Below are 57,671 nucleotides of genomic sequence, written 5' to 3' on the forward strand. Positions count from 1 at the left end.
TTTGAAAACCCAACAAAAGGTAAAACGCAATATCAAATTTGTAAACCCTAATACGGACAATAAAAAATGTGTAAACCTAATGTAGGACAAACAGCAAAAAAATGTAAACTTTTTTCAGGACGAGGCAGAGATGTGTCCAAGAATCAGGAAGACAAAGCAACTGGCGATAGCCTGATGAAAACAACTGGATTGGCCGAAAAAACCTTAATTACATGAAAAAAAAATTAGTTTATTAAGGTAACAAAACCCATGATTGATGAGGATTGGATAAGACATGGAAAATTGAAAAGAATTAAAATCAGTACTAGAATTTATTTTCCGGGTACCGAAATAAATTTGTTAATGCAGGCGTAAAAAACATTCGGGACAGCAGAAAATAGCTACATTTTTATAAATATTTAAAATCATTGTTGTCCGACAAAAATTAGTATTAAAACTGCTGTAACCGTTTGCTGTTATAGGTTACAGGTTAAAAAATCAGTGTTTCAATTTGGGGTGTAGTACCCCTTCTTTTCAAATCGGTTGAAATATGGTTCTGTAAAGGGTTTGAGCCATTATTTTACAAATTTAATCGGACAATAATGATTTAAAATAACTAAAAATTTAACTAAGCAGCTTAGCAAATGTACCTTTGCTAAGATAAATTATCAAGCTATATAAAGTGACATAAAGACAAGTAAAGTTGTTCTATTAAACAGTTTTTATAGACCCAAAATAAAGAAACCCGCTACTGTAACGGATTTCAACTTCAAACTTGCGGACCGGACGGGACTCGAACCCGTCTCGCCTCAGGCGAGATGACAGGGCGGCATTCTAACCAACTGAACCATCCATCCTAATATTTTGCATCCATATATTAACCGGCTGTGCAATTAACCATTGTAAATATTTTTTATTGCATCGTTTAAGTTTACGCTCTTGTATTAACGCATCTCGTTTGGTTTCAAATGCCTGTACGAATATCAAACGCCAAGGCATTTTTTTGCTTGTAAAAGCGCTTTCTCCTCTGTTATGTTGTTCAAGTCGGTTAAGATAATTTTCTGTAACCCCCTTGTACCAATCTCCATCTACTAAACTTTCAATGATATACACATAATACATACAAAGCAGTTTTGAACTTTTTTGAAATGCAGCAATGAAGTAAAATTTTGCTTGAAATCTCTCCTTCCTAAAACAAAAATGCCTCGTAAATAATACATTTACAAGGCATTTATTGCGGACCGGACGGGACTCGAACCCGCGACCTCCGCCGTGACAGGGCGGCATTCTAACCAACTGAACTACCGATCCTTTTCCCATTTTCAGGTATTTACTCCTGTTTTCGGGACGGCAAAGATAAGGGGATTGATATTTTCAAAACAAATCTTTTCTAAAAAAAATTACAAACCCTAATTTTACCGCATCAATCATACTTTTAACTATGCCACAATACCCCAACAGACAATTCCTCGACTTCGAACAACCTATTAAAACCTTGTACGAAGAAATAGAAAAATTAAAACAAACTGCTGAAAAAAGCAAAATAGATATGAGTGACAGCATTCAGAAATTAGAGAATGCTATCATTGAAAAAAGAAGAGAAATTACCGCTTCGCTTACACCATGGCAAAGGGTACAGTTGAGCCGCCACCCCGACAGGCCCTATACGCATAAGTACATTGAAAAAATGTTAACCAATTATGTAGAACTGCATGGCGATAGGAATTTTCGCGATGACAAAGCCATGATTGGTGGTTTTGCACAATTAGATGGAGAAACTGTAATGGTTGTTGGTCAACAAAAAGGTATTAATACTAAAATGCGCCAACAACGTAACTTCGGTATGGCCAATCCGGAAGGTTACCGAAAAGCTCTGCGCTTAATGAAGTTGGCCGAAAAATTCAATAAACCTGTGATTACTTTTATTGATACACCCGGCGCCTATCCGGGATTAGAAGCAGAAGAACGTGGACAAGGTGAGGCTATTGCCCGTAACATTTATGAAATGATTCGTTTAAAAGTACCCGTTATCTGTGTCATCATTGGCGAAGGTGCCAGTGGCGGTGCACTCGGCATAGGTGTGGGCGATAAAATACTCATGATGGAAAATACCTGGTACACCGTTATATCGCCTGAAAGCTGTAGTTCTATTTTGTGGCGTAGCTGGGATAAAAAAGAAGTGGCGGCAGAGCAATTGCGCCTTACTTCAGTTGATATGAAAGGATTTGGACTGGTTGATGAAATTGTACCTGAACCAATAGGTGGTGCACATTGGGATTATAATCAGGCAGCTGCTCTTTTAAAAACATCTATCAGCAATGCATTAGCGTTAGTGAAAAATATAGACCCGGAAATACGCATTCAACAAAGAATTGAAAAATTTGGCAAAATGGGCTTTTGGGATGAATTGCCTGTTGAGCCGGCTGAAGCACAATAAGCATCGTCCCTTGCGTCGCACACTTGTACTACAGTACATCATGCAACAAAACAACAATTAACCATCATTATTCTATACAATGAACTCTCTACATCAAATATTGAAAGGTACCGGTGTTGCTATTATTACCCCTTTCACTGCACAAAAAGCTGTAGATTATCCTGCACTTGGCCGGGTAATTGAACATATTATTTCCGGTGGTGCCGAATATATTGTAACATTAGGCACAACAGGAGAAACTCCTACCTTAACCAAAGACGAAAAAATTGAAATTGTACACTTTACTTTTGAAAAAGTAAACAACCGGGTTCCTGTAGTGGTAGGTATTGGCGGAAATAATACCCAATCTGTAATAGATGATGTACAATCCTATCCACTTGAAAAAGCCGCTGCTATTTTGAGTGCTGCACCCTATTACAACAAACCATCCCAGCAGGGTATTTATGAGCATTATAAAGCCATTGCCCAATCTGCACCCAAACCGGTTATTTTATACAATGTACCCGGCCGTACCGGCAGAAATATAACGGCAGCTACTACACTGCGACTGGCACACGAAGTACCCAATATTGCAGGCATGAAAGAAGCGAGTGGCGATTTTCAACAATGTATGGATATTTTACGCGACAGACCATCTGATTTTTTAGTAGTAAGCGGCGATGATGCTATAAGCTTACCACTGATTGCATTGGGGATGGACGGTGTTATCAGCGTAGCAGCCAACGCCTTCCCAAAAGAATTTTCTACTATGATACGGTATTGCCTTGACGGCAATTTTAATTTGGCCAAACCCTTACACTTCAAACTTTTACAGGCATTCGATTATATGTTTGTTGAAAATAATCCGGCAGGTGTAAAAGCATTTATGCATCATTTAACCCTGATTGAAAATTCCGTTCGTTTACCGGTGGTGCCTGTAAGCACAGAATTAGACCAGAAAATACAAAAATGGCTGCAACAATTTCAGTAGCAAACCGTTTTCTATTGTTTGCGCATTCTAAAGCATTGTATGAAGAAAATAATCATAGCAATAGATGGTTACTCATCCTGCGGTAAGAGCACATTAGCCAAAGCATTGGCTAAAAAATTACATTATGTTTTTATTGACAGTGGCGCTATGTACAGAGCTATTACTTTGTATTTCATTCAACATAAAATTAAAACCCATCATGAAAACGAAGTTGCTGAAGCTTTAAAACATATTCATTTGGCATTTGAGTTTCATCCGGAAACAGAACAAAATAACATGTTACTGAATGGGATCAATGTAGAAGCCGAAATAAGAGATATGGCAGTAAGTGCAAAAGTAAGTGAAGTGGCCGCTATACCCGCCGTTAGAAAATTTGCAGTTGCACAACAGCAGCAAATGGGCCGTTTAAAAGGCATTGTTATGGATGGCAGAGACATTGGTACCACTGTATTTCCACAAGCAGAATTAAAAATATTTGTAACTGCCGATCCTGCCATAAGGGTTGAACGCCGTTTTAAAGAATTGTTTGCACAGAACAAAAATATAACGATTGAAGATGTAAAAGCCAATTTAGAAATGCGGGATTATATAGACACCAACAGAACGGAAAGCCCACTACGTAAGGCAAATGATGCTAAGGAATTAAATAACAGCAACTTAACCAAAGAAGAACAGTTAAACATTGTGTATAAATGGGCAATGGAAACGATTCACCAAAAATAACTTTCAATATCCCTTATATTGAAAGTGGCCTGTATTAAAAAACAGGCCATTTTATTCAAAAAACTTGTATACTTATTGCTACCAGAAAACGGTATACAATGCCGCTATAATGCCACAAACAATCAATACCCCTACCGTAAAAGCGGGGCTTAGTTTAAACATGGGACGATCAATTTCTAAACCTTTGGTAGTTACGCCTCGCCTGTTTTCAATCGTACTGATAACATACATTCCAAAAATGCAAATCACAAATACAAAACCCATTCTGTCTAAAAATGGAATTTCAAAAACACCTGATTCATTAGGTACTGCAAACCCATAAGGTGACAAGAAAGACAGATTTATGAGCATTGGCAAAAATTTAAAAACAATTGACATAGCAAAGCCGCCAATGGTAGCAAATAAAGCTGCATTTGAAGTGGTTTTCTTCCAGAAAAAACCCAGTATAAACATGGCAAAAATACCCGGTGATACAAAGCCGGTATACTCCTGAATATACTGAAAGCCTCCTTTTTTATCGATGCCCATTAATGGTGCAATGATGATAGCCAGTATCATTGCCACTACTACTACAATTTTTCCTACAACAACTATTTTTTGTTCAGTAGCAGCCGGATTAATTTTTTTCTTATAAATATCCAATGTAAAAATGGTAGAAATACTATTGGCTTTACCGGCTAATGAAGCTACTACTGCAGCGGTAAGTGCGGCAAAAGCAAGCCCTTTTAATCCTGCCGGTAATAAATTCAATAAAACAGGATAAGCTTTATCGGTATTTACTTCGCCATTCTGTAACATAGCATGTTGAAAATCGCCCTGTTGGTATAAAACAAATGCGGCAATACCTGGTAATACCACAATTACAGGCATCAACAACTTTAAAAAAGCAGCAAACAATAATCCGCCACGTGCAGTTTTTAAATCGGCTCCTAATGCACGTTGGGTAATATATTGATTACAACCCCAGTAATTTAAATTTACGATCCACATACCGCCAATTAAAACTGTTAATCCGGGCAAATCAATATAATTTGGATTATCTCTTTTCAAAATCATATGGAAATGATCATTGGCATGTGTCATCATTAAATGAAACCCTTTTAGCAAACCTGTTGCACCAAATTTATCGGCCACCAAATTTAAAGCAAGGTAGGTAGTCACCAATCCACCTAATATTAAAAAGAAAACCTGAATAACATCCGTATATCCAATTACTTTCATACCACCCAGCGTAATAAAGATGGCAAACACGGACAATAAATACATACAAAAAGTAGTGTTAATACCCGATATGCTGTTAATAGCCAAAGCACCTAAATATAAAATGGATGTAAGATTCACCACTACATACAACAACAACCAAAAGACCGCCATAATCATTGCTACGGTTCCATTGTAACGCTGGCTAAGGAACTGAGGCATGGTGTAAATCTTGTTTTTCAAATAAACAGGTATGAAGAAAATGGCCACAATCATTAAAGTAGCTGCAGCCATCCACTCATAAGTAGAAATTGCAAGGCCCATTTTAAACCCATTACCACTCATGCCAATGAACTGTTCGGCTGAAATATTTGAAGCAATTAATGATGCACCGATGGCCCACCAGGTTAAAGAACCTTCTGCCAAAAAATAATCGTGTGAGGCAGTGGTAGTTGCTTTCTTTTTTCGTTTATACACCCAATATCCATATACCGAAACAATAATAAAATAACATAAAAAAACTAAGTAATCGAATAAATGAAGGCCTTGCATACTTGGGATTTAATGATGAAAAAACAAATTAAATATAACGATTAATAATGTTTTCAAGATATTCCTGCTGACCACTGATGATGGCAGGTGTGCCCTGCTCAACCGCATAGTTACGTAAATCCTCCAACGCTAATTTCCCCTCTTCAAAGGCTTTACCTTTACCTGTATCAAAACTGGCATACCGTTGGGTACGTACCTTTTTATAATCAGATTGGGTTAAAATTTTATCGGCAATTTCCAGTGCCCGGGCAAATGTATCCATGGCGCCAATGTGGGCATAAAATAAATCAAGATTATCGGTTGAATTTCTTCTGCGTTTAGCATCGAAATTAATACCACCGCCTTTAAATCCACCTGCTTCCAAAATAACCAGCATAGCTTCTGTTATTTCATTGATGTTATTGGGAAACTGATCGGTATCCCATCCATTTTGATAATCACCACGATTGGCATCCATACTGCCCAATACATCTGCATCAGCCGCTACTTGTAACTCATGTTGAAAAGTATGTCCGGCCAGTGTAGCGTGATTTACTTCAATATTCAATTTAAAATCATTCAATAAATCATATTCACGTAAAAAGCCAATCACTGTTTCACTATCATAATCATATTGATGTTTGGTAGGCTCACAAGGTTTGGGTTCAATAAAGAAAGTGCCGGTAAAGCCATTTCTTCTGGCATAATCTTTTGCAGTATGTAAGAAGCGGGCCATGTGTTCTTTTTCACGCTTCATGTTTGTGTTCAACAAGCTCATATAGCCTTCTCTTCCACCCCAAAATACATAATTGGCTCCACCCAAAGCAATGGTAGCATCTAATGCAGCTTTTACCTGTGCGGCAGCATGTGTTAACACTAAAAAATCAGGATTAGTAGCTGCTCCATTCATGTATTTGCGATGGCTGAATAAATTAGCAGTACCCCACAATAATTGCACACCACTATCTGTCTGTTTTTGCTTTGCATATTCAACCATTGTTAACAAGCGCTTTTCGTTTTCAATCAAATCATTGGTAAAGTCTACCACATCTACATCATGAAAACAATAAAATGGCATATTCATTTTGGTGATAAATTCAAAAGCAGCATCCATTTTATCTTTGGCACGTTCTATAGGATCTGCCTTCACATTCCAGGGATACAAATGTGTTGGCTCACCAAACGGATCAGCGCCATTACCAACAAACGAATGCCAATAAGCACAAGCAAAACGTAACCATTCTTTCATGGGTTTGCCCGCAACTACTTTTTCAGCATTATACCATCTAAAAGCAAGTGGATTGTCTGTTTCCGGCCCTTCATATTTTATTGCGCCGGTTTCTTTAAAAAACAATTGGTTTCCTGTTACTACATTCATATTATTACAATTTAAAGTGATTGAATAGAATTGCTTAATTTTTCATTTAATAATGCTTCCCACCGGTTATAAATCTGGCTATATTGTTCCATTTTATTTTTATCGGGCATCATAACGGCAACGGGTTGCTGATGCTGCATTGCTTCCTGAATAGAGTTGTAGGCACCTGCTCCAATTGCTGCGCCCATGGCTGCGCCAATACTTCCATCGTTGTTATACAAATGCAATGGCACACCGGTATTTTGAACAAAAATATCGGCAAACACCTCACTCAAAAACATATTGGCTTTTCCGGCACGGATAACCTTGGGTACCAGTTTATTTTCACGCATTATGTTTAGGCCATATCTAAAAGCAAATGCAATACCTTCCTGCGCTGCTCTATATAAATGTGCTGAAGAGTGTATATTCAAATCAATGTTTGCAATATGCGCCTGTAGGGTTTTATTTTGCAATATCCGTTCGGCACCATTACCAAATGGTAACATCAAAAGTCCATCACTCCCAAACGAAACTTGTGCAGCCAATTGGTTCATTTCTGCATAAGATATAGACGCACCGGTAATTTTTCGCAACCAACTATTTAAGATGCCTGTACCATTAATACAAAGCAATACGCCAATACGTTGTGCATTATTGGTATAATTTACATGCGCAAAACTATTGATGCGGGATTGCTGATCGAAAACAAGCTGGTCGGTAACCCCATAAATAACACCCGATGTTCCTGCTGTCGCAGCAAATTCGCCGGGTTCAGATACGTTGAGCGAAAGTGCATTGTTGGGCTGATCACCGGCTTTGTAGGTAACCGGTATGCCGGGTTGCAATTGAAGTTGTGCGGCTACATCGGGCAACAATGTACCATGTTCTCCAAAAACAGGCTGAACAGTGGGAATATAATCTGCACTAAAACCAAAATAATGCATAACAGCAGCAGATAGCTGACGCTGTTGAAAATCCCAAAAAACCCCCTCCGACAAAGCCGATACCGTTGTTGTGGTTTGTCCGGTAAATTGTAATGCAATATAATCACCGGGTAAAAGTATCTGATAAATTTGATTGTAGAGGTGTGGTTCATGCTGTTGAACCCAGGCTAATTTAGAAGCAGTAAAATTGCCCGGTGAATTGAGTAAATGCGTTAAACAATAATTTTCACCCATTGCTTGAAATGCTGTATCGCCAATAGTTACGGCTCGACTATCGCACCAGATAATACTATTTCGGATTACCTCATGCTTTCGATTAATCATCACCAATCCATGCATTTGATAGGCAATTCCAATGGCTTTAATTTCTTTTGGAACATACTTTTGGGTAGTATGGGCTTTTAAAATAGCCTGTTGAACATCCTCCCACCATTGGGTGGGTGCCTGTTCAGCCCATCCATTTTCAGGAGAAATTATAGCACGTTCTTTTTCGGGATATTGCACTGTTACAACAACGCGTGCTGTTGCAATTTCAACTACTGAAACTTTAATGGAGGAAGTTCCTACATCTATTCCTAATACATACATAATAAAACATTTTCAATATGGCAATCAAATTTTGCTGTTCAGCACAGTTCAAAAGTAGGTGGTGCACAGAGATTGAAACAACTGCTATTTTTTAAAAAAAATATGCTATCTTATCATTTTTACCTAATTTTCAGAATATTTTCTGATAAAATAGAGGTTATTTTAGATTATGCAACCACTCATTCAAAAAATTCATATTGCACAAGACAGCTCATTTGCGTGCCGAACCTATAGAACACCAAACTTTGAAACCAATTGGCACCAGCATGAAGAATATGAATTAATTTTAATTACCGAAGGTCAGGGAACGGCCTTAATTGGAGATTACGTTGGTAATTATACGGTAGGAGATATCTTTTTTTTAGCCGGAAATTTACCACACTGGTTTAGAAAAGCACATCATAAAATGATAGGCAGTGCCATTGTTGTGCATTTTACCAAACATTTTTTAGGAGAGTCATTTTTAATGTTACCCGAATTAAAAAGCGTTTATCATTTACTAACAGGAAATAATAATGGATTGCAACTTCAAAAAACTTTGCAAAATAAAATTGCAAAAGAAATAAGTGCCTTAGAAAAATTAAACGGATTAAACAGTATTACACAATTATTGCATTGTTTGCATGCTATTAGCACATCGAACGAATATCAGGTTATCACTGCCAACTTTTCGCTAACTCCCTCTTCCAAAGAAAACTCAGTGATTGAAAAAGTATTTGAATACTCATTAAAAAATTACCTGAAACATATTACTTTGGAGGAAGTTGCAGCCATTGCAGAAATGAGCATTCCAACATTTTGCCGCTTTTTTAAAAAAAATATTAAAAAAAGTTATTTTGATTTTTTACAGGAGCTGCGTATTGGACATGCCTGTAAACTTTTACAAACAGGTAATCATAATATTTTAGATGTTTGTTATAACAGTGGGTATAATAGTTGGGCACATTTTAGCAAACAATTTAAACAGGTAAAACAGGTAACCCCATCTCAATATAGAAAACAGTTTAAGCTGGGCTAATTAAATGGCAGGTTGTAGCATTAACACCTGCAAAGGAGATAACGGACTCAAAAAATCGGCCAATGAACGTTTAATAATACTTTTTTTACCTGGTGTTCCTTTTTCAGGGTTAATAAGAATCATGTCAGCATTTACCTGATGTGCATATTTAATTAATATTTCAGGCGAATTTACGCCAGAAAGCATTTTATAGTGGGGATTGAACCCTTCGTCTTTTAATTTTTTATACGTTAAATAAAACACATCTGCTATTATTTTTGACTGGGCTTCATTATCATTTAAAATGGTGATAATATAAATCTGAGCATTGTATTTCTTTGCAAAAGCAGAAGCCAATTCTATTTTTTTATCGGGCAAAAACGAATATACCGGTATTAAAATAGATTTAATGGAATGATTCATGGTTCCCGCATTCACACTTAACACCGGACAGCCTGCATGTTGTATAATATAATTGATATTGATGCCTGTTTGGTAAAAAATATTTTTTAATGTTTGACGGATAGACAATACCAGATCAATAGATGCGAGATTGATGTATTGCACCAATGCATGATTAACAGAGGCATCTACAACAATCTGAGTATATATGATTGCATCCGGAAATGCCTGAAATACCTTGGTCTGTATTTCATTCAACAACATTTCTGCTTCAATTTTTTTTTGCCTGATACGGCTATTTTTTAAAGCTCGTTGTTGTTGCGGTTTAAGACCAATAAATTTTCTCCAGCTAAAATATTTAATTACACAAACAAAATGCAGTTCAGTGCAGGGATGTTCATACAAATCTTTTAACTTATGAATTGCAATTTCTGCATCAATATTATTATGAATGAGAATTAATATTTTTTGGAAGGGCAGCATTTACATAATTTAAACAAAACAAACATACGTTACCGAAATTAACAGGCTATTAGTGTGAAATTAGAAGTATATTAAACATAAAATGAGAAAGCCGCGCTTAGAAAAGTGCGGCTTTTAATTAACCCTGCTTGAGTATATGAGAAAACCTTAAATATTTATTGGTTATTTTTTTCGAGTAATTTGAAGAACTGATCTAATTGTGGTAAAATAATGATTCTTGTTCTTCTATTTAGAGCTCTGCCTTCTTTGGTATCATTAGATGCAACGGGTACATACTCACCTCTACCGGCAGCAGTAATTCGTTTAGGATCTATTTGATAGTTATGTTGTAAAATTCTTGTAACAGCAGTAGCACGTTTAACACTTAAATCCCAGTTGTCTAATAATAATCCATTTCTATAAGGTTTAGAATCGGTATTACCTTCTACCATAAAATCAATATTAGGATGTGCATTCAAAACCTTAGCTACTTTACCCAATACTTCTTTTGCCCTGTTGGTAACATTGTAGCTACCACTGTTGAACAATAATTTATCAGAAATATCAATGTACACTACATCTTTTTCAACTTTAATGTTAATATCAGTATCATTAATATCACTTAAAGCACTTTTCAAATTCATTACCAATGCCATGTTTAAAGAATCTTTCCGGGCTAAAGATGCTTGCAGGTTGTTGATGTACAAATCTTTTGCATTTAAATTGGCCAATGATTGTTTGATACTCTCTGCCTGAGATCCGGAAACAACAGAAAGATCTTTTAACTGATCGAGTACTCTGGTACTGTTTTGTTTCAGATAACCAATCTGGTTATTCAAATCATCAATTCTGGCTTGTAAAGCTGCTTTTTGTTTGGCAAAATCGCTTGCCTGATCATTTAGATTTTTCATATTACCCTGACATTCCCTTAATTCATTTTGCTTGGCAACATAAGCAGAATCTAATTGATTGTATTTAGCCTCGGCAGTACGTAATTTTTTGGGGCTAACACAGGCTCCAAATAAAATAATAGAGGAAGCAATGAGTAAAAGACTGGGGAGTTTCATTGTGGTGTATTTAATTTTTTCATGCAACTTTTCAAAACATAATACAACAAAATGTAGTTTTAATTTGCTTTGAAAAAGTTGTTTTTTTACAACAGGATGCAAGATAAAATGGTACAATTAACCGGTAATTAGTATTGCATTAGAAAGCAATTAGAAATTTAAATAAGATGGAATGACCTACCAATGGGTAGAATAATTGTAAATTCTGAGCCTTTCCCTTTTTCACTTTTGATGGTGATATTACCCTTGTGCATTTTTATAATTCTGAGTGCCAATGGAAGGCCTAAACCAAAACCTTGTTTATTATCTGCTTCTTCGCCCCGATAAAAAGGCTGAAAAATAAGATCAATATCACTTTGAAGAATGCCCGGTCCGGTATCACTGACCATAATATTCAACTCATTTTCAAAAAACACCAGCGAAACATTTGCAGTATGATTATGTGAATACTTACAGGCATTCATAACAATATTTCTGATGGCACTGTATAATAAATCTACATTTCCAAATACTAATAGTTTGTCTTCATTTTCCGGAAATGTTTCAAAATGTAGCTCTACAAAATATTTGGCATCTGTTTTACGTAATTCAACCGGCAAACGCATTAATAATTCATCAATCCTAACTAACGATAGTTCTATACCATCTGATGTACCACTTGCTTTTGCAATTTCCAATAAGCTACGGGTTAACTGGTTCAGGTTTTTCACATCATCGTACACAGAATAAATGACCGACTTATATTCTTCTGCGGAACGTTCATTTTGAAGTGTAATTTCTAATTGACTGGAAATAGCTGTTAAAGGGGTTGATAATTCATGAGAAGCATTGGCAATAAACCTACGTTGAATTTCAAATGATTCCTGAAGGCGGTTTAACAACTCATTAAATGTTGAAGACAATTGGTACAATTCATCTTTGGGTTCTTTTATTTCAATTCTGCGAGATAAATTTTGAGAGGAAATTTCTTTTACTTCTCTTGTAATTTTCTGAATGGGGTGTACTATTCTTTCAGAAAAGAATAGCCCCGAAAGAAATGTGATGAGAATACCTAAAATAAAGCTGAATAATAAAATCCATTTTAATTCATCTAATTTTTGTAAACCATCTTTATCAAATGCGGCACCAACTACAATATAATTGTGTGCATTATCCAAATAGTTTACAGCCACTACATCTCTTCCTTCGTAATTAAAAAAGTAGATTCCTTTTGTTTTTGCCCTGTTTAAAACAGCACTATTAACAGGTACCGGTGCTACATTTTCGTCCGCATAACTATATACAATTTTACCGGAGGCATCAAACACCTGAAAGCTTTTCTGGTCTAAAGATATCTGCGTTATTTCATCAATACGCCGCAACAAATTTGGATTAATACCAGTAACTTTTAATAATAAGCTTACTGTTGTAATAGCTCTGTTCTTTATGCGTTCCCGAAATGAAAATGCCCTGTTTAAATTGGAAAAATAAAAGATAGACAGGCATAATAAAAGCAGAATACCAGACACCACCAGTGTAAACAAAAATGTAATTCTATACTTAATCTTCATATTGCTGCTTTAATCATTTTCTAAAAAGCATAAAGACAGGCTATTTATGTTTACCGATTATGTTCTTCCTTTAACACATACCCCATGCCTACCTGTGTATAAATTAATTTTGTTGGAAATTGTTTGTCGATTTTATTACGCAAATAGTTTACATACACATCAATTACGTTGGTTTGTGTATCAAAGTCAATATCCCAAACGCTTTCAGCAATATCTGCCCTGGATAAAACACGATTTCGGTTACGCATAAAATATTCCAACAACTGAAATTCTTTGGCAGTAAGAATTATTTTTTTATCGCCTCGTTTTACTTCCTTGCTATCTAAATTCATTTCCAGATCTGCCACACGTAAAATATTGCCCATGGGCATTTGTTGATTGATGGTTCGCTTTAGCAGCGCCCTTATTCTAACCAATAACTCTTTAAACTCAAAAGGTTTAATTACATAATCATCCGCACCGGCATCAAAACCTTCAATCTTATCATCGGTTGTGCTAAGCGCAGTGAGCATGATTACCGGTATGTGCTGATTTTGGGTACGAATAAATTTGCATAAATCATAACCATTCATGCCTGGCAAATTCACATCTAATATAATTACATCATATTCATGTTGCTGGAAGAGTCGTTTGGCAATAGCCCCATCAAAAACAGCTTCTACATAATAGCCATTTTCTGTTAAGCCTTTTTTTAAGGCTTGAGCAATTTTAGTTTCATCTTCCACTAATAAAATTTTTCTTTCATCCATAAGAATATTTTAGAACTATATTTTTCCAATCATTTTCATTATTTTCACCTCAATCCATCAAATGAACAACCTAATTCTAATTGGTTATTAATATCCGGAACGCTTTTTTTTAAGACCTTTGCGATTCGAAAAAATGAATTTAGTGAAATTTAATATCAAAAATAGTTATAGAATCCGAATACATGGCGATAAAAGACAAAATTAGAGCAACCGGTAAGCAGATTTATGACAGATTGCATAATGACAGGCTTAGAAAAAATATTTTAAGTGCTATACCTTATTGGGTTGCCTCTTTATTGGTGGGATTGATTGCAGTGTACTATGGCAGGGCATTTTCGTGGGCCGAGAATATGGGAATGCAATTATTTACAACACACCGTTATTTATTATTTATTATTCCCCCCATTGCATTTGTAGTAGCCTGGTGGTTGGTGAAACAATTTGCACCATTTGCCAGGGGAAGCGGTAATCCGCAGGTAATTGCTGCCATTGAACTGGCTAAACCTCATAATGAAGAAAAACTGACGAAGCTATTGGGTTTAAGAATTATTTTTATTAAAATATTATCCAGTTTGGTTTTTATTTTTGGTGGGGGTGTTATTGGAAGAGAAGGCCCTATTATACACATAGGCAGTTCTGTATTTAGAAAAGTGAATGAATGGTTACCCGACTGGTGGCCCAAAGTTTCTAAACGTTATATGATTATGACAGGTGCTGCCGCCGGTCTTGCAGCCGCCTTTAATACCCCTTTGGGTGGTATTGTGTTTGCCATGGAAGAACTCACCAAAACGCATATCAGTAATTTTAGAACCTCCATCTTCTCTGCTTTAATTATTGCCGGATTAACTACACAGGCATTGGCAGGTCCCTTTCTGTATCTGGGCTATCCGAATGTTACCCATCTATCTAATTTTGTATTTATTCCTGTAATTATTGTAGCCATTATATCGGGTGTAGGAGGTTCAGCTTTAGGATATTATGTTTTAAAAATATTAAAGTGGAAAGAAAGTTTTAAACACACATATCAAACCATACTATACATTGTAATTGGCGCTTTTATTTTAGCATTCATAGCCTATTTTATTGATATAAGGGTACTAAATTCAGGAAAAGATTTAATGACCAACACCTTGTTTAGTAGTGATAAACACTTACCCTGGTATTTGCCCATTTTACGTACGGTAGGTGTTATTATTTGTAATCCTATGGGCGGTGCTGCGGGTATTATGGTAAACTCACTCAGTGCGGGGTCAACAGTAGGTGCTGTTGTGGGCGGTTGGCTTCATCTTTCTGCCACAGATACTAATGTGCTTATTTTGGCCGGCATGGCTGCTTTTTTAACCGGCATCAGCAGAACACCCTTTACCTGTGCTATTTTAGTATTAGAAATGACGGATCGGCATACACTTATTTTTCACTTATTGCTCGCAGCAATGGTAGCCAATATGGCTGCACTGATTATTGACAGACATTCATTTTACGACAGGGTAAAAGATAAATTTATTGATGAATTAAACAAAGAAGAAGCAAAAGGAATAGAGCAAAAAAATAAAATGGTGGAAACAACTTTACCGACCACAAATTTATAAAACATATTTTTAGAAGAACCACTAGTTGGGAATAACAATTAAAAATGGGAAATCTTTAATAGATTTTTTTTAGAAACTATATACTACTAAATCATCTGTATAATTTTTTAACCTTTATTTGTACGTTTTATATGTAACAAAGAAGCTGCTCAAGTTTAAACAGCTTCTTTTGTTTATTGTAACTTTATTTAAAGGTTCTTAAATACTATTGCAATTAATAACCAGGGTTTTGCACCATATTAGGATTAGCAGTCATTTCTTGTTGTGGAATGGGAGCTACTCTTCTATTATCAGGATACGGAATATTTAAATTGATATTAGAAGGTCCTGCCGGTATTGCACCCGGGTTACTGGCTCTGGCAATGGGTAATTGTAAACGATTCATATCGTATAATCTGTCGCCTTCAAATGCCAACTCTTTTCTGCGTTCTGTAACAATTGCCTGTAAGAGTAATGGGCCTGTGAGAACATAGGGCGCTGCTAAAGGATCGCGCTGCGCCAGTAATGCATTTAAGTATTTTAATGCATCCGGTTCGTTATTGGGCAATGAAGCTTCTGCAGCAATCAAATACACTTCACTTAAGCGAATTACTTTTAAATTATCACGGTCAGTATTTTGTGCATTTGGAAATTTCAATACCATATAAGCAGGAGAGCCACTTTTTGTATTGTGTGGCATTAATAAACTTCGGCGAACATCTGTTGCTGAATAAAGGTTGTATAACTGACTGGAGCAATAAATATCATTATAACCATTATAGTACATCGCAGCTAAATCATCAAAACCATTATTGTTAATTGCATCACAATCCACTTCAAACATGGTTTCAACAGCATCGGTTCTAGCTGCAGGATTTTGCCAAAATGCACCATAGCTTGAAGCAGTAACCAATGTAAAGGGACTATTATTAATTACATCTACGGCTGCAGTTTTAGCATCAGTATTATCACCCATATACAAATAGGTTCGTGCTAATAATGCCTCAGCAGCGTATTTGCTTATTCTAACAGAAGAACTATAAGCAGGAGCAGCGGCCATAGCCATTTTAAGATCACTTACTATTTGGCTATACACTTCACTCACTTTATTTCTTGCCGGAAATAAATTAGGGTTAAAATGCAGAATAATTGGAACTCCTAATGAGGTGGAATCTACCGTATAAGGTTTACTATAAATATTTACCAATTTGAAATAGAGTAAACCTCTTATTGCATAAGCCTGTGCTTTAATCGCTGCAACATTTGGTCCTGTTACATTGGCATCAATAATATTATTTACGCGTAAAATATCAATATATGCCTGATTCCACATTTCACCTTCCACAACATCACTAGATACCACACTGTAATTATACTGAGGCAAATATCTACCAGCATTTTTTGTTTCAACATACGTATTATCTGCTTGTAAATCACCTATAATTGGAAAATCTCTACCATATAGTGATACAGCTCTCAAACCAGAGTAGGCACCATTTAAAGCATCTGCTAACCCTGATTGAGTATTTAAAGCTTGACTTACAGGAACAGAATCATTGGGTGTTTTATTAATAAAGTTTTTACTGCAGCCCGATAATAGTATTGCAACTGTACAGGCTGTAATGGAAAATCTTTGAATTATGTTTTTCATTATAATAATATTTTAATTTAATTAAATAATTATGCTATTGCATTATTTAATATAAAATTGTTATAAACCAATTTTTATACCACCCGATATTGTTTTGGGTATAAATACATCCAAATTGCCGGTTCCATTAATACCAGTTTCAGGATCAAAAGGAACATTTTTATCAACACCAAAAGTCAACAAATTAGTACCACTTATATAAACCGTTACATTCGTTAAATGTGCCCTTTTGATTAATGATGATGGAAGCATATAATTCAATTGTATATTTCTTAATCGCACATAGTCTCCCTTATATAAATACCTGGTAGATATTCTGTATCCATTTTTATTTCCACCATATATTATTTTTGGTACTCTGGTTATGTCACCCGGTTTTTGCCATGCATTTAACTGGCTGTTCATTTGATTGAAGGCGCCATAATAAGCACCATCACTGTTTAAATAACTCCCCCACTGATCAAATAAATAATTACCGTAATTATAAAACAACTGTGCATCTAATGAGAAGTTTTTATAAGTAAAACTGTTGGTAAGTGAACCATAATATTTTGGCGCAGCAGACATGCCGGTCAGAGCCAATTGTGTAGCTGCATAATTATTGGTTTTTGTTTTACGTGAGGCATCTGCATACCAGTTAGGATCGCCATTTGTAGGGTCTACCCCGGCATATTGTCGCAAGTAAAACTCTTGTAAATCATGGCCAACAGTATAGTAAAATGCACCGGAACTGATTGATTTATTTTGGAATAATGACTCAACAGTATTTTTATTGTGGGCAAAATTGAATGTTACTGTCCAAGAGAAATTCTTTGTAACGATTGGCTTACCACCTACAGTTATTTCTATACCCTGATTTTTTACACTACCAACATTACTTAGCTGACCTCCAGGGAAACCGGAGGTTGGAGATAAAGTTGTGTTGGCCAACAAATCAGATGTAGTTCTACTATAAAAATCAACCGTTCCAAATAATCGATCTTTAAAAATACTAAAATCAACCCCTACATCAAAAGGCTTATTTTTTTCCCAAGTCAGGTTCGGATTTCCAATATTTGAAGGAGCGCTTCCAGGTATACCTGTATAGTTATTTCCATAACCATAAGTAGCTAAAGCCTGATAATTACCGAAGCCTAATGAGTTACCATTAGAGCCATAAGAGGTACGCAATTTTAATAAATTTATCCAGGTAATATTTTTCATGAAGTTTTCTTCATTCACATTCCAGGTAGCACCAATGGAGAAGAAATCACCATAACGATTATTTACCCCAAATACAGATGACCCATCTCTACGGAAACTTCCACTAATTACATAACGATTTTTGTAGTTAAAATCAGCATTTGAGAAAATTGAATTTGTAGCATTCCCACTTGGAAGAGCATAGGCTCTGGTAGGAGTAGCTGCAGATGCAAGATATTGTAAAGCAAGTGTTCCAGGGAAGCCCTGTGCCCTTGCCTGTAAAGTGTAATAGTTATATTGCTGTGCCTCGTAACCTAATTTGGCATCAAAATAAACATCATTTGCTTTGTTCAAATTTTGCCTAAAGTCAGCAAAATTACTCCATGTCCAGTCAAATACTCTGGTATAGGCAGAAAATGCATCACCACCATGTGAATATCCATCACCATAAAATGGGTTTCTATATTGATCTTCCTGAATGGTAAAGTATTCACCAGAGTAACGGCTGGTAATTTTTAAGTTTTTTAATATCTGAAATTCACCTGAAACATATCCTCTTAGGGTGGTTTGTTTAGCTGTATTCTTATTATAGGTTCCCTGAACTAGGGGATTATAGATACCCCCATGAAGAGGAAATTCACCGGCAGCATCATTGTACTTTAATGAACCATCAGCATTACGAGGGCTATACCAGGGTAATAAAAAGAAAGATTCTAAAACCGGATTTGCAAAAGCACCTCCATTGTTAGGAGTTGACTGTTCGCTGGTACTTCCATTTAAACCGGTAGCAAAAGTAATTTTATCTGTTGCATGGTGCGTTACAGAAATACTACCGTTGTACCTTTTAAAATAAGTATTCAACGTGGTACCATCCTGATTAAAATAACCACCACTGGCATAAAACTGTGTTTTATCGTTCCCGCCACTTAAACTTAAATTATATTGTTGCTGAGTAGCATGGGGCTGATTAACTACATTAAACCAATTGGTATTTATAGTTGAATCAACTCCAAAACCATTTACAGGATCATAAATGATGGCATTTGCACCTGTGTTATTAGCTGCATAACCGGCGTTGATTAATGCTTGTTGATAAACAGTTACTTCTTGTGAAGTTGTTAATGGTTTTACACTTGGATTGTAGGCTCGAGTATTATCTCCAATTTCAGTACTAAAATTCAATCTGGTTTGTCCGGCTTTACCTTTTTTGGTAGTTACTAAAATAACACCATTAGCAGCACGTGAACCATAAATAGAAGTAGCCGCAGCATCTTTTAAAACAGTAATACTTTCAATATCATCTGGATTAAGTGAACTCAAAACATTAGCTGTTGTAGTATTTACCGTAAAATCGCCTGTTGATGCAATAACACCATCAATTACCCAAAGTGGTGATGCACTGGCATTGATAGAACCAATACCACGAATGCGGATATCAGTGGCGGAACCCGGTGCACCGGATGATGAGGTAGACTGTAAACCGGCAACATTACCTTGTAATGCTTTATCGACAGATGTAAACGGTTTATCAGCAACAACATCTCCTTTTAAAGTTGCTACTGAACCAGTTACATTTGTTTTTTTAGTAGTACCATAAGCTACTACTACCACTTCTGACAAATCAGATGAGCCGGACTGCATTTGTACCATCATATTTTCACGAATGGGTAATTGCAATGGGGCAAAATTAATAGCCGAAAAAGAAAGTGTTTTGGCAGACCCGGGTACTTTAATACTAAAGGTGCCATCGGCATTTGAACTGGTACCTAACTGGGTACCTTTCACTAAAATTGATACGCCTGGTAACGGAGCACCCTTTTCGTCTACAATTTTACCTTTAATCGTTCTGGTTTGCGCCCATAGTGAACCGGAAGCCACAATGAGGCACAGGAAAAACGTCAGAAATTTTCTCATGGTTTTTGATGTTTGGTTTAAAAATGTTGCATTTGGGTAAATCATTCAAAACAATGAATGCTTGGCTATTATAAAATCTGCATGCATGCATTGCAAAGAATATATTTTAAAAATTTTCTATTCAAAAACAGTTACAGTTAAATTGTGTTAATTATAAAATGAGCGTCAATAATATAAATAAGCTGCATTGTTTATCATAAAAACGTTAAATAATTTTTATTTAACACAAGGCGTGAAGTTATTGCCAGACAAGCATTCCAGTGCCTTAAACAAAATTATAATTTGCTTAAACTATAATTAATTATTTAATTATTGATTAAGAAAAATAAAATGACCCTTAGGTGGTAAAAAGCAATGCTAAGAAATTGCACTACGATTTAAGTGAAAATAAAATAAGGAGTTTAAAGAAAAAAAGAAGAAATTAAATGCCTGAATGTACAGTGCAAGCATTAGTTAAATAAGCGACTAATTCTTTTATAAGAATAAAAAATCAGACAGTAATTATAATATTGAAATTAATCAAAATGCAGTGCCTGCAACCACCCCATTACCTGATTGGGCCATTGATTTAACCAGGGGTCTTGCTGTGCCATACCAAAACCATGTCCACCATGATCATAAATAAAAAGTGAGGCTCGAACATGATGCGCATGCAATTGCTCATAATACATTAAACTGTTTTGAACAGGAACCGAAGTATCATCATTGGCATGAAAAAGGATAGCAGGAGGTGTTTTTGCAGTGATATTTTTTTCTGCTGATAGGCTATCTATTAAAGCCTGAGCAGGGTGTTCACCTAAAAGCATTTTTCGGCTGTAGGCATGAACAAAAGGAGATTCCATTGTAATAACAGGATATACCAAAATTGAAAAAGCCGGAGTAATTGTATTTGCATTCATTGGATTTAAGGTAGAAATGGTAGCTGCTAAATGACCGCCTGCAGAGAAACCCATAACGCCAATTCTGTCCTTCCGGATACCAAATGTTGCAGCATGTTCATGAATATAATACAAAGCCTTATTAGCATCATTGTATTGCGCCGGATATCGATGCCCTTGTTGCGCTTCATTGTTTAATCGATAATACAATACAAATACATCAATACCATGTGTATTAAAAAAATGTGCCGGCAATACACCTTCTTTTTCCCAGGCCAGGTGTGTGTAAGCACCACCCGGACAAATCAAAATGGCTGTTTTTGCTGAGCCTGAACCAATTGCCCGGTAATATTCCATATATGGCCTAACAGAATCGAATCCGTTATTTACAATACCTGTTTCATTGTTGTTGTATAAATAAATACGTTGTTGCGCTGAGAGCATAAAAGTTATTTGACAAAAAATTACAAGGAGAAAAAATGATGAACGCATAGCTGTAACATTTACAAATCGGTAATCGGTTTAAATCGGGGTACCAACACTTTCATGATTGACCAAGCAAAAATGTAAGCAAAGGCACATACCAAAAATAAAATTAAATAAGCAGATTGTGGATTGTTTTTAAAAGCATCTGTTAACCAGCCTGCTAACAACTGCATTAATACACCTCCTATCCCACCTGCTAAACCACCAATTCCTGTAACTGATCCCACTGCTTTTTTAGGAAACAAATCGGATACAGTTGTAAATATATTGGCCGACCATGCCTGATGTGCCGCAGCAGCAATACAAATTACGATGAGCGCATAAATATATGCGTTATTACCAAACAAAGCAACATCACCAAAATATTGTGTTACAATTAAAACAATTGGCAACAAAGCAATGAGCAACATTGCTTTCATTCTGGCTTTAAAGGTTTCCATACCTTTATTAATAAAATACATCGGGAATCCCCCGCCGGCTACACTTCCTATAATAGCCACTCCATAAACTGTGAATAATGGCAACATAATTGCTTCACCTTGCATGTTAAATTGCTTTTTCATATAATCAGGTAACCAAAATAATAAAAACCACCAAACACCATCCGTCAAAAATTTTCCTATAAAAAATGACCAGGTTTGCCGGTAAGTCAGCAATTTTATCCATGGTATTTTTTCTTTTATTACATCATCACTGCTACTTGGTATATCATCACTATGTATATATGCAAATTCAGCTTCAGATAATTTTTTTTGCTTTGCCGGTGTATCATACAATACAAACCAAAATATTAACCAGATTAAACCAATGGCACCCGTAAATAAAAATGCCATGCGCCAGCCTTCTACCTGACCATTGAACCAGGTATTTGCAGCTAACCAGGGAACGAGTAATGCAGCAATCATTGCACCTACATTGGCGCCACTATTAAAGATTCCAGTTGCAAGTGCTCGTTCTTTTTTGGGGAACCATTCGGCTACTGTTTTAATAGAAGCAGGGAAATTACCGGCTTCACCAATGCCAAATAAACTTCTTACAATTACATGTTGATAAACTGCACCGCCACATAAAGCATTGAGCATACCCATAACAGACCAGAAACTCAAAGAAAGCGCTAATCCTAATTTGGTACCAATTTTATCTATAATGGCGCCTGCAAAAACTGTTACACCTGCATATAAAGCAGTAAACCAGGCAGTAATCATTGCAAAATCAGAATTCGACCATCCATATTTATCTGATAAAATAGGTTTCAAATACCCAATTACCTGACGATCCATATAGTTGATGGTTGTAGAAAAAAAGAGTAATGCAACAATAGTCCACCGATATTTACCAATTTTATTCTTTATCATGCAGTTTGTTTAAATTGTTGAATGATGTAAAGTATATCTTGAACCAAACTGGTAAGCGCATCAAATTTTTTTTCTTGAATGAAAGCAGATGTGATCAGTTTACTACCCATACCTACACCAACGGCACCGGCTTTTAGCCATGCCCTTATATTTTCTGCATCGGTTTCAACACCTCCGGTAACCAAAAAATCGATGGAGGGAAATAATGGTCGAATTGCCTGTATATAATGAGGCTGTAAAACATTACCCGGAAAAAGTTTTACTAAAGACCATCCTGCTGAATATGTAATATGAATTTCGGTAGGCGTCATGCATCCCGGAATCCATAATATTTTGTTGATGTAGGCCACATCAGAAACATCAGCATCAAATACCGGGCTAATCAATACATCAGCACCTGCTTCAATAAATAAATTTGCATCCTGTGGCGTGGTAATGGTTCCTATACATAATAATAAGTCGGGCATAGTGCAATTACGCTCTGATACCAGTATTTTAAAATTTTGCAACGCATTTTCGCCCCTATTGGTAAATTCAATGGCTCTTATACCACCTTTGTATAATGCATGCGCAATAGCAATGGTTAATTCTGCATCAGCATGATAGTATAGCGGCAATATACCTTGTGATGTAATGATAGAAGCTGCTTGTTTACGATTATGCATATTGTTGTATTGTTTTTTGTATGTCTGCAATAGTTTGTCGGGTTGTATCGCCCATTTCCTGCAATTTACCGAATGCAGCAGCTGCAGCAAAATTGAGAATAGTTTGTGGGTCTTTCTGCTGAATTAACCCAAAAATTAATCCTGCCATAAAACAATCGCCACTGCCTACTTTATCTTTTACACTTGTACAATGCATATTAGCTGAAACATATAATTGTCCATTTGTGTACAATGTACCATAGTATTGTATGCCTCCATTGAATGTGTCGAAACGAAATGTATTGGCAACGGTATGGCATTTAGGAAAATGCTGTAAAATATATTCAGCGGTTGAAACTGCATGCGTAAGATAGACTGACTTTTCAACATCTTCTTGCCCTGATAGTTGAAGCGGGGCACCTAATAAAGTATTAGCCGACCAAATATTACCCATTATCACGTTGCAGTACTTAGCCAAAACAGGAACAATATTTGCCGGATTTCGATTATTTTGCCAAAGCGATGCTCTAAAATTTAAATCCAGTGAAATAGTTATATTTTTTTGCGAAGCTACTTGCAACATTTCTTCACAAACCCTTACAACAGTATCATTTAATGCAGGAACAATGGCTGAAAAGTGTAGCCAGTTAATTTCTTCAAGCACTTTTTCCCAATGAATGGTACCGGGCTGTAAAGTAGCAAATGAAGAAAATTCCCGATCAAAATAAACGTGTTTATTTTTAACATCAGTACCCCGTTCTAGAAAGTAAAGCCCTATCCGTTTACCTTGCATCTGAATATGGGTGGTATCAATGCCATCATTCTTTAAACCCTGAATAATATCTTTCGCTAAAAAATTATCCGGCAATGCCGTACAATAAGCTACCGGCATATTCCATTGAGCCAGCGCATATGCTACATTTAATTCGGCTCCGCCCGCATAAACAGACAGTTGATGTTGCCGTAACCAAACGCCATTTGATTGGGGCGACATTCTTAATAATAATTCACCAAAGCACAATATTTTTTTCATAAAAGTATTATACTAAACAAATTGACAACAAGGTTTTAATGAACAAGAGAAGTGTAATGTAAATTCAAATTCCATTATTCGTTTTTTACCAGTTAAAATAATTTTTAGCATTGTAAAAGCAAATGTCCTGAATAACTTTTCCAATCCATGGAATATCATTCGGCAGTTCACCATTTTCAATTTCTTCCCCAAACAAATTACATAAAATTCTTCTGAAATATTCATGCCGCGGATAAGATAAAAAACTCCTTGAATCTGTAAGCATACCCACAAAACGACTTAACAAACCCATATTTGATAGTGCATTGATTTGTTTCACCATTCCGTCTTTTTGATCAAGAAACCACCATGCAGCACCAAACTGAATTTTACCTGCAACAGAGCCATCATTAAAATTGCCCACCATTGTTGCCATTAATTCATTGTCGGCAGGATTTAAGTTGTATAAAATGGTTTTCGCCAATCGGTCATCGTTATCTAATTTTCCAAGAAACTTAGATAAGTTTTTTCCTTGTTGAAAATCACCAATAGAATCCCAACCGGTATCGGGGCCTAATGTGGCTAACATACGAGAATTATTGTTGCGTAATGCTCCCAGATGATATTGTTGTATCCATCCTTTTTCCCAATTCCATTCTGCAAAATGAACCAACATAGCAGATTTAAACTTACGTTGTTCCAAATCATTTAAATGTTTGCCTGAATGTACTTTATTGAAAATACTGTCAATTTCAGAACCGGTAAAATCTTCTGCATAAATTTCTTCTAACCCATGATCACTTACACCACAACCCATTGAAGCAAAAAAATCATGTCTATTTTGTAATGCAAATAAAAAATCATCGAATGAAGAAATTGAAATATTGGTTACCCCTTCTAATTTTTTAAGATAACTATTGAACTTTTCGGGATCTGCCACGTTCATGGCATTATCAGGACGAAATGCAGGTAAGATAGGAATTTCGAAGCCATCATTTTTTAACTTCTGGTGATATTCAAGTGTATCTACAGGATCATCGGTAGTACATACGGTATATACATTCATTTTACGCAACAAACTTTTTACTGAATAATCAGGTTGCTGTAACAAAGCCGTGCATTGTTCATAAATACGATCTGCAGAATGTTCGTTCAATATTTCAGTAACGCCAAAATAACGTTTCAGTTCCAAGTGCGTCCAATGATACAATGGATTTCGTAAGGTGTAAGGAACAGTAGCAGCCCATTGCGTAAATTTATCTTTATCAGAAGCATTGCCTGTGCAAAATTGCTCATCCACACCATTGGTGCGCATGGCTCTCCATTTATAATGATCACCATATAGCCAAATTTGTGTAATATTTTTAAACCTTACATCGTCTGCAATTTGTTGAGGTGACAAATGGCAGTGATAATCGATGATAGGCATTGGTTTTGCAAAATTGTGGTATAATTTTACTGCAGATTTATTGTGCAATAAAAAATCCTCATCTAAAAATGGTTTCATATTCATGTATTTGAACTTTCAATTAATCGTAATTTTTTATTCATCTGTAATACACGATGTAAGATTGTATTACAAACTTACACCCCGCTTCCAGGGAATAAAGTCATCCTGATTCAGTAAAACTGCTTTTGGTATTACTTCACCACTGGCTGCTTTAATACAATATTCTAAAATTTGTGTACCCATCTGTTCAATGGTTAAATCACCTTCAATAACGGGACCGGTATTAATATCAATAATATCTTGCATTTTTTGTGCTAAAGCGGTATTACTGGATACTTTAATAACGGGACAAACCGGATTGCCGGTTGGCGTACCCAATCCTGTTGTAAATAAAATTAAATTAGCACCACTCGCGGCTTTTCCTGTAGTTGCTTCTACATCATTACCCGGTGTGCAAACCAAACTCAATCCGGGTTTAACAGCTTTTTCAGTATAATCGAGTACGTCTACAATGGGTGATGTGCCTCCTTTTTTGGCAGCGCCTGCACTTTTAATAGCATCTGTTATCAAGCCGTCTTTGATATTTCCCGGAGATGGATTCATATGAAAACCAGAACCCACTTTTAATGCAGCGGCACTATATGATTGCATTAAATCAATAAATTTTTGGGCTATGGTTTCATTGTTCACCCTATCAATCAACTCTTGCTCTACTCCGCACAATTCAGGAAATTCGGCCAACAAAACTTTGCCTCCCAAAGCAACCAACAGATCGGCACAATAACCAACTGCCGGGTTTGCAGAAATACCACTGAATCCATCACTTCCACCACATTTAACACCCAATGTAAGTTTAGACAACGGTGCAGGCTTTCTACCAATTTCATTGATTTGCATCAGCCCTTTAAAAGTAGCCCGGATGGCTTCTGAAATGAGCTTACTTTCATTACCAATTTGCTGCTGTTCAAAAACAAAAAGTGGTTTTTCGAAGTTGGGGGTATAGGATTTAATTTCTGATAATAATTCCTTTAATTGAAGATTTTGGCAACCTAAACTTATTACGGTTACGCCACCTACATTTGGATGATTGGCATAGGCAGCTAATAATTTACCCAATACAGCAGCATCTTGACGAATGCCGCCGCAGCCACCCTGATGATTTAAAAACTTTATACCATCTACATTTTTGAATAACCGTTTCTCAGATGATATTGAGATATTATTGAAAACTACCTCATCAATACTTTCATTTTTTTCATAAGCATCAATTAAGTGCTGTGTAAATATTTTATATTTATCGGTAACAGCATATCCTAACGGTTCCTGAAGTGCCTCTTTTATTACATCTAAATTCCTATTTTCACAAAACACAGTTGGAATGAACAGCCAATAATTTGCTGTTCCAACACTGCCATCGCTTCTATGATATCCATTAAAGGTAGTGCTTTTAAAAGCAGTAACATCAGGTGCCTGCCATTGATAATGGGTTTTTCTATACTTATAAGGCTCGGCTGCATGTTTTAAATTAGTAGTAGTCATTAATGCACCTGAAGGTATAAATTGCTGTGCTTTTCCTACCATTACCCCATACATAATAGCAGCATCGCCCGGTTGCATATCATGTATAAAAAATTTATGTTTTGCCGGAATATTTTCTGTTACTCTGTATTTTTCTTCCTGAAACGAAACCACCTCGCCATTTTTCAAATCACGCAATGCTACTATTACATTATCTTTTGGATGTATTTTTATGACAGCGTTTTTCATAACATGTTATTTAAATCAACGTATATACGTTTTGCTCTTGTACAATATTTTCAATTACCTGTAATACATTTCCCTTCAATAAATCGGTTAGATAAGATTTTACCTGACAAACAAAATCGGGAATTGTGGCAACGTCCATATCCATAAATTGTTGATCGCTTAATATTTTTTGTATTAACAAATCCAAACTACTTGTTTCAACCCAAAGCTTATGTATTTGAATGGCATAATCATCCTGCACAATATACTGTTGCTGATATTGTTCCTGAATTGGCTGACCTGCATTATTTAATTGTGTTTTCATAAATAATAGATAACCGGCAAAACCCAATGCCATTAATTTGGGTATAGATTTAAATTGTAGCAAATACTTTGAGACGATTGGAACATTTCGCATTTTCATTTTAGAAGTGTACTGCATGGTAATACTAATCCAATGATGTGCAATAGCAGGGTTTTTAAAACGATCAATTACTTGTAAAGAAAATTGTTTAGCTTTTTGTTGCGTTAACTTTTCGCTTAATATTACCGGCACAATTTCATATAACATCAAATTCGTAATAAATGCTGTGAAAATTCGGTTGCCCATAGCTTCTTTTACCGTATCAAAACCTGCCAAAAAAGCCAACCCGCAAGAAAAGGTGTGTGTACCATTCAATAAACGCAATTTCAACTCACGATACATGGTAATATCTTCATCAATTATAACGCCACTATCGGCTTCGGCAAATGATAAAATGGCTTTAGTTCTATCACTGCATGTTTCAATAGCCCATAAGCGATAAGCTTCACTCATAATCATCAATTCATCTTGATAGCCTAATTGCGCAGTTGCAAATTGCGCTTCTTGTTGTGGTAATTTGCCGGGCACAATTCTATCTACCAAAGAATTACAAAAATCGTTCGATTCATGCAGCCATTGAATAAACCCCTCATTTAAATGATTGATATGTGCTAACTCAAGCACAATTTCTTTTAATTTTTTTCCATTATTTACAATCAGTTCAGTCGGAATTATCACCATTCCACTTTCATGGCTACCATTAAAAATTGTGTAACGGTGATATAAAAATGCCAATAATTTACCTGGAAATGAGGTCGGCGGAGCGGCAAAAATATCATCATCCTTCATTAATGCAATCCCCACCTCCGTGGTATTAGAAATAACAATCTGCAGCGCAGGATTTGCAGCGCAGGATAAAATTTCGCTCCATGCATCATTTGCATTTAACACACGACTGATGGCTGCATTTACCCAATATTCATCAATTATAGTATTATTTTCAATGCCTCGTACCGCAATGGTATATAAACCATCCTGATCCGTAAATGCATCAGTTGTACCTGATTGTGTTGATTTTATAACAACAATTCTGCCATTAAATTTACCCTGCTTATTTGCCTTATCTACAAAATAATCGGGTAAGCCTCTGAGAAGCACTCCGGTACCAAACTGAATAATTTTTTCAGGTAATGAAAATATGGTTTCATCCGGCAATGACAGGCCACTTATTTTTCGAATTTTTGCTAATGTTTTTTTTGATAATTTCATATACTTTTAATTTTTAACTGGATTCCATTTATCGCCAAATACCCAATGCGGAGTAATATCTTTTGCTAACGGAAACCCTTTTGCGGTTTGTAAATTATTTTTAAACCATTCACAATCTCCACCAGATTTGTGGCAGTTATAGTAATACACCCGATAGCCCCATTGAATTACCTTATGGGGTGGGTACTAAATAATAGGTTGCCATATTGGCTGCAAAATGGCAACTTATTAAATAGAATTGACATCCTTATAAAACCTTCCTAACATAAAACCATTATATCCTTCAAAGCAGCAATTTTTCAATACGGTTTTAGCATCTTCATTCGCAGAGCCATCATGCCAAATACTGGCAGGGCCCTAGTGGCTATAAAAGTACAATTTTCTGCATAAGCCCATCCACGTGGACAATAAAAATCAACCCCACCCATCATGGTACAATCTTTAAAATAAAACATACCATCAGTTACACTCCTTGGGCTGACCGTATCACCACCAAATGCTTTTAAAATACAGTTGATTACTTTTAGCCTTGTTGTAGCAAATGTTCTAAGTGCCATTTGATGCCCATCTTTCCTGATTTTTTTTGAAAAGTTCTCAATGGTAACTGAAGCACAGTATACTATACTTGTATTAATTTCAAACCCATAGGTATTTTGAATAGTTAAATTTTTAAGCGTAGTATCATTGCCACTAATATTTAAAGTAGCTACTCCCCAATCATCGGGATGGGTGCATCGCCAAATGTAATCTCTAACAGAAATTTTATTAAAAAACAGAAATGTATACCTGTACAAATATTTTTTTGAAAACAGAGAATTGATTAATTTGATTGAAAAAAATGGAAACATATTTAAAGCATGTTACAATTCGTTGGAGCGATTTAGATCCTAATTTTCATGTTAGGCATAGTGTTTATTATGATTGGGGTGCTTATGTAAGAATGTGCTATTTGAACGAAACCGGTTTAACGCCACAATTACTTTTGCAACACCATCTAGGTCCTATTCTTTTTAGAGAAGAAGCCATTTTTAAAAAAGAAATTCATTTTAATGATGTAATACAAGTTAACTTACAAATGCGTTCAGCTACGGCAAGTGGCGACCGTTGGAATTTACAACATGAATTAAAGAACGAAAATGGAACATTGCATGCCATCATTAATATTGATGGTGCATGGATGGATACATCAACACGAAAATTAACAGCCCCACCGGAAAAATTTCTCGAACAATTTTTGGCGATACCCAAAACAGAAACGTTTTTGCTATTGTAAAAGTAGTTAATGTATTATATGCGTGAAATAGCCAATTCCAATCCACGTAATTCAGCCAAACCTCGTAAACGCCCTATTGCCGAATAGCCAGGATAAGTTGTCTTTTTTAAATCGTCTAACATTTGGTGCCCATGGTCGGGTCGCATGGGGATACTTATTTTACGTTTTTGCATTATATCCCACAATGCTTTTACAACAGCATACATATCTACATCTCCTTCTAAATGATTGGCTTCATAAAAATTACCATCCGCATCTCGTTTTGTGCTGCGGAGATGAATAAAATGGATATGACCTGCAAAATGCTCAATCATGGCTACTAAATCATTATCAGCCCTTACACCAAATGATCCGGTACAGAAACAAATACCATTGGCAGATGAGGGTGCTGCCGTCAGTAAATCTGCCACATCGGCTTCAGTGCTTACTATTCTGGGCAAACCAAGCATCGGGTAAGGTGGATCATCAGGATGAATAGCCAATTTTAAACCTGTTGATTCGGCAACCGGAACAATTTGCTGCAAAAAGTAAAATAAATGTTGCTTTAATTTTAAAGCGTCAATCGCTTTATATTCCTGAAGTGCTTTTAAAATTTGTTCGGGTGTAAAACTTTCCTCACTTCCGGGCAACCCAAGCAGGGTATTATTAAAAAGTGTTTGTTTCTCTTCCTCATTCATTGATTGAAATGTGTGCCATGCATTTTCTTTTTCAATAGCTGTATATTCTGCTGCTGCGCCGGGCCTTTGCAACATAAATAAATCAAATGCAATAAAAGCCAGTCGGTTAAAATACAAGGCTTTACTGCCATCGGGCATGGTATAATTTACATTTGTGCGCATCCAGTCTAATATGGGCATGAAATTATAGGTAATTACCTCTAAGCCACATTGAGAAAGGTTTTCAAGGCTTTTTTTATAATTAGTAATGTATATTTCGAAATTTCCTTTCTGCTTTTTGACAGCCTCATGCACGGGTAAACTTTCTACAACAGTCCATTTAAGGCCAACAGCCTCAATCATCTTTTTTCTTTCCAGAATGGCATCAACAGACCAAACATCACCTACCGGAATATGATGCAGTGCCGTTACTACACCGCTACAGCCGGCTTGTTTGATATCTTGTAAACTTACAGGGTCAGTTGGACCAAACCAACGCATGGTTTGTTGCATGAAATATTGTTGATTCATAGATGAACAGGAATTATTTTATAAAATATGCCGATGAAGAATCATCGGCAGTTACTAAACGACTACTGATGCATAAAGATAAAGCGATAAGGAGTTTTGTACACAAAATTTTTGGGGGAGACTATTCAACTACTATTTGTTTTATTGAATATTGTTTGTAAGTAAAAGATAAGCTAACAGGCAAAGGGGGTATATTGCCATGTTAACTTATCTTACTTAATATATGCACGGTTAAATCATTTGCATGAATTATTATTGTTGTGCTTTAAGTGCATTTAAAAATCCACTATATGCAGGTTTTCTTGCAAAATTGGCATCAAATAATAATGGGTTATCAACTTTTTTCTGAGATGTGATAATCCAACTTTCAGGATCATCAACGCCCCAAACTGTAATGCCATAGCGTTGTGCTTTGGGAATATATTTTAAATAAGCGTTTACAACATAATTATACATATCGGCCTGATAACCATAAAATAGTGAGGTTGGCATAAATCCGGTTTTATCATTCGGATTAATACGAACATCTAATTCTGAAATTCTAATCAATAAGCCGGTAGCTGCCAGTTTTTGGAACATAGCATCAATACCTGCATAACTGGTATTCCAGGCAATATGCATTTGTGTTCCAATGCCATCTACTTTTGCACCATTTGCTTTTAAAAATTTAACATACGAAATCAACGAATCTAATTTTACTGAATTAGATTCTAAACCATAATCGTTTATGAACAATAAGGCATTAGGATCTGCCGCTTGTGCATACTGAAATGCATGCAGAGGATAAGTATTTCCCATATAATTTGACCAAACCAAAACATCCGATCCTGTTATAGAAGTATTACTGTTATTGCGCAATGTACCATTATCGGCAAATAATTCATTGATAACATCCCAGGCTTTTACCACTCCTTTATATCGGGTAACTGTATTGGTAATAAAATTATTGAGTGCCGAATCTAACTTCACCGCAATTTGCGAGCCTGATGGCGCTGCTATTACCTGCTTTACACTGGCATCATCAATATAATAGGTATTAGCGGCTTGCCCCATGTCAAACAAAATTCTGGTTTGAGGTGAGTTTGCAGTGATTGTCCAGGTAATTAATTGCCAGCTTGTGCCAATGGTCTGATCTCCCTGATATTGGGCAGAACCACCGCCACTGGTTTGGGTAGAAAGACGGATAGAACCACCCGCAGCTGCTGCATATACCCAATAAGAAACGGTATATTGATGACCAACCGTTGTATTAAACAAATCACTGGCTACCTGAACTTTCCATTGACTACCAGGGTTGGCAACAGGATTAACCACCATCATTGCACGTGTACCACTATGCACTTGGCTCGGGGTTGTTGTTACAGAAATGGTAGCACCGTTAGATGCATTATAAGTTGACCAGTTACTAAAAGAAGTTGCATTGCCCAACTCAAAACCGGGATTCGCCAGTAATTCAGTTGCTGCAGGAATTGTAATACCAGCATAACTTTTTAAGTAAGTAGCGTTTTGGTTTTGATGCCAGCCTAAAGTATGTCCATAAATTTGTAAACCTGCATTTACACATGCATTCACCAGTGCATCTGTATTGGTATAATTTAAACTACCATCATTTTGAACAATAGCGCCATGCTTCATTTGATAACCAAACGTTACACTATTTGCTTCCCGGGTAACTGTTCCGGCATAAACCGGATTATTCAACATAGGGGTGTAATCAATTGCCAACCCAAACGGAAAACCATCTGCTGTGGCTGCTGCTTTAATCAATCCGGATGTATCTGAATAATTGCCCAGATTCATGATATTATTTACCGGAACCTTTTTGCAGGAAGATAATCCTGCATAACAGCAAATCGGCAAGGCTATATAAAGCAATACTTTTTTCATATAATTTGTTTTCTTATTTAAAAAAATTAATAACCCGGATTTTGATATTGTGCCCTATTTGCATCAGCAGTAGCATTCAACTGACTTTGAGGAATAGGCCTGAGTGTATGAAATGGTTGAATATTTGCGGCACCATCCGGATTATACAATTGTACACGCTGCACCAATTTACCGCGCATGGCCAGATCGGGCCATCTTAGGCTTTCGCCGCATAATTCTCTGGTTCTTTCATCTAAAATAAAATCAAGTGTTACCTGCGATGCATTGATATCCATTGCAACTACACGGGCTGATAAGTCGGATGCAGATAAACCGGGCCTGTAAGCAGCTCTCTCCCGAATTACATTGATAAGTGTAACTGCCTGATTAACCTTTCCGGTTTGAAAAGCAGCCTCAGCAGCCAATAAATACAATTCAGATAATTTTGCAACAGGAAATGGGCGTCCGCCCGCATCATTGGCCTGCATTTTTTTACTGTCTTCATATTTGCGTAAAGAAGGATAAATATTTTGGGTGGTGGTACCTCCAATAATATAAAACTCTCTCGGAGCAATTACCCTGTAAGGTTTTGGAATGGCATTCATAGAATCGGCCATTGCATTGGTATATGCCAAAACAAAAGCGGTATCACCTACATTAAAACCGCCACCTGCCTGGGTTGCCAGCCATACCGTTCTAAAGCTGCCATCATATCTGCTATCATTCAATTTATCAGCAAAAGCAACATTATATAACCATGCTGTAGGGCAAAACCTTCTAATTGGCCTGCCATATAATACAGTTCTTGTTGCACATGGCGCAGTAGATGAATTTGCCTTAGGTGATTTAACCGTAGTATAATCGGGAGTAAAATCATTGCTTGCATCTACACCTTTACCGCCTCCAATGCCTGATGGATTACCTACTTCATTGTCGTTATTATCACCGGGAATCCTTTCAACCGAATACAATATTTCCGGATTATATTCATTCCCTTCTCTATTCACATCAGCAAAATTTTGCAGTAAAGATGTTCCGTACTTAGCCTGATTATTAATTACTTCCATTGCGGCATTATAAGCATTTGCAAAATCAGAACTTTGTTTTGCGGCAGAATATGCTCTAAAAATATAGGTTCGTGCCAGCATTAAATAAGCTGCCGCTTTTGAAAGTTTGAATGCATTGGCCGGGCGCTGGTAGGGCAAGTACTGTGTAGCATAGGTAAAATCATTAATCATGGCTTGATAATTTTTTACCAGCAAATCGGCGGTAGGTAAGCGATTAAACCCTTGATATGGAGTTGCGTTAAAATGCAAATCGCCTGCACCTAAATCAGTAGGTACTGCACCAAATTGTTCAACCAATAACAAATAGTATAACCCACGGAGAAAACGCGCCTGGGCAACAATTCCATTACGAATGGTGGTATCCATGTTTACAGTTGGGGCTAAATCAATCACTGCATTGGCTAAATTAATATTCGAGTAATTTCTGTTCCAAGGCGTCAATATGGCGCCGTTAGAAGCATCTAACGTATAATTACCTAACGTTAAATAATCAGCAGTACCACCGGCACCGGTTCTTGGCTGGTCTGCATAGGTCCATTCATCTGTTCCGTCACAGGTAATACCTACTGCACCTTCTGGGCCGTAATTAAAGCGCATACCGGAGTATAAAGCATTAACAGCACTTTGTAATCCGGTAGGTGTTTTAAAATAATCTACCGTAAAAACTGTGTAAGGGTGCTCTTGTAACTTTTTACTACACCCAACACTTAACATAGCAACCAAAGCAGCTGATATGACTGAAATTTTATACAATGATTTCATATATATTATTTTAAATATTAAAAGCTAATATTGGCACCTACAATAAAATTTCTGGGAAGTGGTGTACTGGCATTAATGGTAACCATGCCATTATTACCGCTTCTTAAATTTCCCGGATTTCCCACTCCTGCATTACCTACATTGGTACCAATCGGGTCAATACCGGTTTGGTTTTTATAGGGAGAGAAAAGAAAACCAACATTATCTACTGTGAAATACAAGCGAATTGACTGTGCATTAACTCTTTTCAGCATGCGATCTCCAAAGCTATATCCCAGATTGATGCTTCTAATTTGAACAAAAGAAGCATTGTAATAACCGAGTGTTGTCCACGCAGTACTAATTGGGCTGATGGATGTTGATGGCTCGGGAAACCAGTTGGTTGGGTTGGTTGGTGTCCAGTAATCTACTTTAATACCATTTCTTTTACCATCCATTACCGTTAAATAAGAAGCAACAGGCTGATGAATCTGACTCACCAATAACCCGCCAAATCGAGCGTACACTACAATCGACAAATCGAAATTTTTATAGGCAAACCGATTGGTCATACCGCCTTGTAATTTTGCATCACCATTGCCAATTACATATCTGTCATTATTCGCATCAATTTTACCATCCGGTTTTCCACCAGGTCCGCTATGGTCTTCTAACTTAATTTGACCGGGAACAGAACCATATTGCGCAGCTCGTGCAGCTTCATTTTTCTGCCAGATTCCCAACTTTTTATAATCATAAATTGCTGTCATGGAATAACCAACAAATAACTGATTGGCAATATCCTGTGCTATTCCACTACTTAAGCTAAGCAGCTTGTTCTGATTGAAGAATAAATTCAAATCAGTTGTCCAGCTAAACCCATGCCTGTTTTGAATATTGATGGTAGAGACGGTAAATTCCATACCCTGATTTTGCATAGATCCTACATTGGTTGTATAATTTCCTGAAACACCTGAAGTTGGAGGCAACACCACACTATATAAAATTTTATCGGTGTGTTGGTGGTAATATTCAATTGATCCGGTAATCCTGTTTTTCAAAATTCCAAAATCAATACCCACGTTAACTGTTTTGGTATATTCCCAGTCTAAGTTTGGATTAGGCAATGCCGAAACATTGTATCCTGTTACAACAGTTGGTCCGTAATTATAACGAATTACATTTCCCGGGTTTGCCAAACCATTATTATTAGAAACCAGTCCTAATGATGAATAAGGATTAATGGACTGGTTAGAGGTTTGACCAAATCCCGCCCTCAGTTTCAAATTAGAAAAGTTATTGGATAAAAATTTGCTGTTTCTAAAAAATTGTTCATTATTCAAATTCCAACCTGCAGAAACCGCAGGATACTGATGCCATTTATGCCCGTTGGCTAATCTTGAAGAACCATCTATCCTGCCGGTGAGCGTTAGCATATACCGATTATCATAATTATAATTTAAACGCCCCATGTAAGATATCAGTGCCCATGACTGCTCACCTCCGCTTACAACAGGTGCAGGTGTAGGATTTGACAGGCCTAAAGCATAGAATTGAGAAAAATTATCGGTAATTGAATCTTTGCTTACAGAAGTATTATGTGTGTGGTACTCCTGAATACTATACAGACCTGTAAAATTAAAACGATGTTTTTTGATTGATTTATCATAGGTTAATATATTTTCAACAGTATAGCCCCAGGCTTCGGCATTGTTTACATAAGCAGTATTCCCTTTTTGAGGTCGGAAATAACTGGGATTGATGCCGGTAGGATCATCTGATGCCTGAAACTGATCATCTTCTTCCTGTGTATAATTTAACCCAATATTGGCGCGGTATTTTAAACCGGGCATGATCTGATATTCAGCATACAAACTATTAAAAGTTCTTAATCTTCTTACTCTGTCAACCCAGCTATTGTTATTGTGTTTAAGCAACAAGGGGCTGTATTGAATTTGTCTGTCATCATTATTGCCATTAGGTGCAGTAATTATTTTTCCGGTGCTATCATAAGCCGGCATTAAAGGGCTTAAAGCTAATATAGGGAACATGGGATTCACAAATTGAGAACCGTTGGTAACACCCACACTGTTCATGGTATTTAAACCAATTTTTATTCTATTACCTACTTTTGAGTCGATGGTTGCTCTAACAGAATAACGGGTAAAATCCTGTCCGGGTAATAATGCAGTTTCGTTATAATAACCACCACCGAGCGAAAAGGTACTACCATTAGCCGTTCCCCCTGATACAGTAATATTTTGATCTGTTTTATGAGAATTTTGATACATCAGATTCTGCCAGTCAGTAGATTTACCCGCAGCCATATATGCCAGTTCTTCCGGCTCATAACCCTGATTCCATGGAGAGATGTTGCGCATAGCCTGATATTCGGCCGCATTAAATACAGGATATTTATTAGATACGGTTCCAATACCATAATAGCCACTGTAAGAAACTCTGGTAGCACCGGCTTTTCCACGTTTGGTAGTAACCAACAATACTCCATTTGCACCCCTTGATCCATAAATGGCTGTAGCCGAAGCATCTTTCAATATTTCTACCGAAGCAACATCATCGGGATTAATATCATTTAAACTACCATCATAGGGAATACCATCTAATACCAATAACGGATCATTCGAACCACTGATTGACCTTGTACCACGGATACGGATTTGCGCACCTGAACCTGGCTTGGTTCCTACTGTCTGTATTTCTAAACCCGCTGCTTTACCTTGTAAGGCTTGTTGCATATTGGCAACCGGTACATCCCTTAAAGCCTGTTCATTTACAGAAGATACAGATCCGGTAACATCACGCTTACGTTGTGTTCCATAACCAACTACTACCACCTGATCTAAATCATTATTGGCAGATTGCAATTGAATAGAAATATCAGATGTATTTTTGTTGATATCAATAAACTTGTTTTGATAACCAACATAACTTATTACTAAAGTTGACTCTTCAGGAACAGAAAGTGAAAATGCACCCCGCTCGTTTGTAGTAGTGCCAACTTTTAATCCCTGAACAGTAACAGAGGCACCTACAACCGGTTCATTCTTTTCATTTACTACAACCCCTTTCACAATTTTTCTTGACTCATTATTTTGAGCATAAAGTGGCTGAGTGGAAACAATCAATAAAAAAGTTGAGAATATGGCTAATGAAAATGAGAAATGAAACTGCCGTATTAACCTGCCTGGCAGTTGCTTCATTTTTTGAGCAATCATTTTTTTCATAATTATTTGTTTTGGTATTTATTTATTTCTCTTTACTGAGTGGTTCAGTTTATTTATTTTTTTAAATTATTAGCTCGAATTGAAATTATATGGCATAACTAAATTAGTTAATAAGGAAATAAAATTTAATTTGAGATTATAGAAAGAGATGCTGGTTTAGAAGCACCTAGTTCAATGCTTCGTTTATCCGGCAAGGAGCCTCCTGCATAAATATCAATGGTTCCTTTCGGTAAATATGATTCACCTTTCTCATTTACCAATTCCAACATATCCGGGCTTATTATAAATGAAACTTTTTGAGATGCACCAGCACGAAGATTAATTTTTTTAAATGCTTTTAAAGCATAAACCGGCGCATCTGCAGGGGCATCTTTATGTTGAACATATAATTGCACCACTTCAGCACCATCATATTTGCCGGTATTTTGAACTGTAACAGTAAATTGAATACTGTCTTTTGCCTGAATATTTGATTTACTAACAACCGGCTTGTTATATGAAAAATGAGTGTAACTCAATCCAAAACCAAATGGATACATGGGTGTTGACTTCATAAAGCGATATGTACGGCCCTGCATACTGTAATCATCATAAGGCGGTAATTGATCATAAGACATAGGAAATGTAACAGGTAATTTTCCTGATGGTGAAGATTTTCCAAAAACAATATCAGCTACTGCATTACCTCCTTCTTCACCCGGATACCAGGCCAATAAAACCGCATCTGCCAACTGATGCACTTCTAACAAATTCATTGGACTACCACCTGTAACAATCACAACAATGGGCTTCTTATTGCCTTCTCTTAATTTTTTTAAGAAATCAATTTGATTTTGCGGGATATTATAATTTAAACGATCACCATAAGTTGGAGAAGCAATTGATTCGCCTTCTTCGCCTTCCAATAATCCTGAAACACCTAATACAGCAATGGTTACATCAGAATTTTTAGCATCACCGGTAGTCCAATCAATTGGATTCGAAGATGGCCTGTCTAATAAACATCCCATTTTATATTGCAACTGACTACCCGTTGCAATATGGCCGGCAAAACCTTCTAAAAATGTAACCAGCCTATTATTTACACCATAATAGTTGCCTAATAAAACATCAACATTTGAAGCATTCGGCCCTGTAATAAAATATCGCGGTAAATTATTTTTGAGCGGCAGCACACCATTGTTTTTTAGTAATACAACAGACTGTAAGGCCACTTCTTTGGCTAATGCACGATGCGCCGGACTATTAATTACTGACTCAGGTATTTTGTTATACGGATTGGCATTTGCGCCATCAAACATGCCCAGTTTAAAACGAGTAGTTAATAATTCAGCCAGTGCACTGTCAATGGTTGATTCAATAATTAAATGCTGGTGAACCGCATCAATCAATGCAGGATATTCAACACCACAATCTAAACTCACGCCTTTTATAACTGAAAGCGCTACCGCCTCTGCGGCAGTTTTAACATAATGATGGCCTTCATAAATATCACTAATTGCACCACAATCAGAAACAACATGCCCTTTAAAATTCCATTCCTTTCTTAATATATCATCCAACAAAAAAGTATTTGTGCAACAGGGCTCACCATTCGTACTATTGTATGCACACATAACAGCCTCAACATGTGCATCTTTTACCAAAGCTTTAAAAGCAGGCAAATAGGTTTCTCTCAAATCTTTTATAGAAGCAACCGCATTAAACGAGTGGCGTAAACGCTCCGGTCCGCTATGTACTGCATAGTGTTTTGCACAGGCAGCAACTTTTAAATATTGGGGATTATTGCCTTGCAACCCATTTACAAATGCAACCCCAATTTTTGCAGTTAATGTTGGATCTTCTCCATAAGTTTCCTGCCCTCTTCCCCAACGCGGATCTCTGAAAATATTGATATTGGGTGTCCAAAAAGTTAAGCCTGCATATTGTTCATAAATACCACGTTTTATTGATGCAGCATACATAGCCCTTGCTTCATCGGAAATGGCTGTAGCCTCTGCAAAAGCAAGGCTATCATTAAAAGTAGCAGCTAAACCAATTGCTTGCGGAAATACCGTTGCAACACCAGACCTGGCAACGCCGTGCAATGCTTCATTCCACCAATTATAAGCAGGTATGTTTAACCGTGGAATAGCAGGGCTGTTATTCATCATCTGACATACCTTTTCTTCAAGCGTTAAGCGACTGATAAGATCATTTACCCTGACAGGTATAGGAAGAGCTGGATTTAAATAAGATGCAGATTGGGCGATAGCAAAATGAATTTGCAGCAGCAACAAAAAGAAGCAGGTTAATTGATAACTAAACCTTTTCATAATGCAAGCATTTTAGGTAATAGCAAACCTTTTAACAGGTCATAATTTTATAAAAGCATTCGTTTGACAAAACGAATATAGAAAAGAATTTTAAAAAATGCAACCGATTGCAAAAAAAATTTAAAAAAAATTAGAATTACTTTGTATCGCTTACTAATTATATATTATTGAACATGGCCCCTGAAAAAGAAGTTACTATATATGATATAGCACGGTATTTAAACTTATCGGCGGCAACGATAAGCCGCGGATTAAAAGACCATCCTGCCATCAACAAAAAAACAAAGAAAAAAATTATAGAAGCCGCAAAAACATTAGGGTACCGCAGTAATATGTTTGCCAGTAATTTGCGGACACGACAAACCAAAACTATCGGTGTAATTATACCCCGTTTGAACAGCTACTTTATGTCAACGGTAATTGCAGGCATTGAAAGTATTGCCAATGAAGAAGGCTATAACCTTATCATCAGTCAGTCGCTGGAAAGTACCGAAAAAGAAGCTGCAAACGCCATTACCATGTTCAACAGCCGCGTAGACGGGGTGCTGGTTTCATTAGCATCAGATACAAATAACGTAAACCACTTCAACGCTTTTCTACAGAAAAAAATTCCAATCATTTACTTTGACAGGACAATGGCTACATCTGACTGCATGAGCATTTCGATCGATAATTTTAAAGCAGCATTTGAAATAACTACGCATTTGATTGAGCAGGGTTGCAAACGCATTATGCATTTGGGAGGAAATATTACCCGCAATGTATATGCCGACCGATTAGCCGGCTATAAAGCAGCATTAAAAAAAGCAGGCCTACCTGTTCACGAAAATCTGATACGATTCAGCAATTTAAGCGATGAAGCAGGTACAGAAGCAGGAAAGTACATTTGTTCGCTTACTCAAAAACCAGACGCAGTATTTGCCGCAAACGATACCTGTGCCACTTATTGTATGTTGTATTTAAAACAACATGGCTATAAAATTCCTACCGACATTATGTTTGCCGGATTTAACAACGACCCCATCAGCAAAGTAGTAGAACCTAATTTAACTACTATTAATTACCCGGGCTATGTTATGGGGCAAATTGCGGCCACTAACCTCATCAATCACCTCAAAGGCATAGCCGATATCGGCACAACAAATATTGTTATTCTAAGATCCGAACTCATTGTAAGAGCATCTTCAAAAAAATAAAAATTTGTCAATTGGTTCAAAATATAGAAATTTACGCAACCGATTGCAATTATGACCCCCAAAAAAGATGTTACCATATATGATATTGCCAGGCAGTTGAACATTTCTACCTCAACTGTAAGCAGAGCTTTACAAGACCATCCGGCTGTAAACAAGCTTACCAAAAAAAAAGTATTCAAAACTGCCGGAGAAATTGGCTATCAATACAACACTTTTGCAGGCAGTCTTCGTAAAAAATCAACCAGTACCATCGGGGTAATTGTGCATGAATTAAACAGTAATTTTATTACTTCCGTTTTAGCAGGAATTGAAAAAGTAACTTCAGAAGCCGGTTATGATATTATTATTGCACACTCATCAGAAAGCTATACAAAAGAAGCCGCTAATGCCGTTAACTTATTTCATAAACGCGTAGATGGATTAATTGCATCATTAGCATTCGACACAAAAAATCTCGATCATTACCAACCTTTTCATAAAAAAGGCATTCCGATAGTATTTTTCGATCGGGTTGAACCAACCGATAATAGCACTGTTGTAGTAATTGATAATTTTAAATGTGGATATCAGGCAACCAAACATTTAATTGACCAGGGCTGCAAACGCATAGCACACATAACTGCAAGCTTAAACAGAAATGTGTATGCACAACGATATCAGGGTTACAAAAAAGCCCTATCTGAACATAATTTACCTTTCGAAAAAAAACAAGTTATTATTAATGACCTGAGCGAGGAAGCTGCCCGTAATGCAGCATATCAATTATTACAATGTACACAAATTCCAGATGGTGTTTTCATTACAAATGATTTTACTGCAGCTGTCTTTATTCAAACATTAAAAGAAAATGGCATTGTAGTTCCAGACGATATTGCCATAGTAGGTTTTAACAATGACGCCATTAGTAAGTTGATTGAGCCAAAAATTACTACATTTAATTACCCGGGTATTGAAATGGGTGAAATAGCCGCCAGGCAAGTGGTTGCTCATTTAAAAGGCGAACAAAACCTGCAACTCACCAATACAATTATTATCCGTTCTGATTTAATTATACGGGAATCTTCTCTTAAAAAACATACCCCACTTAGTATTGTCGGAACCTAAATAAAAAACACACTAAAAAATAATTTAATTAGCATGACTAACAACAAACCTTTAAAAACAGCTATCGTTACCGGTGGTGGCTCCGGAATAGGATTAGCAATTACTGAATTGTTCATTCAAAATGGCATACGAACCATTATTATTGGCAGAGATGTAAAAAAATTGCAAGCAACTAAAGAAAAACTAGGCGAATTATGTATTCCCATAGCATTTAATCTGACAGAGTTTGAAAAAATTTCGCAATTAACAGATTCACTAATAATGGAATATGGCCCCATTCATACCTTGGTAAATAATGCAGGAATTAATTTAAAAAAAGATTTTATATCAGTTACGCACCAAGAATTTGAAAATATACTATCAACAAACGTAACAGCGGTATTTGCACTTTCTAAAGCAGTGGTTAAACATATGCTGTCTGAAAAAAATGGCAATATTATCAACATTAGTTCAATGGCTTCGCAATATGGCATTCCAAAAGTGATTGCTTATACCGCATCTAAAGCTGCTATTGAAGGCATTACAAAAGCAATGGCAGTAGAGCTTTCGCCAATGGGTATACGTGTAAATTGTATAGCACCCGGATTTATAGCTACTGAAATGAGCGCCAAAGCACTAAATAACGATAAAGAAAGAATGCAAAAGGTACTTTCAAGAACACCTCTTGGCGTTTTAGGAAAGCCTGAAGATATTGCTGCGGCAGCTTTATTCCTATCATCAGATGCTGCAAAATTCATTACCGGAACCATTTTACCAGTTGATGGGGGAAATTCAATTGGTTTTTAATCCCAAAAAATTTGATGCTATGATAAAAAAAATAATAGCTACTATTTTATTCATCGGATGTGCGCATGAAATATTTGCTCAATCGTTCATTGTTTTCAATAATCAGAAAAATACCTGGAATATAACGGCCCCCAAACAAAACCTGTCAATTTATACCGATGATATAGATGACTGGCTGGTGCAAAAATCAGCAGCTTTGTTGCAATCTGATTTAGAAAAAGTGATTGGCAGAAATATTGCACTTACACATGATTTACAACATGCACAAGGAAATTTAATCATAATTGGAAGCATAAAAGGTTCAACAACTATCAACAGTTTAAAAGAATCTCATCAAATAAATATAGATGCCATTAATAACCAATGGGAAGCTTTTCAGTTACAAACAGTTGAAAAACCTTTTAAAAATGTATCAAAAGCATTCATCATTACCGGAAGCGATAAACGCGGAACTGCATACGGAGTTTTTGAATTTTCAAAACAAATGGGTGTTTCACCATGGTATTGGTGGGCAGATGTACCTATTGTAAAACACCAAAATATTTTTATAAAAAACGGAGTTTATACATTCCCCTCTCCTTCAGTTCAGTACCGGGGTATTTTTATTAATGATGAAGCACCTGCATTCTCCGACTGGGCAAAAGAAAAATTTGGCGGTATTAATCATCATGTATATGAGAAAGTGTTTGAATTATTATTACGATTAAAAGCAAATTATTTATGGCCTGCCATGTGGGGCAACGCTTTCAATGATGATGATTCACTCAATCCAATTTTGGCCAATCAATACGGAATTGTTATGGGTACATCGCATCATGAACCCATGATGCGGGCCCAACAGGAATGGAAACGATATGGGCATGGTGAATGGAATTACCAAACCAATCAGGCGGTATTAGATTCGTTTTGGAAAAAAGGAATCGAGAATATGGATCATCACGAAAGCATTGTTACCATTGGTATGCGTGGTGATGGGGATGAACCGATGACGACCGGTACCGCTACTGCATTATTAGAAAAAATAGTAGCACGTCAAAGAAAAATAATAGAAGAAGTAACACATCTACCTGCAGCAGAAACGCCACAAGTTTGGGCATTGTATAAAGAGGTGCAAGATTATTATGATAAAGGCATGCGTGTACCCGATGATGTTACATTATTATTGTGTGATGACAACTGGGGCAATATTAGAAGATTACCAAAACTTTCTGATACAGGAAGAACCGGAGGTTATGGCATCTATTACCACTTTGATTACGTAGGTGACCCAAGAAATTACAAATGGATTAATACCAATAATATTGCAAGAGTTTGGGAACAAATGCATCTGGTCTATGAATACCATGTTAGAAAAATATGGATTGTAAACGTTGGAGATATAAAACCAATGGAATTACCCATTAGCTTTTTTTTAGATTATGCATGGAATACGCACCAATGGGATGCAGATAAAATATTACAATATCATGTTCAATGGGCTACACAGCAATTTGGAAAAAAATATGCCAATAAAATTGCAGACGTCTTAATTAAATATGCACAATATAATAGCAGAAGAAAACCGGAGTTATTGTCACCGGAAACTTATAGTCTGATACATTATCATGAGTTCCAAAGAATTGTAGATGAATACACTCAAATTGAAAATGAAGCAACAAAAATTAATCAGCTGTTGCCACAAAAATATCAGGATGCATTTTATCAATTAGTATTATATCCGGTAATAGCAAGCGCCAATTTGAATAAGATGTATTTGGCAGCCGCAAAAAACAGATGGTATGCCAATCAAAACAACAGTAAAATAGCACAATTATATGGCGATAGTGTTCATTATTTTTTCAAAAAAGATTCGTTGATGGCCAATTATTACAACCACGAGCTATCCAATGGAAAATGGAATCACATGATGGATCAAACACATATTGGCTATACCTACTGGCAACAACCGCCGGTCAATAAACTGCCGGAAATTTATTTAACACCATTTTCGGATAGTACCCATCATCAATCAGAAAAAAACACAAAGCAAATTCAGCCAAAATTTTTAAACAATAGCATTGCTTCAAAAAATAAAAATTATTTCATGGAACAAGATGGATATGTTTCAATAGAAGCAGTACATTTTTCAGAGCAAACCCAAACTAATGGTATGCACTGGCAAAAAATTTCATATATCGGTAGAACAAACGGTGGTATTACTGCATTTCCAGTAACGGCACAACAACAAAATACAGGCACCAATGCCACTACGTTAGTATATTATTTTTATGCAACAGACACTGGTAGTATAAAAATAAATGCATACTTCTCTCCCACATTAAACATCCACCATGATGAAGGACTAAAATATGCAATTGCAATTGATCAGGAAACACCTCAAATTATATCCATCAATAAAAACGACAATAATCCAAAGGAATGGGGCAAATGGGTGTCAGATAATATCATTATTAAAACAACCGGCCACCATCTTCAACAACCCGGATTACATAAAATAACTTATACATTAATTAACACAGGCGTGGTGCTTCAAAAATTAGTGATTGATCTGGGTGGTTTAAAAGAAAGTTATCTGGGACCACCAGAATCAAAAAAATATTAAAATGAAATACCTCATTTCCATTTTTTCATACTTCATACTGTGTATACATCAACCGACATTAGGGAATGTAACATTACCCAAATTGGTTGGTGACAGTATGATATTGCAAAGAAATGTACCTGTTAAAATATGGGGATGGGCCACGCCCGGAGAAAGCATTCAACTTCGTATGCTTTCAATGAAATTTAAAACAGTTGCCAATCAGAAAGGAGAATGGGAAATTCTGTTACCCTCCATGAAGGCAGGCGGCCCCTATACAATGCAGATAAATGGTCATAACCAATTCATTTTAAAAGATATTTATTTTGGTGATATTTGGTTATGCGCCGGCCAATCCAACATGGCACACCAATTGGGCATTCACCTTTATACCTATGCCAATGAAATTAAAAATGATGATTTCCCTTTAATTAGGCAATTTTTAGTACCTGAAAATGCCAATTTAGTTGATCAAAATACCAATTACCAATCGGGCAAATGGGAAACCGCTACCGGAAATAATTTATGCCAATTTTCTGCAGTAGCTTATTTCTTCGCCAGGAAATTATTTGAAAAATATCATATTCCGATCGGCATTATCAATGCAAGTGTTGGTGGTACACCTATTGAAGCCTGGATAAGTGCTACTGCATTACAACCCTTTACTTCAATACATACATTAATACAAAAAAATAAAGACACCGCATATATTAATAAAATAGTAAACGCCAATAATTTGGCAAATAATTCAATACAAGCCATGTTAGCCAATGATAAGGGCATTACTGAAAATATAAGATGGTATGATAGTAATTATGTTCCAAAAGAATGGCACAATATCAATGTTCCCGGTTTTTGGAACGATCAAAGTATACCTAACGTATACGGCATTGTGTGGTATAGAAAAAATATAAGCCTTCCGGAAAATTTTACCGGTACACCTGGGCAATTAGCATTAGGTAGAATCGTAGACGCAGATGAAACATACTTTAATGGCGTTTTAGTTGGCAAAACCGGCTACCAATATCCTCAACGGTATTATTATTTACCCCCGCACTTATTAAAAGCAGGCAACAATAGTATTGTGGTTAAAATTACCAGTTTATATGGAAAAGGGGGCTTTGTAACAGATAAGCCTTACTATATATCAGCCAATAATGATACAATCGATTTAAAGGGTAATTGGTTGTACAAGGTAGGGTTTGCTCTTCCTTCTAATCAAAGAATTACTTCTAACTATTTTTCTATTTCATACCAACCTACTGCTTTATACAATGGAATGATTGCACCCATGATTAATTATCGTATCAAAGGGGTATTATGGTATCAGGGCGAAAGCAATACCTCAAATGCAGAACAATATGCGCAACTTTTACCTACTATGATTCAGGATTGGCGTAAACAATTTCTACAAAATAGTTTGCCCTTTATATATGTGCAATTACCCAATTACGGACCCGTTGAAAATGTACCAACAGAAAGTAATTGGGCAATGGTGAGAGAGGCACAGTTAAAAACCTTATCGGTTCCAAACACAGGCATGGTAATTACCATTGATTTAGGTGAATGGAATGATATACACCCATCTAAAAAGAAAGAAGTAGGTATAAGGGCTGCATTATCTGCTGAAAAAATAGCCTACCACGATAACAATATTGTTTATTCAGGCCCTATATTTCAAAAAGCAGAAATAAACGGAGATTCTATCCTGTTGCATTTTACGCAAATTGGCGGAGGATTAATTTCTATTGATGGAGAGCCATTAAATTGTTTTGAGATAGCAGGTGTAAATAAACATTTTGTTAAGGCGAATGCTAAAATTATCAATAATGCAATTATGGTTTGGAACAAAAAAATCTCTAAACCTGTATATGTTAGGTATGCATGGGCAAACAATCCAAGAGATGCCAATTTATATAACGTGGAAGGATTGCCGGCATCTCCTTTCAGAACAGATCAATAAAAAAATTATGAAACAACTCAAGCTATCGCTAACGCTGGTATTATTTAGCTGTATTCTGTTTGCTCAAACAGATACTACCTGGAACAAAAAAAATTGTGCAGTAGTGCTAACTTACGATGATGGATTAAATATTGATATCAATCATGTATTACCTACATTAGATTCATTTCAACTTAAAGCAACCTTCTATATTTCAGATTATTTTAATGGATTAAATGCACAAATACCACAATGGAAAAAAGCAGCTGCTGAAGGACATGAATTAGGCAACCATACCATTTGGCATCCCTGCAATGGAAGATTACCCGGCAGAAGTTTTGTAACGCCTGATTATGATTTAACTAATTACACCGTAAAAAGAATGGAAAATGAAATCTTAGCCATGAATAATTTATTAGTGGCTATTGATGGCGAGAACACCAGAACCTTTGCGTACCCATGTGGCGATACCAAAATACATGACACCGATTATTTAGCACCCTTACACAAATATTTTATTGCAGCCAGAGGTGTAACACCGGCTATGCAAAGTATTCAACAAATTAATTTATACAACATTGGATGCTACACCATGAATGGCCAATCGGGAAAAGATATGATTGAATTGGTTAAACAGGCTGAACAAACACATGCTTTGCTGGTATTTTTATTTCATGGGGTTGGTGGCGAGCATAGTTTGAATGTTAGCATAGGTGCACATCATGAATTATTACAATACTTAAAAGCACATGAAAACACAATCTGGGTAGTACCATTAAAAACAATTGCAGCCTACATTAAAGAAAAACAAAACAAGAATTAAACTACTATTTACTTTTTTACCAATGAATGCTTTACCATGAAAAAAAAATTTTTACTTCTCGCTACCCTTATATTCGGGAGTTTATGGAGTGCTGATGCACAAACTACTTTGGGTTTAAAAGATTATTATAAAAACTATTTCCCCATTGGCGTAGCGGTAAGTGCCAAAAACATCATGAGCAGCGATACATCATTTATTTTAACACAATTCAATAGTTTAACACCTGAAAATGCCATGAAAATGGGGCCCATACACCCCAAAGAAAATGAATACAATTTTACAGAAGCAGATGCCATTGTTAATTTTGCACAACGACATCATTTAAAAGTTCGCGGTCATAATTTATGTTGGCATGAACAAACACCCGACTGGATTTTTAAAGACAAAGATGGAAAACTGGTATCTAAAACAGAACTTTTAAAAAGATTAAAGGAACACATTTTTACAGTTGTAAATCGATACAAAGGAAAAGTGTATGCCTGGGATGTAGTGAATGAAGCCATTGATGATGACAGCACCCACTTTCTTCGCAATTCATTATGGTTTAAAATATGTGGTATAGATTATATTATTAAAGCATTTGAATATGCTCATGAAGCCGACCCTAATGCCATTTTGTTTTATAATGATTATAACACTGAAAGACCGGAAAAAAGAGAAAGGGTACTTCAATTAATTAAAAAATTACAATCCCTGCACGTTCCGGTAATGGCAGTAGGATTACAGGGGCATTGGAGTATTTACGAACCTACCCAACATGAATTACAATCAACCATTCAAAGCTTTGCAGCTTTAGGTTTACAGGTACAGATTACTGAATTAGATATTTCTATTTATCCTTGGGAGAAAAATGTTAGAAAAAAAACAGATAAAGATATTGATATATATACAACAACAATCGAAAATAAACAGGCAGAACAATACAAAATGGTTTTTGATGTATTCAGAAAAAATAAAAAATATATAACCGGCGTTACATTTTGGAATATAACAGATAAAGTTACCTGGTTAGATCATTATCCGGTGCCAGGAAGGAAAAATTATCCATTACTGTTTGATGCCGATTACCAGCCCAAAAAAGCCTATTGGGATGTTATTCATTTTTAAAATTCACCTCATGAAAAAATACATAATATTAATACTCTTCATGCATTCTATTGTATGTAGCGGTTATAGCCAAGCTACTAATCATTTTGTCAATCCAATTTTATCAGGATTTTATCCCGACCCTTCTTTTTGTAAAGTAAACAACGATTATTATCTCACCAATTCAACCTTTGCTTATTTTCCGGGTTTGCCCATTTTTCATAGCAAAGATTTGGTGTATTGGGAACAAATTGGATTTGCTTTAAACAGACCCGAACAACTTAATTTGAACGGTGCCGGTGTTTCAAGAGGTTTATTTGCGCCGGCCATCAACTATCACAACGGAATTTTTTATATCGTGTGTACTTACATTGACAGGTTAGGGAATTTTGTTATTCATTCAAAAAATCCGGCAGGGCCATGGAGTAACCCGGTTGCATTGCCGCAAGTAAATGGCATTGACCCATCTTTATTTTTTGATACCACTACCAACAAAACTTATTTGGTGTACAATAGCGTTGCACCCAATAATCAACCATTGTATGATGGCCATAGAACCATCAGATTAATAGAATTCGATATTCAGCATTTAGCAACAGTTGGATATGAAAAAATTCTCATAAACGGAGGTACAGATCTTTCAAAAAAACCGGTTTGGATTGAAGCACCGCATATATTTCAAAAAAATGGATTTTACTATTTAATAGCGGCAGAAGGTGGTACTGCTTATCAACACTCCGAGGTTGTTTTTAGAAGCAAACAAGTAGATGGCCCCTATGAACCTTTCGCAAATAATCCCATATTAACCCAACGCCAGTTAAATCCTAATCGCCCTAACCCCATTACCACAACCGGACATGCAGATTTTACACAAGCAAAGAATGGTGAGTGGTTTGCAGTATTTTTAGGTTGCAGGCCTTATGAAGATGATTATTATAACACAGGCAGAGAAACATTTATGGCACCCGTAAAATGGGAAAATGATTGGCCAATTATTACACAGCATGATGATTTAGTAAAATACCAATATCCTATTACACCCACTTTCAATAAACCCTATCAACAAAAATATAATGGCAACAATACATTTACAGACTCGTTTCAAACAAATGCTTTAAACCTTAGCTGGCAGTTTTTAAGAACACCTTTACAACAATGGTGGCAATTCACTCAATTGGGTATTGCCATACAACTACAACCAAGTACTTGTAGCGGTATGGCTAATCCTTCTTTTTTAGGATGGCGGCAAACGCATTTAAAAGGTTTTGGCAGCACCACACTGAGTTTTTCTACACAAAAAGAAAATGAAAAAGCCGGACTGCTCATTTTTCAAAATGAACATGCATTTTATTACTTATGTCAGTCGGTGGAAAATCATCAACCGGTTATTCAACTATATCAAGCAAATGAAAATGCAGATACCTTACAAATGCATTTAATGACATCACAAAAAATTGCGCTCAATGGTTTACCACTTCAACTTAAAATTGAAACAGACAATGCATTTTATACTTTTTACTTTGCTACCCGGCCTAACGAATGGCAATTATTAAAAAACCATGTAAACGCAAAGCCATTAAGTACAAAAGTTGCCGGTGGATTTGTGGGATGTATGTATGCAATATATGCAACTTCATTGGGGCAAACAACAACAAATAAGGCTATTTTCCACCAATTCACCATCCAAAACAATGATATTATATATAACCTTTTAAAACAATCCATCAATCAATCCTTACCCGATTAAGCACTTACCATAACAATTCCCTATTTTTGTAATACTAACAATTGTTCGTATGATAGATATTGCATTTAACAAAAATGAGGACTGGATGAAACTGCTCAACAGCGCAGTAAAAAAAAATAAAGAAAAAATAGGGTTGGGTGGTGGAAAAAAAGCAGTTGAAAAACAACACCAAAAAAATAAACTATCGCCCCGAGAACGCATTGACTATTTAATTGATAAAAACACACAATTTATAGAATTAGGCACATTTGCCGGATGGGAAATGTACGCAGATGAAGGCGGTTGTCCGGCCGGAGGAACAGTAGGTGGAATTGGGATAATTAGTGGCCGTCAATGCGTTATCGTTGCCAACGATCAAACAGTAAAAGCAGGTGCATGGTTTCCTATTACCGGAAAAAAAAATTTACGGTTGCAGGAAATAGCCATGGAAAATAAGTTACCCATTATTTACCTGGTAGATAGTGCCGGCGTTTATTTGCCTTTACAAGACGAAATTTTCCCCGACAAAGAACATTTTGGCCGCATATTTAGAAACAATGCTAAGATGAGTGCCATGGGGATCACACAAATTGCAGCAGTACTGGGTGCCTGTGTTGCAGGCGGTGCTTATTTGCCTATTATGAGCGATGAAACATTGATGGTTGAAGGGAATGGCTCTATTTTTCTAGCAGGCTCTTACTTGGTAAAAGCAGCTATTGGAGAAGTAATTGACAATGAAACTTTAGGCGGTGCCATTACGCATACCGAAATTAGCGGAATAGCAGATTATCGGTTTAAAACTGAACAGGAATGTTTAGATCATATTAAAAGAATAGTGCAACAAATGGGGCACTTCCCAAAGGCAGATTTTAATAAAATGAAACCTTTACTACCGTTTAAAAATCAGGATGAAATATATGGCATTATGCCGGTTGACAATGCCAAGCCGTATGATATGCACGAAATTATTGAAAGAATAGTTGATGCGAATGAATTGGGTAACGGCAGCTCGTTTGTACCATTTAAAAACGATTACGGCAAAACCATTATTTGTGGTTATGCCAGAATTGAAGGATGGAGTGTAGGAATTGTAGCCAATCAACGCTTAATAACAAAAAGCAAAAAAGGCGAATTGCAAATGGGTGGTGTTATTTATAATGATAGTGCCGATAAAGCTGCTCGTTTTATCATGAATTGTAATCAAAAGAGAATACCACTCGTATTTTTGCAAGATGTTACCGGTTTTATGGTGGGTAGCAGAAGCGAACATAGTGGCATAATTAAAGATGGTGCCAAATTAGTGAATGCGGTTGCCAATTCCGTTGTACCCAAAATAACCATTATTATAGGTAATAGTTATGGCGCCGGAAATTATGCCATGTGCGGAAAAGCTTATGATCCACGGTTTATTTATGCCTGGCCAAGTGCCAAAATAGCGGTAATGGGTGGCGAACAAGCCGCTAAAACCATGCTTCAAATTCAAGTAGCCACATTAAAGGCCCAAGGCAAAACCATTACCGAAGAAGAAGAAAATAAATTATTGAATGATTTGAAAGAAAAATACAATCAGCAAACAACCCCTTATTATGCAGCAGCAAGGTTATGGGTTGACGAAATAATTGACCCCATTGCTACACGGCATTACATTGCCGCAGGTATTGAAGCTGCTAATCATAATGCCGATATTCCTGAATTTAAAACAGGTGTTTTTCAAGTATAATATCATTCCATGAAAGCTTACCCCATTTATCAGGTAGATGCATTTACCGATACCTTATTTGGCGGCAATCCGGCTGCCGTTTGTCCGCTGCAAGCTTGGCTACCAGACCATACCATGCAACAATTAGCCATGGAAAATAATTTATCTGAAACAGCTTTCTTTGTTCAGAAAGAAAATGTTTTTGAAATCAGGTGGTTTACACCGGAAATGGAAATTGATTTGGCCGGCCATCCTACTCTGGCTGCAGCATGTGTTATTTTTAATGTATTAAAAACAGCAAAGCATACCATACACTTTGAAAGTAAAAGTGGCAGATTAATGGTAGAAAAGAAAAACACCTTGCTGGTGATGAATTTTCCCTCTCGCATGCCAGTTAAAACCGAACAAATTCCGGAAGGTTTGTTACATGGATTTAATATAGCACCACTAGAAGTATGGAAATCAAGAGATTTTTTGCTCATATATCCCGATGAAAACACAATACTTTCATTGGTACCCAATTTCAATCAACTCAACACAGTTGATACCTTAGGTGTAATTGTTTCTGCTGAGGGTAAACAAAGCGATTTTGTTTCCAGATTTTTTGTACCCAATTCTGTCATTGGCGAAGATCCTGTAACCGGATCAGCGCATGCAACTTTAATTCCCTATTGGCATCATAAACTCGGGAAAAATGCCATGACCGCTCAACAATTGTCAAAGCGCGGAGGTAAATTGTGGTGCGAAATGATGCATAACCGGGTTAGCATAGCAGGTAAAGCGGTTGTGTACATGAAAGGTGAATACTATTTGCCTGCATAAATTATTTTTATTGTTGCGCAGAAAATGTTCTGCATTTCTCTGTATGTTTACGCCATGCAAACTACCCAAACAATTACCATTTATACTGATGGTGCATCCAGAGGAAATCCCGGGCCGGGTGGTTATGGTATTATACTCATTTGGGGTGCACATAAAAAAGAACTATCAGCCGGGTACAGACTAACAACGAATAACAGAATGGAATTAATGGCTGTTATTGTTGCGTTGCAATCACTCACCAAAAAACACATTCCGGTTATTATTTATACAGATAGCCAATATGTTGTTAACAGTGTAGAAAAAAAATGGTTAGACAACTGGATTAAGACCGACTTTAAAGGCGGAAAAAAAAATAAAGATTTATGGTTACAATACCATCAGCTTTCAAAACATTTCAACATTCAATTTAAATGGGTGAAAGGCCACACCGATAATCCATGGAATAACCGTTGCGATGCGCTGGCTACAGCTGCCGCAGATGGCAAAAATTTGTTGATTGACGAAGGCTATGAAAAAGAAATAAACCTACTGCAATAAGTAAAATTGTGTGCCGGTTATATTTAACCTTTAAGGTTTACTTTTGTTATTCCAGCAAAGAAATCTATGCAACACAAAATTATATTAGCTATTACGGGAGCCAGTGGTGCTATTTACGCTAAATTATTGTTAGATAAATTGGTGGCACTGCAAACCCAAATTGCAGAAGTAGGGATAGTAATGAGTAATAATGCCAAAATTGTTTGGAACACAGAATTGGGCAATAACAGTTATTTACAATACCCCTTTCAATATTATGAAAAGCATGATTTTAATGCACCATTTGCTTCCGGATCGGCACAATTCAATACCATGATTGTTGCACCTTGCAGTATGGGTACAATGGGAAGAATTGCAGCAGGCGTAAGTGATGATTTATTAACCCGATCTGCAGACGTAATATTGAAAGAACGAAGGAAATTAATTTTAATGATTCGCGATACACCTTACAATTTAATCCATATCAGAAATATGGAAACCATTACCTTGGCCGGAGGAATTATTTTACCTGCTACTCCTTCATTCTATCATCAACCCACCACTATTGAAGCCGTTGCAGCATCGGTAGTACACAGGATATTAGATATTGCAGGCTTACATATAAACACTTATAGATGGGGTACAAAATAAGTATGCGATGAAAAAAATCTTTTTATTTATCACGATAATAGCTTTTTGTGGCTATTGGGGTTGCTCTAAAAATAAACAAAACATTATTATTACTTCTAATGACACAACCCATTTTTTTAAAGGGGCTGATGTAAGCTGGGTTACTGAAATGGAAGCAGCCGGCATTCACTTTTATGATTCTACCGGAACGAAAACAGATTTGTTTACATTGCTTAAACAAAAAGGCATTAACGCTATTCGTTTAAGAATATGGGTGAACCCAACCAACGGTTGGTGCAATACGAATGATGTTATCATCAAAGCAAAAAGAGCCCAACAAGCCGGTATGAAAATTTTACTCGATTTTCATTACAGTGACAGTTGGGCTGATCCGGGTAAACAACCCAAACCTGCCACCTGGTTAAACTTATCGTTTCCCTCACTGGTAACAACATTAGGTACTTATACCACCCAGGTATTACAAGCTTTGCAACAACAAAACATTACCCCCACCTGGGTACAAATAGGAAATGAGGTAGACAATGGAATGTTGTGGGAAGACGGCCGGGCATCTACCCACATGAATCAGTTTGCAGCATTGATTCAATCGGGATATACTGCGGTAAAAAGCTTTAATACAAATATTAAAGTCATTGTACATGTATCAAATGGATATAATAACAGTTTATTCCGCTGGCTGTTTGATGGTTTGCACGCAAATGGCGCTAAATGGGATATCATTGGTATGTCATTATATCCTGATACCGCGAATTGGGCTTCCTATAATTTGCAATGCATTACCAATATGAATGATATGATTGCCAGATACCACACATCAGTAATGATATGTGAAGCAGGTATGCCGGTAACACAACCGGATATTTGCAGACAATTTTTAACTGATTTAATTCAAAAAGTTCGCTCTTTGCCCAATCAACAAGGTATTGGCGTATTTTACTGGGAGCCGGAATGTTACAACAACTGGCAAGGTTATACACTAGGTGCTTTTGACAACACAGGCAAACCAACGGTAGCGATGAATGCATTTTTGCAATAAAAAGAAAAGCTCGCAAAAGTAAAAGGAAACGTTTGAGAATAGCTTAAATGAAAACTTTCTTCATCTCTTTACCGAATAAAAAAAGGCTGCCTCAAATTTCTTCTGAGACAACCTTATATTCATTCAAGCTTCAACAATAAAAATAGTTATTTATGCTTTTGCATTTTCTTCTTCTGCTGCTCTTTTTAATTCAAATACAATCTTACCATTTTCTTTATCGAGCGAAGCAATAAGAACATCTCCACTTTTTACATGCATATTCAATATTTCCTCTGCTAAAGGATCTTCCAGATATTTTTGAATGGCACGATGTAATGGCCTTGCGCCGTATTGTACATCATAACCTTTTTCTGCAATAAATTCTTTTGCTTCATCAGTTAATTCAAGTGTGAAGCCCAAATTTACCAAACGCTTCATCACTCCCTTCATCAAAATATCAATAATGCTGAAGATGTTTTCTTTGGTCAATGCATTAAAAATAACCACGTCATCAATTCTGTTTAAAAATTCTGGAGAGAAGGTTCTCTTCAATGCTTTTTCAATAACAGCTTTATTATTCTCTTCTTCATTCTGAATACGAGCTGCAGTAGC

The 57,671-nt window shown here is 36.4% G+C and carries 43 protein-coding genes and 1 tRNA gene (1 of these 44 running past the window's edge); 19 read left to right on the top strand and 25 right to left on the bottom strand.

Going from position 1 to position 57,671, the window contains the following annotated elements; genetic code table 11:
• Positions 1-813: 813 nt before the first annotated feature.
• Together A0F92_RS06005 and A0F92_RS06010 are read right to left on the bottom strand one after the other, a co-directional pair.
• On the bottom strand, positions 814-1,101 hold the full coding sequence (locus tag A0F92_RS06005) for a GIY-YIG nuclease family protein (protein ID WP_068242868.1): 288 nt from the start codon (positions 1,099-1,101) through the stop codon (positions 814-816).
• Between the two features lie 115 nt (positions 1,102-1,216).
• Positions 1,217-1,290 (bottom strand) — tRNA-Asp (locus A0F92_RS06010).
• 130 nt (positions 1,291-1,420) lie between these two features.
• Here A0F92_RS06010 and A0F92_RS06015 point away from each other — a divergent pair.
• The 3 genes from A0F92_RS06015 to cmk all read left to right on the top strand — a co-directional run bounded on the left by A0F92_RS06015 (position 1,421) and on the right by cmk (position 4,109).
• A complete protein-coding gene (locus tag A0F92_RS06015) occupies positions 1,421-2,416 on the top strand; it encodes an acetyl-CoA carboxylase carboxyltransferase subunit alpha (protein ID WP_068242870.1) in 996 nt (331 codons plus the stop codon).
• Between the two features lie 79 nt (positions 2,417-2,495).
• Positions 2,496-3,386 (top strand): 4-hydroxy-tetrahydrodipicolinate synthase, encoded by an 891-nt coding sequence (gene dapA, locus A0F92_RS06020; RefSeq protein WP_068242873.1) that lies wholly within the window; start codon positions 2,496-2,498, stop codon positions 3,384-3,386.
• A 39-nt stretch (positions 3,387-3,425) separates the two neighbouring features.
• Positions 3,426-4,109 (top strand): (d)CMP kinase, encoded by a 684-nt coding sequence (cmk, locus tag A0F92_RS06025; RefSeq protein ID WP_068242876.1) that lies wholly within the window; start codon positions 3,426-3,428, stop codon positions 4,107-4,109.
• A gap of 78 nt (positions 4,110-4,187) precedes the next feature.
• Here the strand turns inward: cmk and A0F92_RS06030 are convergent, their stop codons facing one another.
• From A0F92_RS06030 to A0F92_RS06040, 3 genes are read right to left on the bottom strand one after another with little or no spacing between them, the layout of a single operon-like run.
• Positions 4,188-5,861: a sodium:solute symporter family transporter gene (locus tag A0F92_RS06030; protein ID WP_068242879.1), complete on the bottom strand. Its 1,674-nt coding sequence runs from the start codon at positions 5,859-5,861 to the stop codon at positions 4,188-4,190.
• Between the two features lie 28 nt (positions 5,862-5,889).
• Positions 5,890-7,218: a xylose isomerase gene (gene xylA / locus A0F92_RS06035; protein WP_068242882.1), complete on the bottom strand. Its 1,329-nt coding sequence runs from the start codon at positions 7,216-7,218 to the stop codon at positions 5,890-5,892.
• 11 nt (positions 7,219-7,229) lie between these two features.
• Positions 7,230-8,732, bottom strand: coding sequence for a xylulokinase (locus A0F92_RS06040; RefSeq protein ID WP_068242885.1), 1,503 nt, complete (start codon positions 8,730-8,732; stop codon positions 7,230-7,232).
• Between the two features lie 169 nt (positions 8,733-8,901).
• On the opposite strand from A0F92_RS06040, the gene A0F92_RS06045 reads away from it, so the two are divergent.
• Positions 8,902-9,750 (top strand): AraC family transcriptional regulator, encoded by an 849-nt coding sequence (locus tag A0F92_RS06045; RefSeq protein ID WP_068242888.1) that lies wholly within the window; start codon positions 8,902-8,904, stop codon positions 9,748-9,750.
• On the opposite strand, the gene A0F92_RS06050 is transcribed toward A0F92_RS06045, so the two are convergent.
• The 4 genes from A0F92_RS06050 to A0F92_RS06065 all read right to left on the bottom strand — a co-directional run bounded on the left by A0F92_RS06050 (position 9,751) and on the right by A0F92_RS06065 (position 13,959).
• The gene (locus tag A0F92_RS06050; RefSeq protein WP_068242891.1) at positions 9,751-10,614 is read right to left on the bottom strand and encodes a universal stress protein; all 864 of its coding nucleotides are present in this window, start codon (positions 10,612-10,614) and stop codon (positions 9,751-9,753) included.
• 155 nt (positions 10,615-10,769) lie between these two features.
• The gene (locus tag A0F92_RS06055; protein ID WP_068242992.1) at positions 10,770-11,660 is read right to left on the bottom strand and encodes an OmpA/MotB family protein; all 891 of its coding nucleotides are present in this window, start codon (positions 11,658-11,660) and stop codon (positions 10,770-10,772) included.
• A gap of 158 nt (positions 11,661-11,818) precedes the next feature.
• On the bottom strand, positions 11,819-13,210 hold the full coding sequence (locus A0F92_RS06060; protein ID WP_068242894.1) for a sensor histidine kinase: 1,392 nt from the start codon (positions 13,208-13,210) through the stop codon (positions 11,819-11,821).
• A 50-nt stretch (positions 13,211-13,260) separates the two neighbouring features.
• Complete coding sequence (locus A0F92_RS06065; protein WP_253810221.1) at positions 13,261-13,959, bottom strand: response regulator transcription factor; 699 nt, start codon at positions 13,957-13,959, stop codon at positions 13,261-13,263.
• A gap of 182 nt (positions 13,960-14,141) precedes the next feature.
• On the opposite strand from A0F92_RS06065, the gene A0F92_RS06070 reads away from it, so the two are divergent.
• Complete coding sequence (locus A0F92_RS06070) at positions 14,142-15,548, top strand: chloride channel protein (RefSeq protein ID WP_068242900.1); 1,407 nt, start codon at positions 14,142-14,144, stop codon at positions 15,546-15,548.
• Positions 15,549-15,762: 214 nt separating this feature from the next.
• Here A0F92_RS06070 and A0F92_RS06075 read toward each other — a convergent pair whose 3' ends face one another.
• From A0F92_RS06075 to A0F92_RS06120, 10 genes are all read right to left on the bottom strand, one after another.
• A complete protein-coding gene (locus A0F92_RS06075) occupies positions 15,763-17,178 on the bottom strand; it encodes a RagB/SusD family nutrient uptake outer membrane protein (protein WP_068242903.1) in 1,416 nt (471 codons plus the stop codon).
• Positions 17,179-17,238: 60 nt separating this feature from the next.
• On the bottom strand, positions 17,239-20,274 hold the full coding sequence (locus A0F92_RS06080; protein ID WP_167516848.1) for a SusC/RagA family TonB-linked outer membrane protein: 3,036 nt from the start codon (positions 20,272-20,274) through the stop codon (positions 17,239-17,241).
• A 515-nt stretch (positions 20,275-20,789) separates the two neighbouring features.
• The gene (locus tag A0F92_RS06085; RefSeq protein WP_068242909.1) at positions 20,790-21,596 is read right to left on the bottom strand and encodes an alpha/beta hydrolase; all 807 of its coding nucleotides are present in this window, start codon (positions 21,594-21,596) and stop codon (positions 20,790-20,792) included.
• 59 nt (positions 21,597-21,655) lie between these two features.
• Positions 21,656-22,993, bottom strand: coding sequence for an MFS transporter (locus A0F92_RS06090; protein WP_068242912.1), 1,338 nt, complete (start codon positions 22,991-22,993; stop codon positions 21,656-21,658).
• A complete protein-coding gene (locus tag A0F92_RS06095) occupies positions 22,990-23,658 on the bottom strand; it encodes a beta/alpha barrel domain-containing protein (RefSeq protein WP_068242915.1) in 669 nt (222 codons plus the stop codon). The genes A0F92_RS06090 and A0F92_RS06095 overlap by 4 nt, the downstream gene beginning before the upstream one ends.
• Positions 23,651-24,670: a sugar kinase gene (locus A0F92_RS06100; protein WP_068242918.1), complete on the bottom strand. Its 1,020-nt coding sequence runs from the start codon at positions 24,668-24,670 to the stop codon at positions 23,651-23,653. The genes A0F92_RS06095 and A0F92_RS06100 overlap by 8 nt, the downstream gene beginning before the upstream one ends.
• A gap of 85 nt (positions 24,671-24,755) precedes the next feature.
• Positions 24,756-26,156: a glucuronate isomerase gene (uxaC, locus tag A0F92_RS06105; RefSeq protein ID WP_068242921.1), complete on the bottom strand. Its 1,401-nt coding sequence runs from the start codon at positions 26,154-26,156 to the stop codon at positions 24,756-24,758.
• Positions 26,157-26,225: 69 nt separating this feature from the next.
• Entirely contained in the window at positions 26,226-27,866 is a 1,641-nt protein-coding gene (locus A0F92_RS06110) for a UxaA family hydrolase (protein WP_068242924.1), read from the bottom strand.
• A 10-nt stretch (positions 27,867-27,876) separates the two neighbouring features.
• Complete coding sequence (locus tag A0F92_RS06115) at positions 27,877-29,418, bottom strand: tagaturonate reductase (protein WP_068242927.1); 1,542 nt, start codon at positions 29,416-29,418, stop codon at positions 27,877-27,879.
• 299 nt (positions 29,419-29,717) lie between these two features.
• A complete protein-coding gene (locus A0F92_RS06120) occupies positions 29,718-30,212 on the bottom strand; it encodes a PemB family protein (protein WP_167516849.1) in 495 nt (164 codons plus the stop codon).
• Between the two features lie 44 nt (positions 30,213-30,256).
• Here A0F92_RS06120 and A0F92_RS06125 point away from each other — a divergent pair, with 44 nt between their 5' ends.
• Complete coding sequence (locus A0F92_RS06125) at positions 30,257-30,691, top strand: acyl-CoA thioesterase (RefSeq protein ID WP_068242933.1); 435 nt, start codon at positions 30,257-30,259, stop codon at positions 30,689-30,691.
• Positions 30,692-30,705: 14 nt separating this feature from the next.
• Here A0F92_RS06125 and uxuA read toward each other — a convergent pair whose 3' ends face one another.
• The 5 genes from uxuA to A0F92_RS06150 form a co-directional block, all read right to left on the bottom strand.
• Positions 30,706-31,878, bottom strand: coding sequence for a mannonate dehydratase (gene uxuA, locus A0F92_RS06130; RefSeq protein WP_068242936.1), 1,173 nt, complete (start codon positions 31,876-31,878; stop codon positions 30,706-30,708).
• Positions 31,879-32,130: 252 nt separating this feature from the next.
• Entirely contained in the window at positions 32,131-33,765 is a 1,635-nt protein-coding gene (locus A0F92_RS06135; protein ID WP_068242940.1) for an endo-1,4-beta-xylanase, read from the bottom strand.
• A gap of 26 nt (positions 33,766-33,791) precedes the next feature.
• Complete coding sequence (locus A0F92_RS06140) at positions 33,792-35,573, bottom strand: RagB/SusD family nutrient uptake outer membrane protein (protein ID WP_068242943.1); 1,782 nt, start codon at positions 35,571-35,573, stop codon at positions 33,792-33,794.
• Positions 35,574-35,590: 17 nt separating this feature from the next.
• Entirely contained in the window at positions 35,591-38,797 is a 3,207-nt protein-coding gene (locus A0F92_RS06145) for a SusC/RagA family TonB-linked outer membrane protein (protein WP_068242946.1), read from the bottom strand.
• A gap of 125 nt (positions 38,798-38,922) precedes the next feature.
• Positions 38,923-41,112, bottom strand: a complete 2,190-nt coding sequence (locus A0F92_RS06150; RefSeq protein WP_068242949.1) for a glycoside hydrolase family 3 C-terminal domain-containing protein — start codon at positions 41,110-41,112, stop codon at positions 38,923-38,925.
• 173 nt (positions 41,113-41,285) lie between these two features.
• On the opposite strand from A0F92_RS06150, the gene A0F92_RS06155 reads away from it, so the two are divergent.
• The 13 genes from A0F92_RS06155 to A0F92_RS06215 all read left to right on the top strand — a co-directional run bounded on the left by A0F92_RS06155 (position 41,286) and on the right by A0F92_RS06215 (position 57,080).
• Positions 41,286-42,308 carry a LacI family DNA-binding transcriptional regulator gene (locus A0F92_RS06155; protein WP_068242951.1) on the top strand — a complete coding sequence of 341 codons (1,023 nt, stop codon included), beginning with the start codon at positions 41,286-41,288 and terminating at the stop codon, positions 42,306-42,308.
• 51 nt (positions 42,309-42,359) lie between these two features.
• On the top strand, positions 42,360-43,412 hold the full coding sequence (locus A0F92_RS06160; RefSeq protein ID WP_068242954.1) for a LacI family DNA-binding transcriptional regulator: 1,053 nt from the start codon (positions 42,360-42,362) through the stop codon (positions 43,410-43,412).
• 33 nt (positions 43,413-43,445) lie between these two features.
• Positions 43,446-44,198, top strand: coding sequence for an SDR family NAD(P)-dependent oxidoreductase (locus tag A0F92_RS06165; protein WP_068242957.1), 753 nt, complete (start codon positions 43,446-43,448; stop codon positions 44,196-44,198).
• Positions 44,199-44,217: 19 nt separating this feature from the next.
• Complete coding sequence (locus A0F92_RS06170; protein ID WP_253810223.1) at positions 44,218-46,800, top strand: glycosyl hydrolase 115 family protein; 2,583 nt, start codon at positions 44,218-44,220, stop codon at positions 46,798-46,800.
• A gap of 1 nt (position 46,801) precedes the next feature.
• On the top strand, positions 46,802-48,742 hold the full coding sequence (locus A0F92_RS06175; RefSeq protein WP_068242960.1) for a sialate O-acetylesterase: 1,941 nt from the start codon (positions 46,802-46,804) through the stop codon (positions 48,740-48,742).
• 7 nt (positions 48,743-48,749) lie between these two features.
• A complete protein-coding gene (locus A0F92_RS06180; protein ID WP_068242962.1) occupies positions 48,750-49,544 on the top strand; it encodes a polysaccharide deacetylase family protein in 795 nt (264 codons plus the stop codon).
• Between the two features lie 36 nt (positions 49,545-49,580).
• Positions 49,581-50,651: an endo-1,4-beta-xylanase gene (locus A0F92_RS06185; protein WP_068242965.1), complete on the top strand. Its 1,071-nt coding sequence runs from the start codon at positions 49,581-49,583 to the stop codon at positions 50,649-50,651.
• Positions 50,652-50,661: 10 nt separating this feature from the next.
• Positions 50,662-52,377, top strand: a complete 1,716-nt coding sequence (locus tag A0F92_RS06190; protein ID WP_068243004.1) for a glycoside hydrolase family 43 protein — start codon at positions 50,662-50,664, stop codon at positions 52,375-52,377.
• Between the two features lie 49 nt (positions 52,378-52,426).
• On the top strand, positions 52,427-54,076 hold the full coding sequence (locus A0F92_RS06195) for an acyl-CoA carboxylase subunit beta (RefSeq protein WP_253810225.1): 1,650 nt from the start codon (positions 52,427-52,429) through the stop codon (positions 54,074-54,076).
• Positions 54,077-54,085: 9 nt separating this feature from the next.
• Positions 54,086-54,877: a PhzF family phenazine biosynthesis protein gene (locus A0F92_RS06200; RefSeq protein WP_068242968.1), complete on the top strand. Its 792-nt coding sequence runs from the start codon at positions 54,086-54,088 to the stop codon at positions 54,875-54,877.
• Positions 54,878-54,931: 54 nt separating this feature from the next.
• Positions 54,932-55,414: a ribonuclease HI gene (gene rnhA, locus A0F92_RS06205; protein WP_068242971.1), complete on the top strand. Its 483-nt coding sequence runs from the start codon at positions 54,932-54,934 to the stop codon at positions 55,412-55,414.
• A 66-nt stretch (positions 55,415-55,480) separates the two neighbouring features.
• Positions 55,481-56,044, top strand: coding sequence for a UbiX family flavin prenyltransferase (locus A0F92_RS06210; RefSeq protein WP_068242975.1), 564 nt, complete (start codon positions 55,481-55,483; stop codon positions 56,042-56,044).
• A 7-nt stretch (positions 56,045-56,051) separates the two neighbouring features.
• Positions 56,052-57,080 (top strand): glycoside hydrolase family 53 protein, encoded by a 1,029-nt coding sequence (locus A0F92_RS06215; protein ID WP_068242979.1) that lies wholly within the window; start codon positions 56,052-56,054, stop codon positions 57,078-57,080.
• A 150-nt stretch (positions 57,081-57,230) separates the two neighbouring features.
• On the opposite strand, the gene A0F92_RS06220 is transcribed toward A0F92_RS06215, so the two are convergent.
• A protein-coding gene (locus A0F92_RS06220) for an ATP-dependent Clp protease ATP-binding subunit (protein WP_068242981.1) crosses the window boundary here: on the bottom strand, positions 57,231-57,671 show its final stretch. 2,103 nt of this gene lie beyond the right edge of the window; only the last 441 of its 2,544 coding nucleotides appear in the window; the start codon falls outside the window, past its right edge; the stop codon is at positions 57,231-57,233.

It is taken from the genome of Hydrotalea flava (genome assembly GCF_001623405.1).
Lineage (GTDB): Bacteria > Bacteroidota > Bacteroidia > Chitinophagales > Chitinophagaceae > Hydrotalea > Hydrotalea flava.

Excerpts from the sequence above, each read along its gene's own strand:
- A0F92_RS06005 (WP_068242868.1), bottom strand. The coding sequence starts at position 1,101 with ATGTATTATGTGTATATCATTGAAAGTTTAGTAGATGGAGATTGGTAC.
- A0F92_RS06015 (WP_068242870.1), top strand. The coding sequence starts at position 1,421 with ATGCCACAATACCCCAACAGACAATTCCTCGACTTCGAACAACCTATT.
- dapA (WP_068242873.1), top strand. The coding sequence starts at position 2,496 with ATGAACTCTCTACATCAAATATTGAAAGGTACCGGTGTTGCTATTATT.
- cmk (WP_068242876.1), top strand. The coding sequence starts at position 3,426 with ATGAAGAAAATAATCATAGCAATAGATGGTTACTCATCCTGCGGTAAG.
- A0F92_RS06030 (WP_068242879.1), bottom strand. The coding sequence starts at position 5,861 with ATGCAAGGCCTTCATTTATTCGATTACTTAGTTTTTTTATGTTATTTT.
- xylA (WP_068242882.1), bottom strand. The coding sequence starts at position 7,218 with ATGAATGTAGTAACAGGAAACCAATTGTTTTTTAAAGAAACCGGCGCA.
- A0F92_RS06040 (WP_068242885.1), bottom strand. The coding sequence starts at position 8,732 with ATGTATGTATTAGGAATAGATGTAGGAACTTCCTCCATTAAAGTTTCA.
- A0F92_RS06045 (WP_068242888.1), top strand. The coding sequence starts at position 8,902 with ATGCAACCACTCATTCAAAAAATTCATATTGCACAAGACAGCTCATTT.
- A0F92_RS06050 (WP_068242891.1), bottom strand. The coding sequence starts at position 10,614 with ATGCTGCCCTTCCAAAAAATATTAATTCTCATTCATAATAATATTGAT.
- A0F92_RS06055 (WP_068242992.1), bottom strand. The coding sequence starts at position 11,660 with ATGAAACTCCCCAGTCTTTTACTCATTGCTTCCTCTATTATTTTATTT.
- A0F92_RS06060 (WP_068242894.1), bottom strand. The coding sequence starts at position 13,210 with ATGAAGATTAAGTATAGAATTACATTTTTGTTTACACTGGTGGTGTCT.
- A0F92_RS06065 (WP_253810221.1), bottom strand. The coding sequence starts at position 13,959 with ATGGATGAAAGAAAAATTTTATTAGTGGAAGATGAAACTAAAATTGCT.
- A0F92_RS06070 (WP_068242900.1), top strand. The coding sequence starts at position 14,142 with ATGGCGATAAAAGACAAAATTAGAGCAACCGGTAAGCAGATTTATGAC.
- A0F92_RS06075 (WP_068242903.1), bottom strand. The coding sequence starts at position 17,178 with ATGAAAAACATAATTCAAAGATTTTCCATTACAGCCTGTACAGTTGCA.
- A0F92_RS06080 (WP_167516848.1), bottom strand. The coding sequence starts at position 20,274 with ATGAGAAAATTTCTGACGTTTTTCCTGTGCCTCATTGTGGCTTCCGGT.
- A0F92_RS06085 (WP_068242909.1), bottom strand. The coding sequence starts at position 21,596 with ATGCTCTCAGCGCAACAACGTATTTATTTATACAACAACAATGAAACA.
- A0F92_RS06090 (WP_068242912.1), bottom strand. The coding sequence starts at position 22,993 with ATGATAAAGAATAAAATTGGTAAATATCGGTGGACTATTGTTGCATTA.
- A0F92_RS06095 (WP_068242915.1), bottom strand. The coding sequence starts at position 23,658 with ATGCATAATCGTAAACAAGCAGCTTCTATCATTACATCACAAGGTATA.
- A0F92_RS06100 (WP_068242918.1), bottom strand. The coding sequence starts at position 24,670 with ATGAAAAAAATATTGTGCTTTGGTGAATTATTATTAAGAATGTCGCCC.
- uxaC (WP_068242921.1), bottom strand. The coding sequence starts at position 26,156 with ATGAAACCATTTTTAGATGAGGATTTTTTATTGCACAATAAATCTGCA.
- A0F92_RS06110 (WP_068242924.1), bottom strand. The coding sequence starts at position 27,866 with ATGAAAAACGCTGTCATAAAAATACATCCAAAAGATAATGTAATAGTA.
- A0F92_RS06115 (WP_068242927.1), bottom strand. The coding sequence starts at position 29,418 with ATGAAATTATCAAAAAAAACATTAGCAAAAATTCGAAAAATAAGTGGC.
- A0F92_RS06125 (WP_068242933.1), top strand. The coding sequence starts at position 30,257 with ATGGAAACATATTTAAAGCATGTTACAATTCGTTGGAGCGATTTAGAT.
- uxuA (WP_068242936.1), bottom strand. The coding sequence starts at position 31,878 with ATGAATCAACAATATTTCATGCAACAAACCATGCGTTGGTTTGGTCCA.
- A0F92_RS06135 (WP_068242940.1), bottom strand. The coding sequence starts at position 33,765 with ATGAAAAAAGTATTGCTTTATATAGCCTTGCCGATTTGCTGTTATGCA.
- A0F92_RS06140 (WP_068242943.1), bottom strand. The coding sequence starts at position 35,573 with ATGAAATCATTGTATAAAATTTCAGTCATATCAGCTGCTTTGGTTGCT.
- A0F92_RS06145 (WP_068242946.1), bottom strand. The coding sequence starts at position 38,797 with ATGAAAAAAATGATTGCTCAAAAAATGAAGCAACTGCCAGGCAGGTTA.
- A0F92_RS06150 (WP_068242949.1), bottom strand. The coding sequence starts at position 41,112 with ATGAAAAGGTTTAGTTATCAATTAACCTGCTTCTTTTTGTTGCTGCTG.
- A0F92_RS06155 (WP_068242951.1), top strand. The coding sequence starts at position 41,286 with ATGGCCCCTGAAAAAGAAGTTACTATATATGATATAGCACGGTATTTA.
- A0F92_RS06160 (WP_068242954.1), top strand. The coding sequence starts at position 42,360 with ATGACCCCCAAAAAAGATGTTACCATATATGATATTGCCAGGCAGTTG.
- A0F92_RS06165 (WP_068242957.1), top strand. The coding sequence starts at position 43,446 with ATGACTAACAACAAACCTTTAAAAACAGCTATCGTTACCGGTGGTGGC.
- A0F92_RS06170 (WP_253810223.1), top strand. The coding sequence starts at position 44,218 with ATGATAAAAAAAATAATAGCTACTATTTTATTCATCGGATGTGCGCAT.
- A0F92_RS06175 (WP_068242960.1), top strand. The coding sequence starts at position 46,802 with ATGAAATACCTCATTTCCATTTTTTCATACTTCATACTGTGTATACAT.
- A0F92_RS06180 (WP_068242962.1), top strand. The coding sequence starts at position 48,750 with ATGAAACAACTCAAGCTATCGCTAACGCTGGTATTATTTAGCTGTATT.
- A0F92_RS06185 (WP_068242965.1), top strand. The coding sequence starts at position 49,581 with ATGAAAAAAAAATTTTTACTTCTCGCTACCCTTATATTCGGGAGTTTA.
- A0F92_RS06190 (WP_068243004.1), top strand. The coding sequence starts at position 50,662 with ATGAAAAAATACATAATATTAATACTCTTCATGCATTCTATTGTATGT.
- A0F92_RS06195 (WP_253810225.1), top strand. The coding sequence starts at position 52,427 with ATGATAGATATTGCATTTAACAAAAATGAGGACTGGATGAAACTGCTC.
- A0F92_RS06200 (WP_068242968.1), top strand. The coding sequence starts at position 54,086 with ATGAAAGCTTACCCCATTTATCAGGTAGATGCATTTACCGATACCTTA.
- rnhA (WP_068242971.1), top strand. The coding sequence starts at position 54,932 with ATGCAAACTACCCAAACAATTACCATTTATACTGATGGTGCATCCAGA.
- A0F92_RS06210 (WP_068242975.1), top strand. The coding sequence starts at position 55,481 with ATGCAACACAAAATTATATTAGCTATTACGGGAGCCAGTGGTGCTATT.
- A0F92_RS06215 (WP_068242979.1), top strand. The coding sequence starts at position 56,052 with ATGAAAAAAATCTTTTTATTTATCACGATAATAGCTTTTTGTGGCTAT.